General features: G+C 27.3%; 58 protein-coding genes and 1 tRNA gene (2 of these 59 running past the window's edge). 24 read left to right on the forward strand and 35 right to left on the reverse strand.

The window, feature by feature from the left end; translation table 11 throughout:
- The 4 genes from H0H47_RS00805 to guaA all read left to right on the forward strand — a co-directional run.
- Nucleotides 1-502, forward strand: partial view of a formyltransferase family protein gene (locus tag H0H47_RS00805; RefSeq protein WP_185866148.1) — the 3' portion only. 62 nt of this gene lie to the left of the window's left edge; the window shows 502 of its 564 coding nt (coding positions 63-564); its start codon lies beyond the left edge, outside the window; its stop codon occupies nucleotides 500-502.
- A 70-nt stretch (nucleotides 503-572) separates the two neighbouring features.
- On the forward strand, nucleotides 573-2108 hold the full coding sequence (gene purH, locus H0H47_RS00810; protein WP_185866149.1) for a bifunctional phosphoribosylaminoimidazolecarboxamide formyltransferase/IMP cyclohydrolase: 1536 nt from the start codon (nucleotides 573-575) through the stop codon (nucleotides 2106-2108).
- 5 nt (nucleotides 2109-2113) lie between these two features.
- Nucleotides 2114-3349 carry a phosphoribosylamine--glycine ligase gene (purD, locus tag H0H47_RS00815; RefSeq protein WP_185866150.1) on the forward strand — a complete coding sequence of 412 codons (1236 nt, stop codon included), beginning with the start codon at nucleotides 2114-2116 and terminating at the stop codon, nucleotides 3347-3349.
- Between the two features lie 36 nt (nucleotides 3350-3385).
- Nucleotides 3386-4933: a glutamine-hydrolyzing GMP synthase gene (guaA, locus tag H0H47_RS00820; RefSeq protein ID WP_185866151.1), complete on the forward strand. Its 1548-nt coding sequence runs from the start codon at nucleotides 3386-3388 to the stop codon at nucleotides 4931-4933.
- Nucleotides 4934-4940: 7 nt separating this feature from the next.
- Here guaA and accD read toward each other — a convergent pair whose 3' ends face one another.
- Nucleotides 4941-5780, reverse strand: a complete 840-nt coding sequence (gene accD / locus H0H47_RS00825; RefSeq protein WP_185866152.1) for an acetyl-CoA carboxylase, carboxyltransferase subunit beta — start codon at nucleotides 5778-5780, stop codon at nucleotides 4941-4943.
- 8 nt (nucleotides 5781-5788) lie between these two features.
- Entirely contained in the window at nucleotides 5789-6856 is a 1068-nt protein-coding gene (fbaA, locus tag H0H47_RS00830; protein ID WP_185866153.1) for a class II fructose-bisphosphate aldolase, read from the reverse strand.
- Nucleotides 6857-7005: 149 nt separating this feature from the next.
- Between fbaA and H0H47_RS00835 the strand changes: the two genes are divergently transcribed.
- Entirely contained in the window at nucleotides 7006-9585 is a 2580-nt protein-coding gene (locus tag H0H47_RS00835) for a UvrD-helicase domain-containing protein (RefSeq protein ID WP_185866154.1), read from the forward strand.
- Nucleotide 9586: 1 nt separating this feature from the next.
- Here the strand turns inward: H0H47_RS00835 and lipA are convergent, their stop codons facing one another.
- Nucleotides 9587-10441: a lipoyl synthase gene (gene lipA / locus H0H47_RS00840; protein ID WP_185866155.1), complete on the reverse strand. Its 855-nt coding sequence runs from the start codon at nucleotides 10439-10441 to the stop codon at nucleotides 9587-9589.
- A gap of 87 nt (nucleotides 10442-10528) precedes the next feature.
- On the opposite strand from lipA, the gene H0H47_RS00845 reads away from it, so the two are divergent.
- From H0H47_RS00845 to H0H47_RS00855, 3 genes are read left to right on the forward strand one after another with little or no spacing between them, the layout of a single operon-like run.
- Complete coding sequence (locus H0H47_RS00845) at nucleotides 10529-11632, forward strand: Nif3-like dinuclear metal center hexameric protein (protein WP_185866156.1); 1104 nt, start codon at nucleotides 10529-10531, stop codon at nucleotides 11630-11632.
- A 3-nt stretch (nucleotides 11633-11635) separates the two neighbouring features.
- Nucleotides 11636-12424, forward strand: a complete 789-nt coding sequence (locus H0H47_RS00850) for a zinc ribbon domain-containing protein (protein ID WP_185866157.1) — start codon at nucleotides 11636-11638, stop codon at nucleotides 12422-12424.
- Between the two features lie 5 nt (nucleotides 12425-12429).
- A complete protein-coding gene (locus tag H0H47_RS00855) occupies nucleotides 12430-12984 on the forward strand; it encodes a thioredoxin family protein (RefSeq protein WP_185866158.1) in 555 nt (184 codons plus the stop codon).
- Here H0H47_RS00855 and H0H47_RS00860 read toward each other — a convergent pair.
- Genes H0H47_RS00860 through H0H47_RS00875 form a run of 4 tightly spaced genes read right to left on the reverse strand, consistent with a single transcriptional unit; the run spans nucleotide 12968 to nucleotide 16814 of the window.
- A complete protein-coding gene (locus H0H47_RS00860) occupies nucleotides 12968-13972 on the reverse strand; it encodes a DHH family phosphoesterase (RefSeq protein ID WP_185866159.1) in 1005 nt (334 codons plus the stop codon). The genes H0H47_RS00855 and H0H47_RS00860 overlap by 17 nt on opposite strands.
- A 7-nt stretch (nucleotides 13973-13979) precedes the next feature.
- Nucleotides 13980-15398, reverse strand: a complete 1419-nt coding sequence (locus H0H47_RS00865; RefSeq protein WP_185866160.1) for a CCA tRNA nucleotidyltransferase — start codon at nucleotides 15396-15398, stop codon at nucleotides 13980-13982.
- A 12-nt stretch (nucleotides 15399-15410) separates the two neighbouring features.
- On the reverse strand, nucleotides 15411-15989 hold the full coding sequence (locus H0H47_RS00870) for an L-threonylcarbamoyladenylate synthase (protein WP_185866161.1): 579 nt from the start codon (nucleotides 15987-15989) through the stop codon (nucleotides 15411-15413).
- Nucleotides 15990-16814, reverse strand: a complete 825-nt coding sequence (locus H0H47_RS00875) for a 2,3,4,5-tetrahydropyridine-2,6-dicarboxylate N-succinyltransferase (RefSeq protein ID WP_185866162.1) — start codon at nucleotides 16812-16814, stop codon at nucleotides 15990-15992.
- 83 nt (nucleotides 16815-16897) lie between these two features.
- Here H0H47_RS00875 and ruvX point away from each other — a divergent pair, with 83 nt between their 5' ends.
- The gene (gene ruvX / locus H0H47_RS00880; RefSeq protein WP_185866163.1) at nucleotides 16898-17326 is read left to right on the forward strand and encodes a Holliday junction resolvase RuvX; all 429 of its coding nucleotides are present in this window, start codon (nucleotides 16898-16900) and stop codon (nucleotides 17324-17326) included.
- A complete protein-coding gene (gene def / locus H0H47_RS00885) occupies nucleotides 17326-17853 on the forward strand; it encodes a peptide deformylase (RefSeq protein WP_185866164.1) in 528 nt (175 codons plus the stop codon). Before ruvX ends, def begins: the two co-directional genes overlap by 1 nt.
- Here the strand turns inward: def and rplT are convergent.
- The 11 genes from rplT to H0H47_RS00940 all read right to left on the reverse strand — a co-directional run bounded on the left by rplT (nucleotide 17848) and on the right by H0H47_RS00940 (nucleotide 31009).
- Nucleotides 17848-18195: a 50S ribosomal protein L20 gene (rplT, locus tag H0H47_RS00890; RefSeq protein ID WP_185866165.1), complete on the reverse strand. Its 348-nt coding sequence runs from the start codon at nucleotides 18193-18195 to the stop codon at nucleotides 17848-17850. The two genes, def and rplT, sit on opposite strands and share 6 nt — an antisense overlap.
- Nucleotides 18196-18207: 12 nt before the next feature.
- On the reverse strand, nucleotides 18208-18396 hold the full coding sequence (rpmI, locus tag H0H47_RS00895) for a 50S ribosomal protein L35 (protein ID WP_185866166.1): 189 nt from the start codon (nucleotides 18394-18396) through the stop codon (nucleotides 18208-18210).
- 20 nt (nucleotides 18397-18416) lie between these two features.
- On the reverse strand, nucleotides 18417-18878 hold the full coding sequence (gene infC / locus H0H47_RS00900; protein ID WP_394366928.1) for a translation initiation factor IF-3: 462 nt from the start codon (nucleotides 18876-18878) through the stop codon (nucleotides 18417-18419).
- Nucleotides 18879-18985: 107 nt separating this feature from the next.
- On the reverse strand, nucleotides 18986-20245 hold the full coding sequence (gene thrS, locus H0H47_RS00905) for a threonine--tRNA ligase (RefSeq protein ID WP_185866167.1): 1260 nt from the start codon (nucleotides 20243-20245) through the stop codon (nucleotides 18986-18988).
- 21 nt (nucleotides 20246-20266) lie between these two features.
- Nucleotides 20267-21013 carry an MIP/aquaporin family protein gene (locus H0H47_RS00910; RefSeq protein WP_185866168.1) on the reverse strand — a complete coding sequence of 249 codons (747 nt, stop codon included), beginning with the start codon at nucleotides 21011-21013 and terminating at the stop codon, nucleotides 20267-20269.
- 15 nt (nucleotides 21014-21028) lie between these two features.
- Nucleotides 21029-22522 carry a glycerol kinase GlpK gene (gene glpK, locus H0H47_RS00915; protein ID WP_185866169.1) on the reverse strand — a complete coding sequence of 498 codons (1494 nt, stop codon included), beginning with the start codon at nucleotides 22520-22522 and terminating at the stop codon, nucleotides 21029-21031.
- Between the two features lie 28 nt (nucleotides 22523-22550).
- Nucleotides 22551-24155 (reverse strand): glycerol-3-phosphate dehydrogenase/oxidase, encoded by a 1605-nt coding sequence (locus H0H47_RS00920; protein ID WP_185866170.1) that lies wholly within the window; start codon nucleotides 24153-24155, stop codon nucleotides 22551-22553.
- Nucleotides 24156-24274: 119 nt separating this feature from the next.
- Nucleotides 24275-25630 (reverse strand): signal recognition particle protein, encoded by a 1356-nt coding sequence (gene ffh / locus H0H47_RS00925; protein ID WP_185866171.1) that lies wholly within the window; start codon nucleotides 25628-25630, stop codon nucleotides 24275-24277.
- A gap of 19 nt (nucleotides 25631-25649) precedes the next feature.
- A complete protein-coding gene (argS, locus tag H0H47_RS00930; RefSeq protein WP_185866295.1) occupies nucleotides 25650-27404 on the reverse strand; it encodes an arginine--tRNA ligase in 1755 nt (584 codons plus the stop codon).
- 11 nt (nucleotides 27405-27415) lie between these two features.
- Complete coding sequence (locus tag H0H47_RS00935; protein ID WP_185866172.1) at nucleotides 27416-28477, reverse strand: branched-chain amino acid aminotransferase; 1062 nt, start codon at nucleotides 28475-28477, stop codon at nucleotides 27416-27418.
- 84 nt (nucleotides 28478-28561) lie between these two features.
- Nucleotides 28562-31009: an alpha-ketoacid dehydrogenase subunit alpha/beta gene (locus H0H47_RS00940; protein ID WP_185866173.1), complete on the reverse strand. Its 2448-nt coding sequence runs from the start codon at nucleotides 31007-31009 to the stop codon at nucleotides 28562-28564.
- Between the two features lie 98 nt (nucleotides 31010-31107).
- On the opposite strand from H0H47_RS00940, the gene ndk reads away from it, so the two are divergent.
- Genes ndk through H0H47_RS00955 form a run of 3 tightly spaced genes read left to right on the forward strand, consistent with a single transcriptional unit; the run spans nucleotide 31108 to nucleotide 32907 of the window.
- On the forward strand, nucleotides 31108-31533 hold the full coding sequence (ndk, locus tag H0H47_RS00945; protein WP_185866174.1) for a nucleoside-diphosphate kinase: 426 nt from the start codon (nucleotides 31108-31110) through the stop codon (nucleotides 31531-31533).
- Between the two features lie 8 nt (nucleotides 31534-31541).
- On the forward strand, nucleotides 31542-32144 hold the full coding sequence (locus H0H47_RS00950) for a LemA family protein (protein ID WP_185866175.1): 603 nt from the start codon (nucleotides 31542-31544) through the stop codon (nucleotides 32142-32144).
- Between the two features lie 28 nt (nucleotides 32145-32172).
- Nucleotides 32173-32907 carry a TPM domain-containing protein gene (locus H0H47_RS00955; RefSeq protein ID WP_185866176.1) on the forward strand — a complete coding sequence of 245 codons (735 nt, stop codon included), beginning with the start codon at nucleotides 32173-32175 and terminating at the stop codon, nucleotides 32905-32907.
- A gap of 23 nt (nucleotides 32908-32930) precedes the next feature.
- Here the strand turns inward: H0H47_RS00955 and H0H47_RS00960 are convergent, their stop codons facing one another.
- Nucleotides 32931-35594 carry a valine--tRNA ligase gene (locus H0H47_RS00960; RefSeq protein WP_185866177.1) on the reverse strand — a complete coding sequence of 888 codons (2664 nt, stop codon included), beginning with the start codon at nucleotides 35592-35594 and terminating at the stop codon, nucleotides 32931-32933.
- A 30-nt stretch (nucleotides 35595-35624) separates the two neighbouring features.
- On the opposite strand from H0H47_RS00960, the gene H0H47_RS00965 reads away from it, so the two are divergent.
- Nucleotides 35625-36158: a dihydrofolate reductase gene (locus H0H47_RS00965; RefSeq protein ID WP_317168679.1), complete on the forward strand. Its 534-nt coding sequence runs from the start codon at nucleotides 35625-35627 to the stop codon at nucleotides 36156-36158.
- On the opposite strand, the gene H0H47_RS00970 is transcribed toward H0H47_RS00965, so the two are convergent.
- Complete coding sequence (locus tag H0H47_RS00970; RefSeq protein WP_185866178.1) at nucleotides 36141-36800, reverse strand: bifunctional nuclease family protein; 660 nt, start codon at nucleotides 36798-36800, stop codon at nucleotides 36141-36143. The two genes, H0H47_RS00965 and H0H47_RS00970, sit on opposite strands and share 18 nt — an antisense overlap.
- A 171-nt stretch (nucleotides 36801-36971) precedes the next feature.
- Between H0H47_RS00970 and H0H47_RS00975 the strand changes: the two genes are divergently transcribed.
- Together H0H47_RS00975 and H0H47_RS00980 are read left to right on the forward strand one after the other, a co-directional pair.
- The gene (locus H0H47_RS00975; RefSeq protein WP_185866179.1) at nucleotides 36972-37607 is read left to right on the forward strand and encodes a hypothetical protein; all 636 of its coding nucleotides are present in this window, start codon (nucleotides 36972-36974) and stop codon (nucleotides 37605-37607) included.
- A 72-nt stretch (nucleotides 37608-37679) separates the two neighbouring features.
- Nucleotides 37680-38660 (forward strand): pyruvate dehydrogenase complex E1 component subunit beta, encoded by a 981-nt coding sequence (locus tag H0H47_RS00980; RefSeq protein ID WP_185866180.1) that lies wholly within the window; start codon nucleotides 37680-37682, stop codon nucleotides 38658-38660.
- On the opposite strand, the gene metF is transcribed toward H0H47_RS00980, so the two are convergent.
- Both metF and serS read right to left on the reverse strand, forming a co-directional pair.
- On the reverse strand, nucleotides 38657-39619 hold the full coding sequence (gene metF, locus H0H47_RS00985) for a methylenetetrahydrofolate reductase [NAD(P)H] (RefSeq protein ID WP_185866181.1): 963 nt from the start codon (nucleotides 39617-39619) through the stop codon (nucleotides 38657-38659). The genes H0H47_RS00980 and metF overlap by 4 nt on opposite strands.
- Nucleotides 39620-39629: 10 nt before the next feature.
- Nucleotides 39630-40901 carry a serine--tRNA ligase gene (serS, locus tag H0H47_RS00990; RefSeq protein WP_185866182.1) on the reverse strand — a complete coding sequence of 424 codons (1272 nt, stop codon included), beginning with the start codon at nucleotides 40899-40901 and terminating at the stop codon, nucleotides 39630-39632.
- A 68-nt stretch (nucleotides 40902-40969) separates the two neighbouring features.
- On the opposite strand from serS, the gene rsmA reads away from it, so the two are divergent.
- From rsmA to H0H47_RS01005, 3 genes are read left to right on the forward strand one after another with little or no spacing between them, the layout of a single operon-like run.
- Nucleotides 40970-41758 carry a 16S rRNA (adenine(1518)-N(6)/adenine(1519)-N(6))-dimethyltransferase RsmA gene (gene rsmA / locus H0H47_RS00995; RefSeq protein ID WP_185866183.1) on the forward strand — a complete coding sequence of 263 codons (789 nt, stop codon included), beginning with the start codon at nucleotides 40970-40972 and terminating at the stop codon, nucleotides 41756-41758.
- Entirely contained in the window at nucleotides 41755-42633 is an 879-nt protein-coding gene (locus H0H47_RS01000) for a bifunctional 5,10-methylenetetrahydrofolate dehydrogenase/5,10-methenyltetrahydrofolate cyclohydrolase (protein WP_185866184.1), read from the forward strand. The genes rsmA and H0H47_RS01000 overlap by 4 nt, the downstream gene beginning before the upstream one ends.
- Entirely contained in the window at nucleotides 42620-43237 is a 618-nt protein-coding gene (locus H0H47_RS01005; RefSeq protein WP_185866185.1) for a 7-carboxy-7-deazaguanine synthase QueE, read from the forward strand. The genes H0H47_RS01000 and H0H47_RS01005 overlap by 14 nt, the downstream gene beginning before the upstream one ends.
- Before the next feature lie 6 nt (nucleotides 43238-43243).
- On the opposite strand, the gene hisIE is transcribed toward H0H47_RS01005, so the two are convergent.
- The 8 genes from hisIE to hisG are packed head-to-tail and all read right to left on the reverse strand — an operon-like array spanning nucleotide 43244 to nucleotide 50405.
- Entirely contained in the window at nucleotides 43244-43849 is a 606-nt protein-coding gene (gene hisIE / locus H0H47_RS01010; protein ID WP_185866186.1) for a bifunctional phosphoribosyl-AMP cyclohydrolase/phosphoribosyl-ATP diphosphatase HisIE, read from the reverse strand.
- Nucleotides 43850-43851: 2 nt separating this feature from the next.
- Nucleotides 43852-44613, reverse strand: a complete 762-nt coding sequence (gene hisF / locus H0H47_RS01015) for an imidazole glycerol phosphate synthase subunit HisF (RefSeq protein WP_185866187.1) — start codon at nucleotides 44611-44613, stop codon at nucleotides 43852-43854.
- 2 nt (nucleotides 44614-44615) lie between these two features.
- Nucleotides 44616-45350, reverse strand: a complete 735-nt coding sequence (gene hisA, locus H0H47_RS01020; RefSeq protein ID WP_185866188.1) for a 1-(5-phosphoribosyl)-5-[(5-phosphoribosylamino)methylideneamino]imidazole-4-carboxamide isomerase — start codon at nucleotides 45348-45350, stop codon at nucleotides 44616-44618.
- A 12-nt stretch (nucleotides 45351-45362) separates the two neighbouring features.
- Nucleotides 45363-45953 (reverse strand): imidazole glycerol phosphate synthase subunit HisH, encoded by a 591-nt coding sequence (gene hisH / locus H0H47_RS01025; RefSeq protein ID WP_185866189.1) that lies wholly within the window; start codon nucleotides 45951-45953, stop codon nucleotides 45363-45365.
- 19 nt (nucleotides 45954-45972) lie between these two features.
- Complete coding sequence (hisB, locus tag H0H47_RS01030; protein WP_185866190.1) at nucleotides 45973-47133, reverse strand: bifunctional histidinol-phosphatase/imidazoleglycerol-phosphate dehydratase HisB; 1161 nt, start codon at nucleotides 47131-47133, stop codon at nucleotides 45973-45975.
- On the reverse strand, nucleotides 47133-48236 hold the full coding sequence (gene hisC / locus H0H47_RS01035) for a histidinol-phosphate transaminase (protein ID WP_185866191.1): 1104 nt from the start codon (nucleotides 48234-48236) through the stop codon (nucleotides 47133-47135). Before hisC ends, hisB begins: the two co-directional genes overlap by 1 nt.
- 5 nt (nucleotides 48237-48241) lie before the next feature.
- Nucleotides 48242-49537: a histidinol dehydrogenase gene (hisD, locus tag H0H47_RS01040; protein WP_394366929.1), complete on the reverse strand. Its 1296-nt coding sequence runs from the start codon at nucleotides 49535-49537 to the stop codon at nucleotides 48242-48244.
- Nucleotides 49538-49547: 10 nt separating this feature from the next.
- A complete protein-coding gene (gene hisG, locus H0H47_RS01045) occupies nucleotides 49548-50405 on the reverse strand; it encodes an ATP phosphoribosyltransferase (protein WP_185866193.1) in 858 nt (285 codons plus the stop codon).
- A gap of 151 nt (nucleotides 50406-50556) precedes the next feature.
- Here hisG and H0H47_RS01050 point away from each other — a divergent pair, with 151 nt between their 5' ends.
- The gene (locus H0H47_RS01050) at nucleotides 50557-51324 is read left to right on the forward strand and encodes an exodeoxyribonuclease III (protein WP_185866194.1); all 768 of its coding nucleotides are present in this window, start codon (nucleotides 50557-50559) and stop codon (nucleotides 51322-51324) included.
- Here the strand turns inward: H0H47_RS01050 and H0H47_RS01055 are convergent.
- Nucleotides 51317-51389: transfer RNA gene (locus H0H47_RS01055), tRNA-Lys, on the reverse strand. The genes H0H47_RS01050 and H0H47_RS01055 overlap by 8 nt on opposite strands.
- Nucleotides 51390-51451: 62 nt before the next feature.
- Here H0H47_RS01055 and H0H47_RS01060 point away from each other — a divergent pair.
- From H0H47_RS01060 to H0H47_RS01075, 4 genes are all read left to right on the forward strand, one after another.
- Nucleotides 51452-51967 carry a shikimate kinase gene (locus tag H0H47_RS01060; protein WP_185866195.1) on the forward strand — a complete coding sequence of 172 codons (516 nt, stop codon included), beginning with the start codon at nucleotides 51452-51454 and terminating at the stop codon, nucleotides 51965-51967.
- Nucleotides 51964-53298: a tRNA lysidine(34) synthetase TilS gene (gene tilS / locus H0H47_RS01065; RefSeq protein ID WP_185866196.1), complete on the forward strand. Its 1335-nt coding sequence runs from the start codon at nucleotides 51964-51966 to the stop codon at nucleotides 53296-53298. Before H0H47_RS01060 ends, tilS begins: the two co-directional genes overlap by 4 nt.
- Nucleotides 53299-53374: 76 nt before the next feature.
- The gene (gene serC, locus H0H47_RS01070; RefSeq protein ID WP_185866197.1) at nucleotides 53375-54445 is read left to right on the forward strand and encodes a 3-phosphoserine/phosphohydroxythreonine transaminase; all 1071 of its coding nucleotides are present in this window, start codon (nucleotides 53375-53377) and stop codon (nucleotides 54443-54445) included.
- Nucleotides 54445-55095: a YggS family pyridoxal phosphate-dependent enzyme gene (locus H0H47_RS01075; RefSeq protein WP_185866198.1), complete on the forward strand. Its 651-nt coding sequence runs from the start codon at nucleotides 54445-54447 to the stop codon at nucleotides 55093-55095. Before serC ends, H0H47_RS01075 begins: the two co-directional genes overlap by 1 nt.
- Here H0H47_RS01075 and trpA read toward each other — a convergent pair.
- The 4 genes in view from trpA to trpC are tightly spaced (each overlapping or abutting the next) and all read right to left on the reverse strand, a layout consistent with a single transcriptional unit that may run on beyond the window.
- Nucleotides 55085-55858 (reverse strand): tryptophan synthase subunit alpha, encoded by a 774-nt coding sequence (gene trpA, locus H0H47_RS01080; protein ID WP_185866199.1) that lies wholly within the window; start codon nucleotides 55856-55858, stop codon nucleotides 55085-55087. The two genes, H0H47_RS01075 and trpA, sit on opposite strands and share 11 nt — an antisense overlap.
- Nucleotides 55842-57044, reverse strand: coding sequence for a tryptophan synthase subunit beta (gene trpB, locus H0H47_RS01085; RefSeq protein ID WP_185866200.1), 1203 nt, complete (start codon nucleotides 57042-57044; stop codon nucleotides 55842-55844). The genes trpA and trpB overlap by 17 nt, the downstream gene beginning before the upstream one ends.
- Complete coding sequence (trpF, locus tag H0H47_RS01090; RefSeq protein ID WP_238785095.1) at nucleotides 57041-57670, reverse strand: phosphoribosylanthranilate isomerase; 630 nt, start codon at nucleotides 57668-57670, stop codon at nucleotides 57041-57043. Before trpF ends, trpB begins: the two co-directional genes overlap by 4 nt.
- Nucleotides 57667-57671 carry the 3' end of an indole-3-glycerol phosphate synthase TrpC gene (gene trpC, locus H0H47_RS01095; protein ID WP_185866201.1) on the reverse strand. 787 nt of this gene lie beyond the right edge of the window, so only the last 5 of its 792 coding nucleotides appear in the window; its start codon lies beyond the right edge, outside the window; its stop codon occupies nucleotides 57667-57669. The genes trpF and trpC overlap by 4 nt, the downstream gene beginning before the upstream one ends.

Here is a 57671-nt window from a genome sequence, read left to right on the forward strand (position 1 = left end):
AATTAAAAACGGAATACTTTTTAATTTCAGAGTTAATTTAGTAATTTCTGATAGATTTTGTAGTGCAATTCAGTATGCGTTAAAAAAAAATATAAAAACCATATCTTTAGAAAAAACTAAGAAAAAATTTATTTCTAAAGAAATAAACAATATACTTATAAAAGATATTCCGTATATTATAGTTCTTTCTGGATTTCTTTCTATACTTGATGCAGAGTTTTGTGATAAATGGATTGGAAAAGTGATCAATATTCATCCTTCTCTTTTACCAAAATATGGAGGAAAAGGAATGTACGGAATGAAAGTGCATCGAGCAGTTATTAAAAATAAGGAAAAAATATCAGGTGCCACAGTTCATTATGTAACGAAAGACGTGGATAAAGGAGGGATTATTTTGAAAAAATCATGTAAAATTTATTCAAAGGAAACTCCAATGTCTTTATCAAAAAAAGTTTCTCTCATAGAAAGAGAAATATTAATTCAGTCTATCAAAAATCTTTGAAAAATAAGATATTTTATTTATAATTCACTATGCTTACTTATACTCAAAACTAAAATTAGTAGTATGTATTATGAAAAGAGCTTTGATTAGTGTTTATGAAAAAAATGAAAAACTATTTCAATTTTCTAGTTTTTTAGATCAAAAAGGATATCAAATAATTTCTACTGGTGGGACCTACCAATATTTAATAAGAAAAGGGTTGTCTAATGTGATAGAAATATCGAATGTTACTTTTTTTCCTGAAATTTTAGATGGGAGAGTAAAAACTCTTCATCCTAATATATATGGAGGAATTCTAGCAAATCGTTCGATTGAAAAACATATCGAATCCATTCGATTTCACAAAATTCATCTTATTGATATTGTGTTGGTTAATTTTTATCCATTCTTTGAAGAAATACGTAAAAGATCTCATTTCAATTCTTTGATTGAACTTATTGATATAGGAGGGCCGTCTATGCTTCGTGCAGCTGCTAAAAATTTTTTACATGTCACTGCCATAACAGATGATAATGATTATGAATTAGTAAAAAATGAAATAGAACAGAATGGATCCACTTCATTAAAATTGAGAAAAAAATTGGCTGGAAAAGTATTTAATTTTACTTCTGCTTATGATTCTGCTATTTCTCAATATCTTTTGATGGATGAAAAAGATGAAAAGTTTCCTATTTATTTACATTCTTCTTACGAAAAAAAAATGAATCTCCGTTATGGAGAAAATCCTCATCAAAAAGCAGCTTATTACATTAATACGATTCAGCATGGATCCATGCGAAATTTTCATCAATTGCATGGAAAAAAATTGTCATTTAATAACTTACGAGATATGGATATAGCTTGGAAAGTTGTTTCTCAATTTTCAGAACCTGCTTGTTGTACAGTTAAACATTCCACTCCTTGTGGAGTAGCATTAGGAAAGAACATTATTGAAGCGTTTCAAAAAACTTATTATGCTGATACTATTTCGTCTTTTGGAGGAATAATGGCCGTTAATGTTCCAATTACAAAGGAATTGGCAAAAGAGATTAATCATATTTTTCTAGAAGTTGTGCTTTCACCCAGTTACGAAACAAACGTTTTAAATATTTTAAAAATAAAAAAAAATCTTAGAATTATTAGTATTAATGAAGCAATTTCGGATAAACTAGAATATGTTCAAATAGATGGAGGGATCTTAGTGCAAGAAACAGATTATTTTTTTCCTAATGAGTATAATTATAAAATAGTTACTAAAAAAAAATTTACTGATCAAGAACTAAAATCTTTATTTTTTGCTCAAAAAGTAGTGAAATATGTGAAATCCAACGCTATTGTTATAACTAAGGGAACACAAACTTTAGGAATTTCTGGAGGACAAACCAACAGAATTTGGGCAGCTAATCAAGCTATAGAGAGGGCTTTAGAAAAAAGTAAAGAAGGTTTAGTTCTTGTCTCTGATGCTTTTTTCCCTTTTCGTGATGTTGTAGATGAAGCGGCTCGTTCGGGTGGAATACGTGCTATTCTTCAACCAGGAGGATCTATGCGAGACGAAGAATCTGTAAAAGCTTGTGACGATTATGGAATAGCTATGGCTTTTACTGGAAAAAGACATTTTAAACATTAAAAATAATGAAAATTTTAATTATTGGAGGTGGTGGACGTGAACATGCTATTGGAAAAAAATTATTGGAAGATAATCATTCTGTAAATCTTTATTTTTATCCTGGAAATGGAGGAACAGGAATGATAGGAAAGAATATTGAAAAAAATCAAACTCTATTAGAATTAGGTCTTTTTGCTAAAAAAAATGCAGTAGATATAACTATTGTAGGGTCCGAAATTTTCCTGATAGAAGGAATTGTGGATATTTTTCAAAATCTTGGATTAAAAATAATAGGCCCGCATCATTTAGCAGCTAAACTTGAAGGAAATCGTATTTTTGCTAAATCATTTATGAAAAAATATGGAATTAGAACTCCTAAATATGACATTTTTTCTTGTTATAAAAAGGCTATCAATTTTTTAGATAAAAATATTGGTTCTGTGGCGATTAAAACAAATGGAATAGCTGGAGGAAAAGGAGTTCTTTTAGCTCATAATAAAAATGAAGCTAAAAAAGCTTTAAAAACTATTATGATAGAAAAAAAATTTGGAAAATCTGGAAATCAAATTATCATAGAAGAATTTTTGCAAGGAAAAGAGGCATCTATTATATCTTTTTTCAATGAAAAACAGATTATTCCTTTTTTATCTGCTCTAGATTATAAAAAAATTGGAGAAAATGAAACAGGAATGAACACAGGGGGAATGGGGGCAGTTGTTCCGAATCCATATATGACGAATTCTATTTGGAGAGATTTTCAAAAAAACATATTAGAGCCTACTTTAGAAGGATTAATTTCAGAAAAATTAACTTTTTTTGGATTTCTATACTTTGGATTAATGATTACTTCTAATAAAGTTTATTTATTAGAATATAATACTCGTATCGGAGATCCTGAAGCTCAAACTTTATTTCCATTAATGAAAAGTAACTTTTTAGATGTTCTTCAATCTTTTTTTCTTTGTAAAAAAGTATCTATTTTTTGGAAAAAATTATGTTCTTGTTGTGTTGTTTTATCTTCTACAGGATATCCGGAAAAATACAAAAGTGGAAAAATAATAATAGGATTAAACTCATTACAAGAACCTTTTTATATTGCTGGAGCCAAGAAAGAACAAGAAAATTGGATCACATCAAGTGGACGCGTACTAAATATGGTAGGATTAGGAAAAACGATTCAAGAAGCCAGAAAAAAGGCTTACGAGAAAGTTCAAAAAGTACAATTCGAAAATTTGTATTTCCGAAAAGACATTGGTTTATAATAAAAAATCAGTATAAAAATCAAATCCAATCTAAAAATGAAAAAAGACTTTCTCTGCATATTAGATTTTGGTTCTCAATATAGTCATATGATTGCAAGAAGAATTCGAAATCTAGGAGTAGATACTTTATTATGTGATTATGATACTTCCATATCCCATATTTTATCAAAAAAACCTAAGGGGATTATTTTATCAGGGGGCCCTTTTTCTGTTTATGAAAATGGTTCTCCACTAATTTCTAAAAAGATCTTTCAATTAGATATTCCTATACTTGGAATTTGTTATGGAATGCAAATTATTTCTTTTCTTTTTGGAGGGAAGATCGAAAAATCTAAATTTAAAGAATACGGAAAGGCTTACTTCATTATAGATCATTCCAATAACAATTTATTTTATGGAATACCAAAAAAATCCATTGTTTGGATGAGTCATTTTGATCAAGTAAAAAACATTTCAAAAAAATTTCAAATAATCGGGCATACTTCATCTTGTGCTATTGCAGCTTTCAGTCATATCAACAAAGAGATTTATGCTGTCCAATTTCATCCAGAAGTAAAAAATACAGAATTCGGAATGTCTATATTGAAAAATTTTGTTTTTAATATTTGTAAGTGTACTTCTAATTGGGATTTGAAGAATTTTATACAAAATGCAATAGATAAAATCAAAAAACGTGTAGACAAAGGAAAAGTGATATTAGGTTTTTCTGGAGGAGTAGATTCTTTTGTGACTGCTTATATCATTCATAAGGCTATTGGGAATTCCTTAAATTGTATTTTTGTAGATACAGGATTACTTCTAAAAAAAGAAAAAGAAAGAATATCTATTTTATGTCAAAAAATGAATTTACCTATTAAAATAATAGATGCTAAAAATCGTTTTTTATCTAGATTAACTGGTGTTATTGATCCTGAAATAAAAAGAAAAATTATAGGGGAAGAATTTCTTTCTGTATTTTATAAAGAATCTGAAAAAATTAAAAATGTTAAATTTTTAGCACAAGGGACTATTTATTCGGATGTTATTGAATCTTCTTCAAAGAAAGAAAAATTAAGTTATTCTATAAAATCTCATCATAATGTAGGAGGATTGCCTGATCCAACATTTATGAAGTTGAAACTCATTGAGCCATTGAAAGAATTATTTAAAGATGAAGTCAGAAAAATAGGACAAAAACTAGGACTTCCAGAGGAAATTTTATATCGTCATCCATTTCCTGGACCTGGATTAAGCATTAGAATTATTGGAGAAATAAATGAAAAAAAAATTTCCATTTTAAAAGAAGCAGAAAGTATTCTTTTACAAGAATTAAAAAACTATAATATTTACGATTCTGTTAGTCAAGCTTTCATTGTTTTATTACCTGTTAAATCTGTAGGAGTAATGGGAGATAAACGAACCTATGAATATGCAGCTGTATTGCGTGTCATCAATACAGAGGATTTCATGACTGCTACTTTTTCACATTTATCTTACGATTTTTTAGAAAAAGTTTCAAATAGAATAATCAATGAAGTTGATGGAATTAATAGAATGGTATATGATATAACCTCTAAACCACCATCTACTATTGAATGGGAATGAATTTTTTTTACATCATCATAGATACTAAGTTATATATATTTTTCTTTAATTCAGTTCTAGAAGAGATCAAATCTATAAATCCATGATCCATAAGAAACTCTGCTGTTTGAAATCCATCTGGAAGATCTTTTCCAATTGTTTCCCTGATTACTCTAGGTCCAGCAAATCCAATAAGAGACCCTGGTTCAGCTATATTGATATCTCCAAGTAAAGCGTAAGAAGCAGTCACCCCTCCTGTAGTTGGATCTGTTAAAACAGATATATAAGGAATTCTAGCATCACGCAATTGGGTTAATCTAGCAATTGTTTTAGCCATTTGCATTAATGAAAAAGAAGATTCCATGATTCTTGCTCCACCAGATTTAGAGATTAAGATGTATGGAAATTTTTTTTCTATACAACATGTTATTGCTCTAGATATTTTTTCTCCTACTACGGACCCCATAGATCCTCCTATGAAAGAAAAATCCATACAAGATATCACAACATCAATTCCTTTTATTTTTCCGACCCCTGTTCTAATAGCGTCATATAAATTTGTTTTTTTTCTAGCCTCTTGAATTCTATCTGTATATTTTTTATAATCTTTCCATTTGATAGGATCTTTACTAATCATTTTTATATTCATTTCCAAAAAATCCCCATTATCAAAAAGAATTTCAAAATATTCTTTGCTATGAATTCTGACATGATATCCGTCTTCTGGACTTACATAAGCATTCTTCTTTAAGACTTCTGTATCTATAATTTTTCCGCTAGGTGTTCTATACCATAACCCTTTAGGTAAATCTTTTCTATCGTCTATAGACGTTAAAATATTCTTTTTTTTTCTCAAAAACCAAGCCATGGGTGCTTTTATAAAGTATTAATATTATTCATGAATTCAAAATATTTTTTTAGAAGAATTTTAAAAGATTTTTCTCCTTCTCTTAACCAAATTCTAGGATCATAATATTTTTTATTTGGAAGATGTTTTCCTTCTGGATTTCCTATTTGCTTTTTTAAATATTCTTCATTTTTTTTCATATAATCCCGAATACCACAAGTAAAAGCATATTGCAAATCAGTGTCCACATTCATTTTAACAACTCCATAACTAATAGCTTGTTGGATTTCTTTTTTGGAAGAACCTGATCCACCATGAAAAACTAAAGAAACTGGTTTTTTTTTTGTACGAAATTTTTTCCGTATGTATTCTTGTGTTTTTTGTAATATATCAGTACGAAGAATCACATTTCCAGGCTTATAAACTCCGTGAACATTTCCAAAAGAAGCAGCTATAATAAAATTTTTGCTAATTTTAATTAATCTATTATAAGCATAACTAACTTCTTTTGGTTGAGTGTATAGTTTATTATTTTCTATGTTTGAATTATCTATTCCATCTTCTTCTCCTCCCGTTACACCCAATTCTATTTCAATAGTCATCTTGCTTTTATTCATTCTTTCAAAATATTTTTCACAAATGCTAATGTTTTCTTTTAAAGGTTCTTGAGAAAGATCTAGCATATGTGAGCTGAACAACGTTTTTCCAAAACGATTATAATGCTCTTCATTGGCTTCTATTAATCCATCTATCCATGGAAGGAAAGGTTTAGAACAATGATCTGTATGAAGAATGACTGTTGCTTTATAAGAAGAGGCTAATTCATGAATATGCATAGCACAAGCTATCCCTCCTTTGATTGCCGCTTTTTGTTCGTTATTATTTAATCCCTTTCCCGCATTGAAAATAGCTCCTCCATTAGACAATTGAATAATAACAGGAGAATTAACTTCTGCAGCGGTTTCCATTACTGCATTCACAGTATTAGATCCAATAACATTTACGGCTGGTATAGCAAAAACGTTTTCCTTAGCGTATTCGAATATCTCTCCTACAAGATTACCAGTGGCTACCCCAAAAGGAAATTTTCTAGACATGTGTTTTAAATTTATTTAATTTAAGGATAAGATAAACAAATGTAAAAAAAGTATCAATAGGTTATGATTCAAAATAGTTTCACTATTATATGGTTTTTCTTTAATTAATATGTTATTATAAAATATATGCAAAAATTTTTTCGTAAATCATGCTTGTTCCATCTACATTAAAGATATACAACGCTTCAGCCGGTTCTGGAAAAACCTTTTTTTTAGTAAAAAACTATCTTTATGTTCTATTAAAAAGTTCATATCCTGATGAATTTAGAAGAGTTCTAGCTTTGACTTTTACTAAAAAATCTTCTGAAGAAATGAAAAAAAGAATTTTACAATGTCTTAAAGAGTTTTCAAATCAAATAGTTAAAAAAGAATATTCTTCTTTATTTGATCATCTTGTAAAAGATTTGAAATTAACAAAACATCAATTATATGAACGTTCTAAAAAAATATTATCTGCCATTTTGCATGATTTTTCTTCTTTTTCTAAAAATACAAGTACAATAGATAAATTTACTTATAATATTATAAGATCTTTTGTTTCAAATAGAGAAGTCTACTTAGAAATGGATACAAAAAGGTTTCTATTGAAAATTATAGAAAATCTACTATATAGATTGAAAAATTCAGAAAAATGGTCAAATATTTTGGTTCAATTTTCTTTAGAAAAATTAAAAAAAGGAAAAAACTGGGATATAAGAAAAGAACTATTAAAAATAGCTCATCTTATGTTGGAAGAAAATAATTTTTTTCCTATAAAAAAAATTAAAAGTTTTTCTTTAGAAAATTTTATCCAATTGAAAAAAACTTTGATAAAAAGAACTAAAAAATTTGAAAAAAAATGCGAAATACAAGGTGAAAAATTCTTTTTATTTTTAATAAAAACTTCTATTCAAAAAAATTCTTTTATTCATTCAGATTTACCAAGACTTTTCCAAAAATTACAAATGAGGAATATATTCCTTAACCCTTTTAATGAACGTCTTGAAAAATATATTCAAAAAAAAATATTTTATAAATGTTCTTTACAAAAGCATCAAAAAATATTGATAGAAAAAAATAAGGATGAAATCCTGTCATTATATGAAAAAACAAAATCTATATACAAAAAAAATATATCATATTATCTTTTAGATAAACTTTTTTTAAAAAACATTAGTATACTATCAATCATACATGAAATAGAAAAAGAATTTCATTTTATGAAAAAGGAAAAAAAAATTCTTTTAAATGTAGAATTAAACAAAATTCTTTATGAAAGAATTACTCGAGGAACATTTCCTAAAATTTATGAAAGAATCGGAATGCAATATAAACATTATTTTATAGATGAATTTCAAGATATTTCATTTTTACAATGGAACAATATTAAAATTTTAGTTGAAAATGCATTATCTGAAAATGGATCAGCTATGATAGTAGGAGATCCTAAACAATCTATATATAGATGGAGGGGTGGAGACGCAAAACAGTTTATAAATATATGTTATTCTAAATCAATAAATTATAAAAAAAAATTAAAAAGGTTAGAAACAAATTTTCGTAGTTATGAAGAAATTGTTCATTTTAATAACTTCCTTTATCAATCCATATCTAAAATTTTTAATTCAATTATTTATAAAAATATATATCAAGATTCCAAACAAAAAACATTTAAAAAACCTGGAGGATATGTAGAAATAAATTTTCTGAGTAGTTTAGAAAATAAAAATTATAAAGAATATATTTATTTCAAAATAAAAAATAAAATAAAAAAATTATTGGAACAGAAATATGTTTTATCAGACATTGCTATATTAGTTAGAAATAATAAAGAAGGTCGTTTTTTATCTGAAAAACTTGTTGAAGATGGCATTAATGTAAATACTTCTGTTTCTTTGCTAATAAAAAATCATTTGGAAATACAAATAATCATAAATTTATTTTATATTCTTGCTAATCCTCATTGTTATCAAAAAAGAGTTATTCTAATTTTTATGTTATTAAAAAATAAATTCATTCGTACTAAAAAAAAAGATCATGATTTTATTATGAAAATTATTTTCTTACCACTGGATATATTTTTAAAAAAAATTCTATCAAAAGATTCATTATCGTTAAATAAATTATATAATAAATCCATATACAATATATCAGAAGAAATAATTGAATCTTTTGGTTTATTGAATAAACAGAACACTGCATCTATCTATTCTTTTTTGGACTTTGTTTATAGATCTATGAAAAGTGTAGGGAATTCTATTGTAGATTTTCTAGATTATTGGGAATCTAAAAAGGAAAAAGAAAGCATTATTATTTCTGATCATAAAAATGCTATTCGTGTTATGACTATTCATAAATCTAAAGGATTGCAATTTCCTGTAGTTATTCTTCCTTTTACTGATTGGAATCTTTATTCTAAAAATCAAGTAGGAATATGGATGGATGTAAATCCTCATTTATATCACGGATTGAATTCTGTTTATTTAGAAATAGAACCATATTTCAAACGTATAAAACATGATAAAAATATCCGGAATATTTATGAAGATTACCTCTCAAATACAGTATTTGATAATATCAATCTATTATACGTATCTACTACTCGTTCTATAGAACAGTTATTTTTATTTTCAAAAATAGAAAATGAAAAATCTGTATCATTTTACATTAAAAATTTTCTTCGTGAAAAAAAAATATGGAATGAAAAAAAATATAAGTATTCTTTTGGAAAAGAAGAAAAAAATTATTGATTCATCTTACATGTTTTTCTGCATGATAAGAAGACCGTACTAATGGCCCGCTTTCTACATATTTAAATCCCATTTTTAATCCAATTTCTTTCAATTCTTTGAATTGTTCAGGAAAAACAAAAAAACGAACAGGATGATGTTTTAAAGAAGGTTGTAAATATTGTCCCATTGTTATAATATCTACTTTAGATTTTTTCATATCTTTCATTGTTTCAATAATTTCTTCTTTTGTTTCTCCTAATCCTAACATGATTCCTGTTTTTGTTCGAATATTTTTATTTTTTTCTTTGATATACTGCAGTAATCCAAGACTACGATCATATTTAGCTTGAATACGGATTTTTTTTGTTAATCTGGAAACTGTTTCCAGATTGTGAGAAATCACTTCTGGTTTAACATCAATGATTTTATCTATTATTTTTTTTTCTCCTTTAAAATCAGGGATTAAAGCTTCTATTGTTATCTTTGGATTTAAATATCGTACTTCTTGTATGGTTTTTACCCATATAGAAGATCCCATATCTTTTAAATCATCTCGATTAACAGAGGTTAATACGGCATGTTTGATTTTCAATATTTTTATAGACTCTGCTACTTTATTTGGTTCTTTCCAATCGACTTTTTCAGGACGTCCTGTTTTAACTCCACAAAATCTACAAGATCTTGTACAAATATTTCCCAATATCATAAAAGTAGCTACTCCTTTTCCCCAACATTCTCCTATGTTAGGACAACTCCCACTTTGACAAATTGTATTCAATTTATGCAAAGAAACTAATTTTTGTAATTCATGATAATTTTTATTCATTGATAATTTTACTCTTATCCATTTTGGTTTTTTGAGAGGGATATTCATAATTATGTTTTTATTTTTATTTATGCAATAATATTATAAAAATCAATTTTTTTTTGATAAATTTGTTGACGCAGGGATGTTTTTAACATGGAAGTATTCGTAAGAGATATAGCTGATAAATTAGAAAATTTAGCACCTATAGAATATGCAGAATCCTATGATAATGTTGGATTGATAGTAGGATCGTTTCATCAAAAAGTAAGAAATATACTAATCACTTTAGATCTTACTGAAGAGGTTTTTTGTGAATCCATCAATAAGAAGTGTAATCTGATAATATCCTTTCATCCTATCATTTTTAAACCCATAAAAAATATAACTGGAAAAACATTTTCAGAAAGGGTTATAATTTCTGCATTGAAAAATGATGTATCTATTTATGTTATTCACACTAATTTGGATTTAGTATGGGAAGGCCCCTCTGATTATATATCTAAACTGTTAAAAATCAATAAAGAAAAAGTTCTTCTTCCAAAAAAAGAAACTATAAAAAAAATGATCACTTATGTTCCAGTTAACTACGCAGAAAAAGTAAGAAATTCTTTATTTGAAGTAGGTGCTGGAAATATTTCCAATTATAGTCATTGCAGTTATAATTTTGATGGATTTGGAAGTTATATGGGAAACAAGAAAACCAAACCATTTTCTGGAAAAAAAGAAATTTTTCATATGGAAAAAGAGACTTGTATCGGTGTTATTTTTCCCTCTCATAAATTAAATATTATCAGAGACGCTCTTTTTAAAAATCATCCTTATGAAGAAGTAGCTTACGAAATTTACAATATTGAAAATGTTAATCCTTATGTAGGAATAGGGTTCATAGGAAATCTAGTAAAAGAGATGAATGAATATGATTTTCTTATTTTTATAAAAAATAAAATGAATCTTCCTTGTATTCGTCATTCCCGTTTTACAGAAAAAAAAATTAAAAAAATAGCTATGATAACAGGGTCAGGACGTTTTGGAATAGAAACCGCTATCAAAGAAAAAGCTGACGTTTTTATATCTTCTGATTTAAAATATCATGATTTTTTTAAATCTGAAAATAGAATATTGATTGTAGATATCGGTCATTATGAATCCGAAAAAATCTCTAAAAATTTATTAAGATCTTTTTTAGAAAAAAAATTTACTTCTATTTCTATTTCTGAATCAGAAGTTTATACTAATCCAGTTAAATATATTTATTAGTTTATGGGAAATAAAATACAAGAAGCTATCACTGTAGTAGATAAATTGAGGGCATTATATAATCTTCAATTAATAGATTCTCGTATAGATGAAATACGAAAATTTCGCGGAAATATTCCCATGGAAATAAAAAGTTTGGAAGAAGAATTAGACCAAATGAAAAAAAATTCAGAAAATGTTCATGAGGAGATTCTTTCCATAAAAGAAAATATAGATAAACAAAACAAAAATATTAAATATTCAGAAACATTAATTAAAAAATATGATAAACAAAAAGATAATGTAAAAAATCACAAGGAATTATATTCTCTTGATAAAGAAATTGATTATCAAAAACTGGAGATTCAATTATCCAAAAAAAGAATCAAAGAATTGAATGTAAAAATTCATAAAAAAGAAGATATTCTAGGAAAAAAAGAAGATATTTTAAATAATAAAGAAGAACATCTTTTTCACAAAAAAAAAGAATTGAATAAGATTCTATTAGAAAACGATAAAGAAGAAAAAATTCTTTTGGAAAAATCTTTGTTTTTTTCTAAAAAAGTTGATATTCGTTTGTTACAAACTTATAAAAAAATAAGGAATAGAGTAAAAAACGGAGTGGCTGTTGCTCCAGTCCAAAGAGGAGCTCCATTGGGTTCTTATCTAGCTATTACACCTCAAAAATATTCAGAACTGATACAAAGAAATAAACTTTTAATAGATGAACACAGTGGAAGAATATTAATAGATGCTGAATTAGCTGAGGAAGAAAAGAAAAAATCTTTTGTTTTTAAAAAAAATAAAAAATAATTAAAATGGTACGAACTTATTCTTCTAGTGAAATTAAAATTCAAATAAAAGATTTTAACTTGTTAGAAGTTTCTTCAGGAAAGAAGAAATTTTTGAAAGATTTTTTTTCTGATAAAGCAACTGTAATTATGTTTATTTGTAATCACTGTCCGTATGTAAAACATATTAATTCAGAATTAGTGCGTTTATCTAAAGATTTTATTCCGAAAGGAATTTCTTTTTTAGCTATCAATTCTAATGATGCAAACAAGTATCCGGAAGACTCTCCGGAAAATATGAAAAAAGTACATTCTCAGTTAGGTTATCTTTTTCCTTATTTTTTCGATGAAACACAAGAAGTAGCCAAATATTATTGTGCAAAATGTACTCCTGAATTTTTTATATTTTCCGGAAAAGGGGATTTATGTTATCATGGGCAACTAGATGATTCTAGGCCTGGAAATGAAAAACCTGTGACAGGTTGTGATGTGAGAAATGTTTTAAAAAAAATTTTGAAAGGAAAAAATATAAATCAAACTTTTAAATTAAGTTACGGATGTAATATCAAATGGAAAACATAAGATTTCTATGATAATTAGGAATAATATTTAAGAAATATTCAATGGATTCAGATAGACTTTTTTCTAATATACCTCCTGCTGCATTTTTATGTCCACCACCTCCAAAATGCTTTCTGGCAAATAGGTTTACATCAAAATTACCTTTAGAACGAAAGGAAATTTTAATTGGATATTTTTCTTTTTCTTCAAAAAAGAAAACAGAAAAAATAATATTTTTTATACCTAGTCCATAAGAAATAATACCTTCAGTATCTCCTTGTTTGTATGAATAAAAATTGAGATCCGAAGCATTGATACTTGTATAAGCTGTACGATATTTTTTTATGACTTTTAATTTTTTTAAGGCTTTAGATAATAATTTCAATTTATTTTCATTGTATTTTTCTTGCAAATGACCATAGATCTCTTCTATATCAATTCCTTTTTCTATTAATTTTCCGGCAATAAAATGAGTTTCTGAAGTAACGGAAGGGAAACGAAAAAAACCCGTATCAGTCATTAAACCAATATATAAACAGGTGGCTATTTCTTTATCTATTTTGTCTAAATGATTCATTTCAGATATAAACCTAAAAACCAAAATACTGGTAGCTGAAACTGTTGGATCAGAAAACATAAAATCGAAACGAAATGGAAAAGGATGGTGATCTATTAGTATTTTTTTTGCTTTTGAATATAAAATAAATTCTCTTAAATTTTTTATTCTTGATAAATTATTAAAATCTACAAAAAAAACATAATCAGAATTTACAATTTTTTTTTTTACTAAAGATTTAGTTTTTTCTGAGAAAACAAGAATATTCTCAGTTCCTGGAAGCCATTGAAAAAATTCAGAATATTCTGTTGGAGATATTAAATCCACATCATGTCTCAATTTTCTCAAATAAAAGAAAAGAGCTAAAGAGGATCCTAAAGCATCTCCGTCCGGATTATTATGTGGTAATAAAACGATTTTTTTTTGATTATTTCCATCAATACTAGAAAACATATACTTCTTATTTTTTTTTCAATCCTAATTCTTCTCCTTTTTTTAACATTAGAAGATAAGCAGAATGAAATTCATTAGATATTTTTCCTTCCAAAATAGAATCCTTAATAAAATTTTTTATAACCCCTATTTTTTTGCATGGATTAATCCGAAAAGCCTTCATGATATCATTTCCTGATATAGGAGATTTCCAGTTTTGAATTCTATCTCTTTCTTCTAATTTTTTAACCCTTTCCATAAGAAGATAAATATTTTTTTTATATTGTTTTCTTTTCTCTATATTATTAGTGGTAATATCAGCGAGACACAATTTTATTAAATCTTCTAGATCTTTTCCAAGATCAAATAATAATCTACGGATAGCAGTATCGCTAGTCCTATTTCCTATTAAAGCTATAGGTTTGTAACTATATTGAATCATCTTTTTCACATATTTCATAGGATCCCCTTTTGGAAGTTTTAAACGTTGAAATATATTTGGAACCATTTTTGATCCTACAAATTCATGAGAATGAAAAGACCAACCTATTTTTGGTAAAAATTTTTTGGTAGAAGATTTTCCTATATCGTGTAGCAATGCTGCCCATCTTAACCAAAGGAAACCGTCTTTTTCTTTACTGACATTATCTACTACTTGCAAAGTATGATAAAAATTATCTTTGTGTTTACATCCGTTTTTTTCTTCTATTCCTTTTAATAAAGTTAATTCTGGTAATATTATTGATAATAATCCAGATTTATATAATAAAAACAATCCGATAGAAGGCTTTTTAGATAATAAAATTTTATTAAATTCTTCTATAATTCTTTCTATAGAAACAATATTTATTCTATTTTTATTTTTTTGAATAGATTTAAATGAATATTCTTCAATCGTAAATTGAAGTTGAGTCGCAAATCGAATTGCTCGCATCATTCTCAACGGATCATCAGAATAAGTAATATCTGAATCTAATGGAGTTCTTAATATTTTTTTTTTTAAATCTGATAATCCTCCAAATGGATCTATTAATTCTCCATAATTATCAGGGTTTAAACTAATAGCTAAAGCATTGATTGTAAAATCTCTTCTATTTTGGTCATCTTGTAATGATCCTAACTCTATAAAAGGCTTACGACTAGATAAATGATATGATTCTTTTCTGGATCCAACAAACTCTATTTTCTGATTATCATATTTTAACATAGCAGTTCCAAAACGTTTAAAGATCTTTATTTTTGGATAAGGATAAATATATTTAGAAACCTCTTTAGCTAATTTAATTCCCTCACCTATAGTCAAAATATCCAAATCTTCGGATTTCATTTTTCCTATTAAAAAATCTCTAACATAACCTCCCACCACATAACTATCTTGTTTTATTTTCTGAGATGAAAGGCTTACGATACGAAATATTTTTTTATGAAGAGCAGATGATAAATTCATGTTAGTTGATTACTAACTACGTAATATTTTTACCTGATCTGAAACAATTTTTATAATAGAAGAGCTGCTGTAATTAGATATTTTTTTTCTATGAAAATTCACTGCATAATCTATTTCTTTTAAAATAGAAGGACTAATTTCAGAAAAGGATTTAGGAGGAGAAAATCCTGATAAATTTGCAGAAGTAGAAATAATTGGTCTATCAAAATTTCGGATTAAACAAACACAAAATGGATCATATGTCAAACGAATGGCTAAAGTATTGTCTTTTCTCAATAAATTATATGCTATTTGATTCACATGATTGTACACTATAGTGATAGGTTTATTTTTATTCGCAATGTTATCAATTAGAATTTTTCTAGTAAAATCAGTTATATCTCCTACCAGTTGACGTAAACGGTCCATTTTTTCTACTAAAACAATCATAGACTTAGAAAAATTTCTATTTTTGATTTTACATATTTTATTTATAGCCTGCATATTAAATGCATCACACCCCAACCCCCACACAGTATCTGTAGGATATAATAAACTTTTTCCTTTTTTTAATATTTCTACACTTTTTTCTATTTCTTCGTAAAAAGACATCTAAATCACTAAATTATGAGTTCTTAACGCTTCATTTAAAGATGTTTTTTTATCTGTGCTTTCTTTTCTTTTTCCTATAATCATAGCACACGGAACATAATATGTTCCTGAAGGAAATTTTTTTGGATAAGATCCAGGAATGACCACAGAATATTTAGGGACAACTTTTTTAAATTCAATAGGTTGATTATTCGTTACATCAAAAATTTTAGTAGTAGCAGTTAAAACAACATTTGCACCTAAAACAGCCCCTTTTTCTATCAAAACTCCTTCTACCAAAATACATCTAGATCCAATAAAAACATCATCCTCAATAATAACAGGATAAGATTGTAAAGGTTCTAGAACTCCTCCTATTCCAACTCCACCGCTTATATGTACACGACAACCAACTTGAGCACAACTCCCTACTGTCGCCCATGTATCTATCATAGTTCCTTCTCCTATATATGCGCCTATATTTACGTAAGAAGGCATAAGAATTACTCCATGGGATAAATATGAACCATAACGTGCTATAGCATGAGGAACGACTCTAACTCTCTTTTCTCGGAATTTATTTTTTATAGGGATTTTGTCATAAAATTCTAATGGACCTAATTCTATCACATTCATTTTTTTAACAGAGAAATACATTATAATTGCTTTTTTTACCCATTCATTGACTATCCACTTTTCATTTAAAAAATTAGACACTCTGATTAATCCATTTTCTAAATGATCAATAACCTGAAGAACTATCTTCTCTATATTCTCGTCATCTTCCCAAGAATTTTTTTGATTCCAAGCCTTTTCTATTTCTAATTTTAGTTTGTTCACTTTCATATATATATTCATGGTTTATTGAAAACAAAAGTAGCAAAATAAAATAAGATAACAAGTATATATTTGTTATAACAATTACAAAAATGGCAAAAATATTGGGAATAGATTATGGAAAAGTAATAACAGGTTTATCTATAACAGATAATGAACAAATATTTGCATTTGGATTAGATGCAGTTCCAACTAAAAAATTAATGAATTTTTTAGAATCGTTTTTATCTCATGAAAAAATAGATGAAATAGTTATAGGGTTACCAAAAAAATTAAACAATCAAAAAGAAACATTAATAGAAAAAGATATTCAAATATTTATAAATAAATTTCGCATAAAAAATCCTAAAATTTTGATAAAAAGAGTAGATGAACGTTTTACATCTAAGATGGCTTTTAATACTATGATAGAATTAGGTTTAAAAAAAAAAAAAAGAAGAAAAAAAGTAATTTTAAACCAAATTAGCGCCACTATTATTTTACAGTCTTATCTCGCAAAAAAAGAAAAAAAAATTAATTAATGGTATTACCTATAATTCTTTATGGAAATCCTATTTTAAGAAAAAAATGTTTAGATATAGATTTATCTTTCTGCAAAAAAGAAATCAATCAATTAATAAAAGATATGTTTGAAACTATACATAAAGCAAAAGGAATCGGATTGGCTGCTCCTCAAATTGGAAAAAATATACGTTTATTTATAATTGAAACTCCTTATTTAGATGGAAAAGACATAAGTAATTACAAAGAAGTTTTTATTAATGCTAAAATATTAAAAATTCATGGAAAAGAGTACAAATTCAATGAAGGATGTCTTAGCATCCCTGGAATCATGGGATATGTAAAAAGAAAATCTAATGTTTTGATTGAATATTATGATCATAATTGGAAAAAACAAAAGAAAACTTTAACGGGCATATGTGCTAGAGTCATATTGCATGAATATGATCATATTGAAGGGAGACTCTTTATAGATTACTTTTCTTCCATGAAAAAAAAAATAATAGAAAAAAAATTGATTGGTCTATCAAAAAAAAGTTTTTCATGAAGAAATATGATCTACTATTTTCTTAAAAGTATTATATTCATTCATAGATAAATAAGAAAGTATTTTTCTGTTTATTTTAATTTTCTTATCGGATAATTTTTTCATAAATTCAGAATAAGATATTCCATATTGACGGACTCCTGCATTAATGCGTTGAATCCAAAGAGATCTGAAATCTCTTTTCTTTTTTTTTCTTCCTGAAAAAGCATAAGAAAATGATTTTTCTACGGCATTTTTAGCAACTGTATAAACTTTACTTCTTGATCCATAAAAACCTTTTGCCGATTTTAGTATTTTCTTTCGTCTTCGTCTAGAGGAAACTGCATTTGTAGATCTGGGCATAATTCATAATTTTTATATCTGTTTTTTAATATTCTGTTGATCTGATTTATTCAATAGAGTAAATTTAGAAAGATTACGTTTTCTCCTTTTTGATTTTTTAGTTAAAAGATGATTTTTGAATGCATGTTTTTTTTTTATATATCCATTCGCCGTTTTTTTAAATCTTTTTTTTGATCCTGATTTTGTTTTTAATTTATTCATAATATTATACGTGCATGATGTTAAATTTTTTTTGGAGCTAAGATCATATACATTCTTTTCCCTTCCATTACGGGCATTTGTTCTACTTTTCCATATTCCTCAATTTCTTCTGCAAATTTTAACAATTTGATTTTCCCTTGATCCTTATATACTATTGAACGTCCTTTAAAAAAAACAAATACTTTCACTTTGTCCCCACGCATTAAAAATTTCTCAGCACTTTTTATTTTAACTTTTCCATCATGATCGCCGATTTGTGGACCAAATCGGATTTCTTTAGTATTTACTTTAATTTGTTTTGCTTTAAATTGTTTTTTTCTTTTTTTTTGTTCATATAAAAATTTTTTATAATCCAGTATTTTACATACTGGAGGATTCAATTTTGGATTGATTTCAACCAAATCTAATTCTTTTTCTCTAGAAAATTGAATAGCATCTTGGATAGAGTAAACTCCATTTTCTATAGAAGAATCTCCTACCAATCTAACTATTTTTGAATCAATATTTTCATTAATTCGATGAACCTCTTTTTTTTGTGGTAATGGTCGAAAAATTCTCTTTTTTTTATTCCCCCTTGAAAACTTCTTTTTTATAATAGTTTTATAGTTTTTAAATTTTTTTCATTAAAAATGGCTTCTATTCCCTTAGAAATAGGAAAGGTTCCTATATGTCCTAAACCATGACGTCGTAAAGATATCATTTCATTTTTCTCTTCTTTCTCTCCCAAAATAATCATATAAGGAATCTTATTGTCTTCAGAATCCCTAATTTTTTTATTAATCTTCTCATTTCTGCTATCAACAAATACACGGATATCATAATTCGATATCAAATTTAAAATTTTTTTTGCATAAACTACATATTTATCACTTATAGGAAGTATGACCACTTGATTAGGAGCCAACCATAATGGAAGATTTCCTCTGGAGTGTTCTATTATAATGGCAATCATTCGTTCCAGTGAACCAAAAGGGGCCCTATGTATCATGACGGGACGACATTTTTCATTATTTTTTCCTTTATAATACAAATCAAACCTTTCAGGCAAATTATAATCCACTTGAATTGTTCCAAGTTGCCAATTTCTTCCTAATGAATCTTTAACAATAAAGTCCAGTTTAGGTCCATAAAAAGCTGCTTCTCCATAATTCAGAGATGTTTTTATTTTTTCTTCTTTGACTGCTCTCAATATAGCTTCTTCTGCTTTTTTCCAATTTTTTTCTGATCCAATATAATTATCTATTTTTTTTGTGTCTCTAAGAGATATTCTAACTGTATATTCAGAAAAACCTAGACAACGAAATACGTAAAAAACTAAGTTGATAACTCTTTTAAATTCTTCTAGTAATTGATCATAAGTACAAAAAATATGTGCATCATCTTGAGTAAAACATCTAACTCTAGTCAAACCATGAAGTTCTCCACTCTGTTCATAACGATATACTGTTCCAAATTCTGCGAAACGTTTAGGAAGATCTCTATAAGACCATTCTTGAGAACGATAAATTTCACAGTGATGAGGACAATTCATAGGTTTTAATAGAAATTCTTCTTCACGTGGAGTCTGAATTGGTTTAAAATTATCTTTTCCAAATTTGCTCCAATGTCCACTCCTAACATATAATTTTTTATGTCCAATATGTGGAGTGACTACCATTTCATATCCAGACTTTTTTTGAATATCAGTTAAAAATTCTTCTAAATTTTTTCTGAAAATCGTCCCTTTAGGTAACCACAAAGGTAATCCACTTCCCACCCTGTCAGAAAAAATAAAAAATTTTAGTTTTTTACCTATTTTTCTATGATCTATAGTATTAGGATCTTCTTTTAAAGGGGTTGATTTATCCATGAAAAAAAGTTACAAGTTTTTTTACGATGATAAAAATAAATATGATATTGCAGCTATCACACTTCCCAAAATAGGTCCTAATACAGGAACAAAAGCATAATCCCAATTACTTTTTCCTTTTTCAGGAATTGGAATGATAGAATATATGATTCTTGGTCCTAAATCACGAGCAGGATTAATACCTGCCCCAGTGTTTCCCCCTAAGGACAAAACAATTCCTAATACCACTAAAGCGGGAAGTAAAGCTCCTAAAGAACCTAACCCTATAGGATATTTATTTTCTTTAAAAAAAAGGGTTCCTTCTACCGTAAGATATAAAGAAATAAATATAAAAATAAAAGTAGCTAATACTTCATTTAAAAAATTAAAAAATAAATTTTTCATAGAAGGAATAGTAACAAAAACAGACAATTTATCTTGTTCATTTTTAGTTTCAACAAAGTGATCTTTGTATAAAATCCATACTAATAAAGATCCTAACATCGCTCCAATGAATTGAGATAAAATGTAAAATGGAACCATCCCCCAATTAAATTTGCCAACTATGGCAAAACTTATTGTAACACATGGATTCAAATGAGCTCCACTATAAGGAGCTGAAACTATTATTCCCATAAAAACGGCCAACGACCATCCTATAGCAATAGTCAGCCATTCTCCATTTCTGTTGTACCCTTTGGTTTTTGACAAAATAACATTTGCAACAACTCCATTTCCTAAAAAAACCAAAATCATTGTTCCTATGATTTCTGCACATATTTTTGTCATTTTATTTGATTTATATTAACCAGACCATGAACGAGTTGTTTTAATTGCTCTTTTCCAACCTTGAATTCTTTCTAAACGACTAGACATTCCTTTTGGTTCAAAAACTTGTTCTATTTGCCATTTTTTTTGAATCTCTTCAAGACTGGTCCAATAATTTACAGCTAATCCAGCTAAATAAGCTGCTCCAGCTGCTGTTAACTCAGAAATCTTTGATTTCACTACTCTCACATTTAAAATATCGGATTGAAATTGCATTAACAATTTATTTACCGTAGCCCCTCCATCTACACGAAGTTCTTTTATAGAAATACCAGAATCTGCTTCCATAGCTTTCAAAACATCCATATTTTGAAAAGCAATACTTTCTAACGCTGCTCTTACAAAATGAGCCGAAGAGGTTCCTCTTGTTATCCCAACAATGGTCCCTCTAGCTTTCTGATCCCAATAAGGAGCTCCCAAACCAGAAAAAGCTGGAACCATATATAATCCTTCTGTATTTTTTACTGAAGAAGCTAAAATTTCTGCTTCACTTGAAGATATAAGAAGCCCCAATCCATCTCTCAACCATTGAACAACAGCTCCTGCAATGAAAACACTTCCTTCCAATGCATATTGAACCTTATTTTTAATTTTCCAAGCAACAGTGGTGATTAAATTATTTTGAGAAAAAACAGGAGAATCCCCTACATTCATTAACATAAAACAACCTGTTCCATAAGTATTTTTTACCATACCAATTTTAGTACACATTTGTCCAAAAAGAGATGCTTGTTGATCCCCAGCTATCCCAGATATGGGAATTTTATGAGAAAGAATGTGGCCTGTAGTATAACCAAAAATTTCACTAGATGATTTAACTTCTGGGAGCATTGTTCTTGGAATATCAAATAAATCAATTAACTCTTGATCCCAACTAAGTGAATGAATATTAAAAAGCATGGTACGGGAAGCATTAGTAACATCTGTGACATGAATTTCTTTACCGGTTAAATTCCATATTAACCATGAATCTATAGTTCCAAATGCTAAAGATCCAGAATTAGCTTTTTTTCTAGCTTCCGGAACATTTTCTAATATCCATTTAATTTTTGTGGCAGAAAAATAAGGATCTATAATAAGCCCTGTTTTTTTTCTAATCATTTCAGTTAATCCTTCTTTTTTGAGAAGGTCACAATATTTGTATGTACGTCTATCTTGCCAAACTATAGCATTAAAAATAGGTTCTCCCGTTTTTTTATCCCATACAACAGTAGTTTCTCGTTGGTTGGTTATTCCTATTGAAACGATATTTTCCCCTTCTAAATTTGCCTTTAAAATAGCTTCCAAAGCAACGGATGCTTGCGTAGACCATATCTCTTCTGCATTATGTTCCACCCATCCAGGATAAGGATAAATTTGTGTAAATTCTCTTTGAGCTACTGAAATAATATTTCCAATTTTATCAAAAATAATAGCTCTAGAACTAGTAGTTCCCTGATCTAATGATAGCACATATTTTTTCATAAACATATGATGAGAATAAGGTATTACAACTCCATCAAACGACCGGATAATAGTACCGCATAGCTAACTCTTTGAAAGCAGCTATTTGTGATTTTTCCCACTTTTCATCTCGAGAAAGTTCTTTAGCCATTAATGTGGCCACTCTTGGTGCTATATCTATTGCTTTTTTTGCATTTAAAAATAACAAACGTAACCTTCTTGCCAAAACATCTTCAATTGTTCTAGCCATTTCATAACGAACCATCCATATAACCTCTGCTTCGGTACAATAATAACAAGAAGTATTTTGGGATATCAATGGGGTTCCTAACAATGGATTCTCTTCAATTAATTTTTTTATATGATATTCATCTTCTCCATATTTATTCCAATGATTATTTTGACTTTGATATGAAGAATTTGATCCATAAATCTTAAGATTTTTTGTTACAGAAGGCATTTTATTTAGTTTTCCTATTTCAACAGCTTTATTTACAGCTTCTTCCGACATTTTTCTATATGTAGTCCATTTTCCCCCTATAATGCTTATTAATCCAGAAGAACTAATCATAAGTTTATGAGATCTGGAAATATCTTTTGTTTTAGTCGTAGAAGAATAATTATTAGGAATAAAAAGAGGTCGTAATCCAGAAAAAGCACTGAGTATATCACTTTTTTTTGGATTGAAAACAAAATATTTATTAAAAGTTTGTAAAATAAAATCTATTTCCTCTTCCAAAGGTTTTGGTTCAAGAACACTTTTTTCTAGAAAAGTATCTGTAGTCCCTACTAAAACATGGTCATACCATGGAACACAAAATAAAATTCTTCCATCCGAAGTTTTTGGAATGACTATAGCATTTGAACTGCTAAAAAAAGATTTATTTAATACAATATGTGTTCCTTGACTAGGTTTTATTAAAATAGGGCTTTCTGATTCATCCATTCTTGAAATGGAATCAGAAAAAACTCCAGTGGCATTTATAACGGTTTTTGAGTAAATAGAATATTTTTTCTTGGTTTCAAGGTCATAAGCTACAACTCCAGATATTTTATTTCCAACTTTTTTTATAAGATTTTTGACTTGAAAATAGTTTAATAAAATTCCACCTTGTTGAACACAAGTTTGTGCTAAATTAATAGCTAAACGAGCATCATCAAACTGACCATCATAATATAAAATACCTCCTTTTAACTTATCAGTTTTAATTTCAGGAAAATTTTTAATTATTTCATTTTTGGATAGAAATTTTGACTTTCCAAAACTCAATGCCCCAGATAGACATTCATATAATTTCAAACCTGTCCAATACAAAATTCCCATTTTCCAACTAAAAATTGGAATAATAAATTTTTGTTTTTTAACTAAATGAGGAGCATTTTTTAACAACAAACCTCTTTCTTGCAAAGCTTCATAAACTAATTTAATATTTCCTTGAGCCAAATATCGTATTCCTCCGTGAACTAATTTTGTACTCCTACTTGAAGTTCCTTTAGAAAAATCCGACTGCTCTAAAAGAAGAGTTTTATATCCTCTGGAAGCAGAATCCAAAGCAATTCCCAACCCTGTAGATCCTCCTCCAATAATGATAACATCCCAATTTTTTACATTTTCTAAAATGTTCAAAAACCTATCTCTATTTAAAAAACCTTTCATCATGTTTCACTCATGTCAAATTCCAAACGGAATATTCCTCCTATTGGGATTTTGAAAATATTCAACGAACAAAATTAAAAATATTTTCAATAAAAGAAAATTTTAATTAAAATTAATCCAAATTAAAAACCATTTTCTTTGTTCATCATTTTAGATATAAAATTTTTTATAATTTGTTGTTCTGAGTTGGCATTAATTTTCTTCATTATTTTATTTATGTCATAAAATTGTCTTAAAAAAACATCTATATGATTCAATGTTATTCCAGATCCTTTGGATATCCTTTTTTTTCTTTTAATATCAACAAGTAATTTTGGATTATCTCTTTCATCAGGTGTCATAGAATGAATAATAGACTCTATTTTTTTGAAGGAATCTTTTTGATTTCCTACTCCATCTAAGGAAAAATACCTACCAACTCCAGGAATCATTGAAATAATGTTTTTTATATTTCCAATCTTTTTGACCTGTTGAATTTGCTCTAATAAATCATTGAAATTGAAACGATTTTTTGAAATTTTATGATAAATTTTTTTAGTTTTTTTTTCGTTAAATTGCTCTTGCACTTTTTCAACCAAAGAAATTATATCTCCCATTCCTAAAATTCGATTGGCTATTCGATCAGGATGAAAAACTTCCAAATCTTCTATTTTTTCCCCATTACTAATAAATTTAATAGGTTTTCCCACAACGCTAGACATGGTAATAGCTGCTCCACCTCGACTATCTCCATCTAACTTCGTCATTACAATTCCATCAAAATTCAATTTCCTCGAAAAAGATTGAGCAGTATTTATAGCATCTTGTCCTGTCATTGCATCTACAACAAATAAAGTTTCATCTGGGTTAGAATGTTGATGAATATTTACTATTTCTTTCATCATGATTTTATCAATAGCCAGTCTTCCAGCTGTATCAATAATAATTACATTTCTTTTCTTTTTAGATGCATAAAGAATAGATTGATCTAATATTTCTATAATATTTTTATTTTCTTTTAAAGAAAAAACAGGAACATTTATTTTTTCTGCAAGAAATTTCAGTTGATCTATAGCTGCAGGACGATGAATATCTGCAGCTACTAATAAAGGATTTTTGTTTTTTTTTCTTAAGAAAAAAGCAAGTTTAGAAGAAAAAGAAGTTTTTCCACTCCCTTGCAATCCGCAAATTAAAATTACAGAAGGATCTTTAGATAAATTCATTTCTATACTTTTTCTTCCCATGAGGGAAACCAACTCATCATATACTATTTTTGTAATGATCTGTTTTGGATTTAATGAAGTAAGTACTTTTTTTCCAATAGATTTATCTTTAACTTTTTGAATAAAATTTTTAGCAATTTTATAATTAACATCTGCATCAATAAGCGCTTTTCCAATTTCTTTCATAGAAGATGCAATATTAATTTCTGTAATTGTATCATCTCCTTTCAAGATTTGAAGAGCCTTATCGAATTTATTTTGTAAATGTTCAAACATAAATGTTCATTTTTTACTTTTACATACGATCAAGCATTTTAATGCCTAATAAATTCATTCCAGATTTTAAAACATTTCCTGTAACATGAATAATATTCATACAAATATTACTATGAATAACATTGGAAGGATCTATTAATTTTTTGTTTTGATAAAGAAGATTAAAAATTTTAGAAACTTCATAAACGTAATTTGCTATCAATGAAGGATTTAAATTAAATACTGATTTTTTTAAGATCAATGGATATCTTTGAAGAATTTTAATCATATTTTTTTCATATATATCAAATTTAATATTTGACCAACAAAAATTCAACAATGAACATAAATCGAAAAACTTTCGTTCCAAAGAACGAATTCTGGAATAAGTATATTGAATATATGTTCCTGTTTTTCCTTTAAAATCTATAGATTTTTCAGGATGAAAAATAATTTTTTTTCTCGGATCTATTTTAAGAAAATAATATTTCAGAGCTCCTAGTCCTATAATTTCAGCGGATTTTTCTTTTTCTCCTTTTTCTTTTGACTTTGAATATTTTTTTAGAAAATTTTTTCTTGCAATAGAATACATTTCTAAAATAAGACTATCTGCATTTATCACATTTCCTTCTCTAGATTTCATTCTCCCACTTGGCAAATATACCATTTCATATGATAAATGGAATAATTTATTTACCCATGTATATCCTAAATGTTTTAATATAGCGAAAAGAATTTGAAAGTGATAATCTTGTTCTTTTCCCACAATATAGATTAACTGGTCTATGTTATATTTTCTAAAACGTTCTACAGCTGTTCCAAGATCCTGAGTCATGTATACTGAAGTTTTATCTGATCGTAACAAAAGTTTTTGATCGAAACCTTCTTGAATCAAATCAATCCAAATTGAACCATCTATTTTTTGAAAAAAAATTCCTTTTTCAAGGCCTTTTTTGATAATTTTTTTTCCTATTTTATATACGTTACTTTCATATTCTATTTCATCAAAACTTATTTCCAATTTTCGATAAGTTTCTTCAAAACCGTTGTAAACCCATTTATTCATTTTTTTCCAAATATCTCTAGTAATTGGATCTCCACTTTCCCATTTTTTCAATAGATCTCTAGCTTCTATCAATATTGTCATTTCATTTTTTTGATCTATTTTTCTAATCTCTTCACGATAAATCTTATCAAACAAACTATAATATTTTCCTACAAAATGGTCTCCTTTCATTTTAATACTGTCAGGAGTTTCTCCTTTTCCAAATTTTATCCAAGCTATCATAGATTTGCAGATATGTATTCCTCTATCATTAATAATTTGAATTTTTATTATTTTATGTCCGACCATTTTTAATATTTTAGCTATAGAAGATCCAATCAAACTATTTCTAACATGTCCTAAATGAAGAGGTTTATTAGTGTTAGGAGAAGAGTACTCTATCATAATTTTTTTAGATGGGAATTTTAAATGATAAAAATCTGTATTCAACATTTTTTGAAGAAGATAAATATAATAACTATCATGAAAAATGAAATTTAAAAACCCTTCAATAATAGAAAATTGAATCAACCCATCTAATTTACTTTGGATATAATTTCCTATGTTTTTTCCTATTTGTTCTGCAGGTTTTTTTAACTTTTTAGACAAAGAAAATAAAACCAAAGTAAGATCTCCTGAATATTCTTTTTTTGTATATTGAAAATCTAATTCAGGACAAGGGGTCAGTTTATATAAAACAGATATGGATTCTTTTGCTATTTCCTCTATAGACTGAAAATGATCATTCATAGAATGATTTTTTATGAATATTTTTTTAATTGAACCCTCCATCCGAAAGGATCTTCCGATAAATTATGCTGAATATCCAATAAACTTTTTTTTAAACGAAAAGATATTCGTTCTTTTTCTGGAATATCTGGTAATGAAAAATTATTTCCTTGATAACTAATTATTTTAAAACAATTTATTACAGCAGCTGTTCCACAGCCAAAAGCTTCTTTTAAGTCTCCTCCCTGCAATCCTTTTATGATTTCTAAAACACTTAAATTTTTCTCTTCCACATAAAATCCTTCTTTTTCAGCTAAAGAAATAATACTTTTACAGGTTATTCCACTTAATATATTATCATTAGCTTTTGGAGTGATAAGTTTGTTTTTCAACCAAAAAAAAACATTCATAGTTCCTGATTCTTCTATCATTGTGTGAGTGGAAGAGTCTGTCCACAATATTTGATCAAATCCTTCTTCATTTGCTAATCTAGTAGGATAGAAAGAAGAAGCGTAATTTCCAGCAGCTTTAGTAAATCCAACACCTCCTGCTGCAGAACGACTATATTTTTCTTCTATCTTAATTTTCAAAGGATGTTTATAATAGGAATCTGCAGGAGTAGATATAATCATAAACATATAATCTTTAGAAGGTTTCGCAGACAAGACCCCATTAGTTGCAATTAGGAAAGGACGAATATATAAAGATTGTCCATAATTTTTAGGAATCCAATTTCTATCTAGATCTATTAATTTCTTCAGTCCGTTCATAAAAATATCTTTTGGAATAGTAGGCATTTCCAAACGAATAGCAGACCTATTTATTCTTTTGAAATTTTCTTCTGGACGGAATAAAAAAACTTCTTCATTTTTATCTTTATAAGCTTTCATTCCTTCAAAAACAGCTTGTCCATAATGAAAAACAGGAGAAATAGGAGAAAACATAATATTCCCAAAAGGCTTAATAATAGAATTTTTCCATTTTCCATCTTTGTATTCAGAACAAAACATATGATCTGAATACTGATTTCCAAAGGAAATATTGTTAAAATCTATTTTTCCAATCCTTGATTGTAGGGTTTTTTCTATTTTCATAAAGTAAAAAAAATTAGTGAAAACAAATATAATAAATGATTATTATGTTTTAATAAGAATTGTTATAATAAAACACTTCCTTTTCTAACTATTATGCATGATTTTTAATACTTTTTCTACAATATCTTCAACAGAAGGTTTTGAAAAATAATCACCATCTGATCCATAAGGGGGGCGATGTTCTTTAGCCGTAATCGTAACAGGAGGACTATCTAAATAATAATATCCGTTTTGTTCTTCTAATATTTTTTGTAAAATATAAGCAGATGCTCCACCTGGAACATCCTCATCTATAATTAATAGTCTGTTAGTTTTTTGTAAACTTTTTACAATGTCTTTTTGTAAATCAAAAGGTAAAATAGATTGAATATCAATCACTTCTGAATCAATATTAATTTTATACAATTCTTCTGCTGCTTCATTTACAATTCTCCATGTAGAACCATACGTTACCATGGTTATATCTTTCCCTTTCCTTGTTCTTTCCACTATTCCAATAGGAGTTCTAAAAAAACCTAAATTTTCTGGTAATTTTTCTTTTATTCTATATCCATTCAGGCATTCAATAACTAAAGCTGGATCATCTCCAGATAATAAAGTATTATAAAAACCAGCAGCTTTTACCATGTTTCTTGGAACCAAAACTAAAATTCCTCTTAAATAATTAATAATCCCTCCTATAGGAGAGCCTGAATGCCATATTCCTTCTAAACGATGACCTCTAGTTCTAATAATTACAGGGGCTTTTTGTCCTCCTTTTGTTCTATATTGCAAACAAGCAAGATCGTCACTCATGATCTGTAAAGCATATAAAATATAATCTATATATTGAATTTCGACTATAGGTTTAAGTCCACGCATAGAAAGACCAATCCCCTGACCAAGAATAGTAGATTCACGTATTCCCGTATCAAAAATGCGAGTTTTTCCATATTTCTTTTGCAACCCTTCCAATCCTTGATTGACATCTCCTATTTTTCCTACATCTTCTCCAAATATTAAAAGATCAGGATATAATTCTAATAATTTATCAAAATTCTCTCTTAAAACAATTCTTCCATCTACTTCAAAACTGTTATTCTTATACACAGGAAAAACTTCTGTTCTTTTTACAGAAGATTTTTCGGAAATACTATATAGGTGAGAAGAATAATTTTCTTGTTCTTCATCATATTTTTTTTTAATCCATTTGATCAAACAATATTTTGAATCTGATTCTACTTCAGATAGTAGATATAAAATTTTTCGTGTAATACGAAATATTGATTTTTTTGTGGTAAAATTTTTAGTTTTATCATGCAATTTTTGAATATATTTTTTAACATATTTATTAATCCATTTTTTGTTAGAATAAGCGTTTTGCATTTTTTGTAAAATGTTCACAGCTTCATTTTTAATTTCAATAATTGGTTTTTGAAACGCTTTCCAAGCTTTTTCTTGTTCATTTTTAACATATTCTTTAGCTTCTATATCTATTTGATCTAAACAACAAACATTGGCTAAATTTTGTAACTTATTTTTTTTATTGAACTGAAAATTCAAAATCCAATCTCTAAATTTTTTTATTCCATCATTATTCATTTCCCATTCCAAACGTTCTTTTGATTTATATCTTTCATGTGAAGAAGAAGTAGAATGTCCTTGCGGTTGAGTTAAATTTGTGACATGAATTATGACTGGAACATGTTCATAACGAGCCACTTTTTCTGCAATAACATACGTCTTTGTAAGATCCATATAATTGGATCCATTCACACGAATAATTTCCACTCCTTTTTCTTTTTTGTTTCTATGAAACCCAGATAAAAGATCACTAATATTTTGTTTAGAAAATTGATATTTATTAGGAACAGAGATTCCATATTCATCATCCCAAATAGATAGAATAATAGGAATTTGCAAGACGGAAGCCGCATTTAAAGTTTCCCAAAATAATCCTTCTGAAATACTGGCATTCCCAATAGTTCCAAACGCAACTTCGTTTCCATCACGAGAAAATATTTTATGTGTTTTTTTTAAATTTTTTAGTTTTTTATAAATTTTAGACGCCTGTGCTAATCCTAATAATCTCGGCATTTGAGCAGCTGTTGAAGAAATATCTGCACTAGAATTTTTTTCTTGAATAAGATTTTTCCAAGTTCCATCAAAATTTAGAAAACGTGTTCCAAAATGTGCTGTCATCATTCTTCCAGATGAAATAGGTTCAGCTTCTAAATCTGAATGAGCATACAATTGTGAAAAAAAACTTCTTACAGTTAAAGCTCCAATAGCCATCATAAACGTTTGATCTCGATAATATCCAGATCTAAAATCTCCATTTCTAAAAACTTTCGCCATAGCTAATTGAGGAATTTCTTTTCCATCACCAAATATCCCAAACTTAGCTTTTCCATTTAAAACTTCTTTTCTTCCTAAAAGACTGGTTTCACGACTAATTTTAGCCAATTTATAATCATCTAAAACTATTTTTCGAAATGAATCAAAAGTGGGTTCCTCATCATCACTAGGTTTTTTATTATTGTTGTAATTCATAAATTCTAATTTTTAGATGAAAATACAGGAATTTTTATTTCTGAATTTCTTTATTTAATTTTATGTGTTTTTCTTTTCAACAAAAAAAACTATGATATATGTTTGGAAAAATAACTCTTTCTATTATCAAACCGGATGCGGTTAAGAAAGGACAGAGCATCTCTATTTTATCCAGAATAGTTTTTGCAGGATTTCAGATTATTGCGCTTAAAATGACAGAACTTTCTAAAAAATCAGCCATCAGATTTTATGAAGAACATAAAGAAAAATATTTTTTCGATTCTTTGGTAGAATTTATGTCTTCTGGACCAATTATTTCCTTCATATTGGAAAAAGAAAATGCCGTAAGAGACTTTAGAATTTTAATAGGAAACACAAATCCAATTAATGCTGAAAAAGGAACTATACGAAATCTGTATGCTACCTCTTTAGAAAAAAATGCTATACATGGATCAGATAGTGAGAAAAATGCTTTTAAAGAATGTCAATTTTTTTTTTCAAGCCGAGAAATTTTTTTAAGATAAGATATTTTATGAGAAAAAATTTTCTAATAGCCACTTACTCTATTTTAATTCTTATATTTATAATTGGATTATGGGGATCTAATGTATATAATCATCTAGTAAAACTAAACGAAAGGATTAAAACACAATGGGGACAAGTGGAAAATGTTTATCAACGTAGATCCGATCTAATTCCAAACTTAGTGAATACAGTAAAAGGATCTGCTAATTTTGAAAAAAATACATTAATCCAAGTCATAGAATCTAGAGCCAAAGCTACTTCTATTAATATCAATCCAAATGAATTGAATCAAAATCAAATCAATAAATTTCAACAAGCACAAGAAAAATTAAATAATACTGTTAGTAAACTACTTTTAGTTGTGGAAAACTATCCAAATTTAAAGTCAACAAAAAACTTTTACGAATTACAAAATCAATTAGAAGGAACAGAAAATCGTATTAATATAGAAAGAAACCGATTTAATGATAAAGTAAATCATTTTAATACTTATAGAAATCAATTTCCAAAAATTATCATAGCAAACTTTTTTTCTCAATTCCAAGAAAAAGGATATTTCCAATCTCAAATAGGATCAGAAAAATCTCCTTTTGTAGATTTTTCCAAATAAGAATTGAAAAACAATTCCCTAAAAAATCATGAGAAAAATTATTCAATTAATTATTTTAATTTTTTTTTACACAAATTTAGCAAAAGGACAATTTAATATACCTGAATCTCCAAAAAAAATATATCCTATTCAGGATTATACAGGAGTTTTATCCAAAAAACAGATAGAAAAACTAAATCAAAAACTTATTTCATACTCTAAAATCACATCAACAGAAATTCTTATTTCTATCATTCAGGATCTTCATGGAGAAGATCCAAATTTTTTAGCTGCTCAATGGGGTGAAAAATGGAAAATTGGGAAATCTCATAAAAATAATGGAATAGTCATATTATTATCTATCAATGACAGAAAAATATCTATCCAAAATGGATATGGAATAGAACCCTATATTACAGACTTTTTAACTACGAAAATTATAGAAAAAGCAAAACCTATATTGAAAAATAATCTCTATTATCTAGCTATAGATTCCTGCATTCAGGAAGTATTTCAAACACTTCAGAATCAATATCATCATAAAAAACAAAAAAAGAAAGTTCTTCCTATGTGGAATTTTTTTATTTATATGAGTGTTTTTTTTGTTATGCTTTTTTTACTATCTAGAAAAAAAATAATAGATTCCTCATTATTAAATAATTTACTTATAACAGATTTTCTATTCAGAAATAAAAATTTTAATAATCATGAAGATGAAGATAGTTTTGATGGATTTGGAGGGGGAGGAAATTTCGGAGGGGGAGGAGGTAGTGGAAATTGGTAACTTTATTTATCTTTTGTTTCATTTCATTTTCTCAAAAATTCTAAATACTTTTTGAGTTGGTATATTTTTTTCAATGTATCACATTCTTTTTTTCTTTCCTTTAAAAGAAGGTTTTTTGGTATAGAAGATACATATTTATCATTTGATAAATTTTTTCGAATTAAAGATAATAAATTATGAAAATATTGAATTTTTTTTTCAATCCTAATAATATCCATATGACTAGAATGATAGCTTTGATCTTCCAAGGATAAGAAAAATTGATCTGTCTCTAAAAAAAAAGAAAATACCGATTCATTTTTAGGTTCTTCTAATACAGAAACAATTTCTGATAAATTAGCCAATTTTAATATGATAGGATTATATTCTTTTTCTTCTTTTTTTCTCATAGTAAACAAGACAAGGCTTTTTTGATAAGGAATATTACTTTTATTTCTAATATTGCGGATTTCAGATATTATTTGAGTAACCTTTTCGAAAGAAACTAAAATTTCATAATCATAGGATTTTTTTTTAGGCCAAGAAGAAACAATTAAAGCTTCTTCCGGTTTTCTTTTTTCAATAAGATTCCAAATTTCTTCTGAAAGAAAAGGCATATATGGATGTAATAATTTCAATATGTTTTCAAAAAATATAATGGTGTTTAAATATTCTATTTTTGAAATAGATTTATTTCCATTATTTCCATGAATAGGTTTAATAATTTCAAGAAAAAACGAGCAAAAATCATACCAAATAAATTTATATAAAATCATTAATGATTCATCAAATTTATATTCTTGAAAATGTTTTTCAAACATTTCCAAAACATAATAAAAACGATTTTTTAACCATTTTATAGCAATTATAGAAGAATCAGGAACATGTTGATTTTTTTGTATTTTCCAACTTTTAATTAAACGAAAAGCATTCCACACTTTGTTTGAAAAATTCCTTCCTTGCAAACATATTTTTTCCTCAAAATGAAAATCTTTTCCTGCACTAGTTTTCAACATAAGACCCATACGTACAGCATCTGCTCCATATTGGTTAATTAAATCTATAGGATTTGGAGAATTATTTAATGATTTTGATATTTTTTGATTTTTAGAATCTCTAACAATTCCGGTAAAAAAAACCTTTTTGAAAGGTTTTTTCTTTTGAAAAAATAAACCTGCTATAATCATACGTGCCACCCAAAAAAACAATATATCCGATCCTGTTACTATATCTTCAGTCGGATAATAATAACAAATTTCGTGATTATGAGGATGACTAATTCCATCAAAAACAGATAATGGAAATAACCAAGAGGAAAACCAAGTGTCTAAAACATCTGAATCTTGCCATATTTCATTATGACTTAAATATGAATTTTCGCTTTTTTTTCTCGCTTTTTTCAATGCTATTTCTAAACTTTCTGCAACCACAAAATCATTAGGTTTTTTCCCATAATAATATACAGGAAGACGATGACCCCACCACAATTGTCTAGATATATTCCAGTCACGAATTTGATTCATCCATTTAAAATAAATTTTATTCAATTTTTTGGGATAAAATTGAATATCTCCATTTTTTACAGCTTCTATAGCTGGAACAGCCATTTTTTTCATTTTTAAAAACCATTGAAGAGATAATCGTTGTTCTACTATCGACAAAGTACGTTCCGAAAAACCTATTTTATGATTATATTTTTCTATCTTTACTAAATACCCCAATTGTTTTAATTCTTCAACAATTTTTTTTCTTACTTTAAAACGATTCATCCCTTTGTAATGAAGTCCTTTTTCATTTAAGGTAGCATCTTCATTAAAAATATCAACGATCTCTAGTTTATGTTTATCCGCTATATCTTTATCGTATTTATCATGAGCTGGAGTGACCTTTAAAAATCCTGTTCCGAAATTTTTGTCTACATAAGAATCCTGTATAATAGGAATATCTTTATTAATTATTGGAACTTTTGCATGTTTCCCTTTCAAATGAAAATAACGGGAATCATATGGATGAAAACAAAGAGCAGTATCCCCAAATATGGTTTCAGGACGTGTTGTTGCTACAGTAACATAATTTCTTTCTCCTTTTTCTCCTTTTATTTGATATTTTAAATAATAAAGTTGACCAATACGTTCTTCATAAATAACTTCTTCATCAGAAAGAGTCGTTTTAGCTTTTGGATCCCAATTAACAACATGATAATCTCTATAAATATATCCATGCTCATACAAATCTATAAAAATTTTTGATACAGATTTAGATAATTTCTGGTTCATTGTAAATTGAGTCCGATTCCAATCACATGAACAACCTAATTTTTTTAGTTGATCAAAAATAATATTTTTATGTTTTTTTGACCATTCAATAACATAATGCAAAAACTTTTCCCTTCCTAAAAAAGGTTTGGACAATCCATATTTTTTTAATTGATCAACTACTTTAGCTTCTGTCGCTATAGATGCGTGATCTGTCCCAGGAATCCAACAAGCATTATATCCTTTCATTCTAGCACATCTAATCAAAACATCCTGAATAGTATTATTCAGCATATGTCCTATGTGAAGAACTCCAGTAATGTTTGGAGGAGGCATCACTATAGTATAAGGAGTTCTATCATCTGGGTAAGATGAAAAGTAATTTCCTTTCATCCAATAATTATATCTTTTTTTCTCCACAGATTTTGGATCATATTTGATTGAAATATCCATATATTTAAAAATATAAAAAAAATTAAAATAATGATGAAAATTATTTTGATTGCTGCTGTTTCAAAAAACGGATTTATAGGAAAAAATAATCAACTTATGTGGCACTTACCTAATGATTTAAAACGTTTTAAAAATTTAACTATGGGAGAAACAGTTTTAATGGGTCGAAAAACTTTCGAATCCATTGGAAAAATACTTCCAAAAAGAACAAATATTATATTAACGAAAGACAAAATAAATTTCATGAAATCATTACACTTAAAAAATATAAAAAATCAAAATAAAATAAAAATTTTCTCATCTGTAAAACAGATAGATTATTTAAAAAATGAAAGAATATTTGTTATAGGAGGAGAAAAGATATATGCTTCTACAATTGAAAAAGCAAATATATTAGAATTAACATTAGTTCATAAAAAATTTTACGGAGATACAAAATTCCCAAAAATAGATACAAAAAAATGGAAAAAAATATATGAATTTTTTTATAAAAAAGACAAATTCCATTTATACAATTACAGTTTTATCAGATTCGATAAAAAAGAATCACTCTCTTCTATCTAATTCTTTCTTAATTTTTGCTGCAAGTTCATAGCATTCATTGATAACTGCGTGGTTTAATAAAGCATTTAGATCTCTTTCAGTCATTTTTTCCAAATCTTGTTGACTTTTTTCTTTAAAAAAAAGAAATCCACTATTTTCGATCCCTGTTTCATAAGGTTCATTTTCTTTATCAATAGGAAATCCGTTTTCAAAATAAATACCAGCTTTGTCAAATATTTCTCTGGTTGTATAAATAGGAGCCTGAAATCTTACAGCCAAAGCAACAGCATCTGATGTTTTTGAATCTATCTTATGTTCTATTTTTTCACTTTTTTTCTTTTTCTCCTCTCCCTCTCCTTCTATACCTTCTATACCTTCGAATAGAATATAAGAAAAAAATATTCCATTTACTAGTTTATATATTACAACTGCTTTTAATTTAATATGAAATACTTTTGCGAAAGTGAGAAATAAATCATGTGTAAAAGATCTGGATGGATCTTTTTTTCCTAAAGCAGAAGCAATAGATTGAGCTTGTAAACTTTCTATAATAATAGGAAGTTTAATTCTTCCAGATTCTTCTTCAAGTAATAAAACATATATCCCAGATTGTATTTGACTCAAGGATATTCCCCGTATAGCTAATCTAATGAATTGATCCATAGTAAAATTTAAATTATAGAATAAATCTTGCTATTGTAACCAAATACCCCAAATTTGAAAGGATATTTCTGTTTTTTTCATTTTTCGTTATAACAATAATATATATAAAATTCTTCTTATATGTAATAATTTTTTTTATATATTTATTAGCAATATTTAAAATTTTTTATTATGAATACTTCTGTGAAATTTCTAATTCCAACAATTTTTCTCGCATTAGGATTTATTTTATCCTGTAATGATGAGTCGAGTCCCGTTGGAAAAGAAGATTCTGACGTGAATAATCCTACCACGATAGAAACTCCTTCAATTCCTGATCCACCACCTACTCTTGCTTCTTCTTCTCCTAAAATCCCTCCTACTGATCCTCCAACAACTCCTACTCCTACAGAAACTCCTTACAATGAAAACGTTCCTTTAGACACTGATACAAATCCTGAGGAATTATCTATGAAAATCAAAGAAATAGAAGAAAAAATACAAACTTTAGAAAAAAATAGTGAAAAACACTATGATGAATATTATAAAATGGTAGATTATCAGAAGGAAATCTTGAATGAAGTTAAAAGAAGAAAAATGATTATGAGATCTAAAACAGTTGGGACCCCAGAACAAATAAAAGCTCAAAAAGACTTTGAGGATCAAAAAAAATTAGGAAAAGAAAAATTACAGATACTAAAGGAGAAAAATATACTATTGAATAATTTGAATAAATCAATAAATGCGGCTAGAGATGAAAAAATTGATTTAGAGAAAAAACAAGAAGATTATTTAAAAAAACAAAAAGAAAGAGAGAAAAAAAATTAATTATTACTTAAGGAAAAGAAAGATATTTCTTTCTTTTTCCATATTATTTTGAAATGAAAAATTCATATCCATATGAAAGTAAAGACTTTTCGTGAAGTAATAGCAGAAGCGATGAGTGAAGAAATGAGAAGAGATGATTCTGTTTATCTCATGGGAGAAGAAGTAGCTCAATACAACGGAGCTTATAAAGCTTCTAAAGGAATGTTAGAAGAATTTGGACCAAAAAGAGTCATTGATACACCTATATCGGAATTAGGATTTTCTGGAATAGGAGTAGGTTCTGCTATGAATGGATGCAGGCCCATTATTGAATTTATGACTTTTAATTTTTCTTTAGTTGCCATGGATCAAATCATTAATAATGCAGCAAAAATACGTTATATGAGTGGAGGACAGTGGAATATTCCTATTGTTTTCAGAGGACCAACTGGTTCCGCTGGACAACTAGGAGCTACACATTCCCAATCTTTTGAAAGTTGGTATGCCAGTTGTCCTGGATTGAAAGTGATCGTCCCATGTAACCCTTATGATGCTAAAGGACTTTTGAAGTCTGCAATCAGAGATAATAATCCAGTAATTTTTATGGAATCTGAACAAATGTATGGTGATAAAATGATGATTCCAGAAGAAGAATATATTCTACCTATTGGAAAAGCAGATATCAAAAAAGAAGGAACTGATATCAGTTTAGTTTCCTTTGGAAAAATCATGAAAATGGCTTTAAACATAGCAAAAAAACTAGAAAAAGAAAATATTAGTGTAGAAGTCATAGATATACGGACTATACGTCCATTGGATTATGAATCTATACTTTTTTCTGTAAAAAAAACCAATCGATTAGTAATTTTAGAAGAATCATGGCCCTTTTCATCTATAGCCTCTGAAGTTTCGTATTTCATACAAAAAAAAGCATTTGATTATCTTGATGCCCCCATTAACAGAATAACTTTATTGGATACTCCAGCTCCTTATGCTCCAAATTTGATCAAATATTGGTTTCCAAATGAAAAAAAGATAATAAATGCCATTAAAGAAACTCTTTATTTAATCTAATAAATAGATTGAATAATTTTATAAATGTTTTCTGGTCTATCCATAGTGTAATAATGAATCACTTCTACTCCAGAATTTTTTAGTTCTTTAGATTGATGAATAGCCCATTCAATTCCAATATCAGACACCACTTTTTTATCTTTCGCTTTTTCAACTTCTTTCACTAATTCGTGAGGAATATTCAAATAAAAACGAGAAGGAAGACTGTTTAACTGTTTTTTTGAAGAAAGAGGTTTGATACCAGGTATAATGGGAACAGTGACTCCTTCTGATCTACACTTTTTAACAAAAGAAAAATATTCTTTATTATCAAAAAACATTTGAGTCACAATGTAATCCGCTCCTGCTTCTATTTTTTTTTTCAAAAAAAATAAATCACTTTCAATGTTCGGAGCTTCCAAATGTTTTTCTGGATATCCTGCTACCCCAATGCAAAAATCAAATAATGGAGACTCTTTTCGTTCAACAAAAGTTTTATCAAGATATTTTCCTCTATTTAAATCTTTAACTTGTTCAACAAGTTCTACTGCATACTTGTGTCCATCTTTTTTCGCAAAAAAATTACTTTCAGATTTCAAAGGATCTCCTCTAAGAACTAGAACATTATCTATTCCCAAAAAATTTAGATCTATTAAAGCGTTTTCTGTCATTTGTTTATTAAACCCTCCACAAATCAGATGTGGAACTGCATCTACTCCATATTTATTCATAATAGCAGCACAAATTCCTACGGTTCCTGGACGTCTTGAAATTTTTCTTCTCTGTAAGAGACCATTATCTTTTTCTACATAAATAAATTCTTCTCTATGATAAGTAACATCAATAAAAGGAGGATTGAATTCCATTAAAGGATCTAAAGTAGAGAAAATATCTTTAATATCATTTCCTCTTAAAGGAGGTAAGATCTCAAAGGAGAATAAAGTTTTTTTTGCTTTAGATATATGCTCAATCACTTTCATAACACAACTTTTACTTGATATGATCAAATTCAGTATAAGGAACTAATACTTGAGGAATATTAATTTTATTTTTAGTTTGATGATTCTCTAATAAAGCAGCCATAATTCGTGGTAAAGCTAAAGCGCTCCCATTAAGAGTATGACAAAAATGAACATGACCTGTAATAGTTTTGTATTTCAAATTTAATCTATTAGATTGAAAATCATTACAATTAGAGATAGAACTTACTTCTAACCATTTTTTTTGCGCTATAGAATAAACTTCAAAATCATAAGTTATAGAAGAAGAAAATCCAAGATCTGGTCCATTCAAACGAATAAGACGAAAGGGTAGATCTAAAGATTTTAGAATAGTTTTTACATGCAAAATCATTTCTTCTAAAGAAGAAGAAGAAGAATCTTGTGTGGTAATTTGAATAATTTCCACTTTTTCAAATTGATGCAATCTATTTAATCCTCTCACTTTAGATCCATAAGACCCTGCCTCTCTTCTAAAACAAGAAGTATAAGTAGTAGCTTTAACAGGAAGATCTTCATTTGTAAATATTTTATCTCTGTAGCAATTCATAATAGGAACTTCTCCGGTGGGAATCAGATAAAGATTATCTTTTTCTATAAAATACATCTGATTCTCTTTATCTGGAATTTGTCCTGTAGCGTATCCAGATTTTTCATTTATAAGATAAGGTAAACTATATTCTTTATACGAAGCTTGTATATTTTTATCTAGAAAATATTGAATTAAACTTCTTTGTAACTTGGCTCCTTTTCCTATATAAACTGAAAAACCAGAACCACATATTTTTGTTCCTAAATTTGAATCGAATAAACAAAATTTTTTTGATAATTCCCAGTGTGTGAGAGGTTTTTCAATTTGACAATAAATTTTTCCCTCTTGAAAAATAATATCGTTTTCTTCTTTTTCAGAATTATTTTTTATTTTTTCATCAGGAATATTAGGAATTTGATTTAATTTCCTTTCTAAAATTTGAACAATTTCTCTTAGTTTGACATTAACATTTTTCTTCTCTTTTTTTAAAAAAGTAGATTTTTCTTTTAAAGATTCTATTTGAATATTTTTACCAGAATTTAAAATTTGACCTATTTTCTTAGAAATTGAATTTTCTTTTTCTAATATTTTATTCAGTACGTTTTGAGCTATTTTTTTTTTTTCGTCTAAAATTAGTATCTCATCTATCAGGTGTATTTCTTGAAAATTTCTTTTTTTTAATCCTAATAAAACTTTTTCTCTATTTTTTCGTATGAAAGAGGTTCTAAGCATAAAAGAAACTAAAATCCTGTTGAATTTTTAAAAAGCAAGATACGAATAATATTTTCTATATTTGCAAAATGCAAATGCATAAGTCTACTTTTAAAATTAGAAAAAAATTTGATCAGTATTTTTTAAAAGATAAAAATATAGCAAAGAAAATTGTAAAAAATCTTTCTTTTCAAAATTATGATGCAGTAGTAGAAATAGGTCCTGGATTAGGAATTCTTACTCAATATTTGTTGAATTTATATTGTCGTCATCAGGTTTTTTTAATAGAAATCGATAGAGAATTAATTTCTTTTTTAAAAAAAAATTTTCCTATTTCTAAAAATAGGATCATTCATAAAGATTTTTTAAAATGGAATCCTGAAGAAATGAATTTGCATAATTTTGCAATTATTGGGAATTTTCCTTATGGAATTTCTTCTCAAATTATATTTCATATATTGAAATACAATCAATACATACCAGAATGCATTGGCATGTTTCAAAAAGAACTGGCAAAACGTATTACATCACATGAAGGAGAAAAAAATTATGGAATTTTATCAGTTTTGGTTCAAACATTTTATGATGTAAAATATCTTTTTACTGTAAAAAAACAAGTTTTTTTTCCTATTCCAAATGTAAAATCGGCAGTTATTTCTTTCAAAAAGAAGAATGAAATTCTTTCTTGCAACAAGGATTTATTATTTAAATGTGTGAAAACAGCTTTTAATCAAAGAAGAAAAAAATTAAAAAATTCTCTAAAATTATTTAACCATATTTCAAATTTTTATCAAATTCCATTTTTGAACAAAAGAGCAGAAGAATTATCTGTAAAAGAATTCCTTCAATTAACAAAAGAAATAGAAATTAGAAGATGACTAAATTATTAAATGGAAATCAATTAGCAATAGAAATAAGAGAAGAAATTTCCAAGGAAATCGAAAAAAATATACTAAATAAAAAAAAACGTGTTCCACATCTTGGAATCATATTAACAGGAAATAATAGATCTAGCATTACATATGTCAATAGCAAACTAAAAGAGTGTAAAAATATAGGAATAAAATCTTCTTTAATTCATTTACCAGTAGGATGTCTAGAAAAAAAATTATTGGAAGAAATAAACAAAATGAATCAAAATCCATTAATAGATGGTTTTATTGTCCAATTACCTCTTGAAAAACATATCAATCAGGAAAAAGTAATTTTATCTATCAATCCGAATAAAGATGTAGATGGATTCCATCCTGAAAATTTTGGAAAAATGGCTTTAAACATAAAATCTTTCTTTCCTGCAACTGCATTAGGGATATTAACTCTTTTGGAAAGAAATCAAATTAAAATACCTGGAAAACATACTGTAGTAATTGGAAGAAGTAGGATAGTTGGAAGGCCTATTAGTATTCTTATGAGCAGAAGAAGTAATTCGGGAAATAGTACAGTCACATTGACTCATAGTCATACTACAAATATAGAATATTACACAAAACAGGCTGATATAATAATAGTAGCAGTTGGAATTCCAGAGTTTCTTAAAGGAAAAATGATTAAAAAAGGAGCTGTCGTTATAGACGTAGGAATAAATAGTGCAAAAAATGAAAGAAAAATACTAGGAGACGTTGATTTTTATAGTGTTTATGGAAAAGCTTCTTATCTAACACCTGTTCCAGGTGGAGTCGGTCCTATGACTCGTGTTATGTTATTAAAAAATACTTTGATAGCTGCATTAAACAGGAAGGATGAAAAAAATTAGTTTTCCTATAAAAGAATTTTTTTATTCCATTCAAGGAGAAGGACATTATTATGGAATAGCTGCATATTTCATTCGTTTTGAAGGATGCAATATAAAATGTGATTGGTGCGATACCAAAGAAAGCTGGGAAATAAAAAAAAATGATTTTATTTCAATTCATAAAATCATTGATAATATTAGAAATAAAAATCATACAGTCAAAAACATTGTAATTACCGGAGGAGAACCTATGATGTGGGATTTATATCCTTTAACCAAGATTTTGAAAAAAAAAGGATATCGTATTCATGTCGAAACTTCAGGCTCCTATCCTATAAAAGAAAAGTATATGGATTGGATCACAATTTCTCCAAAAAAAATAAAACTTCCTTTAGCAGAAAATTATAAAAAAACTAACGAATTAAAAATCATTATTTCTAATGAAAAAGATTTTCTTTTTGCAGAAGAACAAGCTATTCATGTAAAAACCACTAATTGTTTCCTATTCCTACAACCTGAGTGGACTCATTTAGTTGATATTCTTCCAAAAATAATTTCTTACATAAAAAAGAATCCAAAATGGAGGATCTCTCTTCAAATTCATAAGATGTTAAATATTCCTTGATCAGTATTATGAGTGTCTATTTTCCAAAACATTGATAACATCTTGTATAGAAAAACCTTTTTTATGTAAAAGAATGAGATAATGAAAAAGTAAATCTGCAGATTCATTTAAAAATAAATTTTCATTGTTATCCTTAGATTCAATAATAAGTTCTACAGCTTCTTCTCCTAATTTTTGAGATATTTTATTAATTCCTTTTTTTGATAATTGATATATATAAGAATTCTTTTTCTGTTGGTTAATTCTATTAGAAATTAAATCTTCCAAAGAAAATAAAAAATTTTTTTGATTAATTTCTTTCCAACAAGTATCTGTTCCTTTATGACAAATAGGACCTGTAGGTTCTGCTTTAATCAATAAAGAATCTCCATCACAATCTATTAATAGATCTTTAATAAAGAGATAATTTTTACTGACTTCTCCTTTAGTCCACAATCTTTTTTTAGATCTGCTATAAAAAGTCACTTTTTTTTCATGAATACTTTTTTGATAGGCTTCTTGATTCATATAACCTAGCATCAATATCTTATTTGTTTTTGCATCTTGGATTATCACAGGGATCAATCCATCTTTAAAATGGATCATTCTTTCTTGAAAACTTTCTTTTTTCATAATCACATTGTATTTCTTACAGGTATATGAAAACGGGTTAAATAATATTTTAACTTTGGAATTTCTATTTCTCTATAATGAAATATGCTGGCAGCTAAAGCTGCATCTGCTTTTCCAATTTGGAAGATTTTATAAAAATCTTCCAAATTTCCAGCACCACCTGAAGCAATTACTGGAGTAGAAATATTTTCGGAAATTTTTCTGGTAATATCTAAAGCAAATCCATTTTTTGTCCCATCATGATTCATTGAAGTTAATAATATTTCTCCTGCTCCTCTATTAGCTCCCTCTTTAGCCCAATCTAGTGTCTTCGTTTTAGTAGAAATCCTCCCTCCATTTAAATAAACCCACCATTCATTTTCCTCATATTTTGTATCAATAGCTAATACTATACATTGACTTCCAAACCTTTTAGAAAGTCTTTCTAAAAGGTTTGGACTTTTAAAAGCTTCAGTGTTAATAGATATTTTATCTGCTCCTGCATTTAACAACAATTCTACATCCTCTTCTTCTCGAATTCCTCCTCCAACTGTAAAAGGAATGTTAATATGACTAGAAATATCTCTTACTAAGCTTGTTAATGTCTGACGTTTTTCATTTGTAGCAGTGATATCCAAAAATATTAATTCATCTGCACCTTGTTTCGTATACCAACAAACTAATTTAATTGGATCCCCAGCGTCTTTTAAATCTTTAAAATTAACTCCTTTTACTGTTCTTCCATTTTTAATATCTAAACAAGGGATAATACGTTTAGCTAACATATTTAGTTATTATTATTTTTTTCTTTCCAATTCCTAAGTTCTGATAACGAGATCTGATTTTCATATATGGCTTTACCAATAATGACCCCTCTACAACCTAAATTGAATAATTTATCTATATCTTCTATATTTCTAATTCCTCCACTTGCTATAAATTCAATGTTTGGAAATCTTTGAATAATTTCCTTATATAAAGAAAAAGAAGGACCAGACAAAATACCATCTTTAGATATATCTGTACAAAAGATTTTTTTGATTCCACAATTATTTTTTTCTTCTAAAAAATCCAAAAATGGAATATCAAAAAATTCTGTCCATCCATTAGTTGCTATTTTTTTATTTTTAACATCTACTCCTAATAAAATTTTATCATCTCCATAAATATGAACCCATTTTTTAAAAAAAATGGGTTTTTTAACAGCAATACTCCCAACAGTAGCCATATGCCCTCCATTTTCAAATACAGCACGGACGTCCTCTTCAGTATGAATTCCCCCACCAAAATCTATGATTAAATTAGTATGTTTTGCTATTTTTTCCAAAATTTTCCAATGTACAACTTTTCCTTTTTTTGCTCCATCTAAATCAACTAAATGTAGTCTAGATATTCCATGATCTTCTAATAAAAACGCGACTTCTAGTGGATCATGATTATAAATTTTTTTCTTTTTAAAATCACCTTGTTTTAAACGAACGCATTTTCCATCAATTAAATCTATAGCTATTATAATATTCATTATTAATTATTTTTATAATCGGATAAAATTTTCTAATATTTTATGTCCTACATAAGAAGATTTTTCTGGATGAAATTGGACTGCATAAAAATTATTCTTTTGCAAGGCAGCACTGTAAGAAACTATATATTCTGTTTTTGCTGTTGTGTATTTTCCCAAAGTTGCATAATAACTATGAACAAAATATTGATAACTTCCATCTGGAATTTTTTCAAATAAAGGACCTTTGAGGTTATGAATGGTATTCCAACCTATTTGAGGTATTTTATCATTTTTGTTCTTAGATTGAAACTTTTTAACCAACAAATCAAAAATTCCTATACATGTAGTACTACTTTCTTCTGAATATTTACAAAGTAATTGCATCCCCAAACAGATTCCCAATACAGGTTGTTCTAATTCAGACAAAACAACATCCAACTTTTTTTCTTTTAAATATTTCATAGCACAATTAGCTTCTCCTACTCCTGGTAAAATAATTTTTTCCGCATTTTGAATAGATTCCATAGAATCTGTTACTATAGCTTGTACTCCTATCCTTTCCAGAGAAAAAAGAACCGATTGTACATTTCCTGCAGGATATTTTATGATAATTGTTTTCATAATTTTTCATTAAAAATTTTTACAAAAGGCCTTTAGAACTAGGTATTTTACTAAAATAATTTTTTCTTATTGCCATTTTAATGGCTTTTGCAAAGCATTTAAAAATAGATTCTATTTTGTGATGTTCATTTTTTCCTGTAGCATGAATATATAGATTGCATTTTGCAGATAAAGAAAAAGATTTAAAAAAATGATAAAACATCTCTGTCGGAACTTTTCCTATTTTTTCCCTAAAAAATCTTGCTTTCCATACTAATTGACTTCTTCCTCCAAGATCTAATGCCACCGTAGATAAACTATCATCCATAGGTATTAAATAGAAACCATAACGTTCTATTCCTTTTTTATTTAAAGATTGATCAAATATTTCTCCTAAAGCAATTCCAGTATCTTCTATTGTATGATGTTCGTCAACATAAAGATCTCCTTTTGTTTGAATATTTAGATCTATGGAACTGTGAAATGCTATTTGTTGTAGAAGATGATCAAAAAATCCAAGTCCTGTTTGTATATGAGATCTTCCTTTTCCATAAAGAAAAATGGATATTTTAACATTTGTTTCTAATGTAGTACGTTGATGGACTAACCTTTTATCATTAATAGACGATAAATATTCATAAATATTTTCCCAACTATCCGTTTTTAACGATATTGTTTTTTTGATATCTTTTTCTTCTATAGTAGAAAAATAATCTTTTTCTTCTTTTGTTAGATTTTTATAATGATGATTTTCTTTAATCCATATGGACTTACATCCCAAGTTTTTGGCTAAAAAAACATCATTTAATCTATCTCCAATAACAAAGGATTTAGAAATATTGTACAAATCCGATTGTAAATAAGTAGAGAGCATTCCTACCCCAGGTTTTCTAGTTGAAGATTTTTCTTCTGGAAAAGTTCGATCAATATGAATAGAATGAAAATTGATTCCTTCTGTTCTTAAAATATTTAAAATGTGATTATGGATTGGCCAAAATATTTTTTCAGGAAATTGATCTGTTCCCAATCCGTCTTGGTTAGTCACCATGACTAGATTATAATTTAATTCTTGTACTATTTTTGACAAAAAAAATATAACCTTTGGGTAAAAACTGATTTTTTCAATAGAATCAATTTGATACGTAGGCGGAGTTTCTCGTATAATAGTTCCATCTCTATCAATAAACAATATTTTTTTCATTACATTTTTATTTTGGAGTATTTTTTAATTTGATCTATTAAATACTCATTTTCTTCGTGAGTTCCTACTGTAATTCTTAAACAATTATTGCATAATATAATTTTCGAACGATCTCTAACAACTATTTTTTTTTCCATTAAATATTGATAAAGATTTTTTGAATAAAAATTTACTTTTACTAGCAAAAAATTAGCAGAACTAGGGTAGACTTTACGTATGATAGGAATTTTACTTAATGATTCTTTCATGTATTTTCTTTCTGAAAGAATGTTTTTTAGATGATAAAAAAATAAATCTCTATTTTCAAGAGCTTTAATAGCTATCTCTTGAGAATGAAGACTTATATTGTATGGGTGTTTAATTTTATTCATCCATTGAATAATGGATTCAGAAGCAATTGCGATTCCTATTCTTAATCCCGCTAACCCCCAAGATTTAGAAAGTGTTTGTAGAATAATTAAATTTGGATATTTATTAATTTCTATGGATAAGGATTTTTGATCTGAAAAATCAATATAAGCTTCATCTAAAACAACAATTCCTTTAAATTTTTTTGTAATATTTTCAATGTTTTTTCTTTTTATATCGTTCCCTGTAGGATTATTTGGAGAACAAATAAAAATTATTTTACTTTGTTGATTAACAGATTTTTCTATTTTTTCCAAATTCAATTGATATTCTTCCTTTGTGAGAGAAATTTTAATTATATCTACACCATGTATTTTCCCACTCACTTCATACATACCATAAGTAGGGGGAAAAATTATAGCATGATCTATTTCTGGACGAGAAAAAATACGATAAATCAAATCAATAATTTCATCGCTTCCATTTCCTAAAAATATTTTAGATGGAGAAATATTTTTTAAATCAGATATTCTTTCCTTCAATTCTTTCTGTAAAGGATCTGGATATCTGTTGTAAGAGTTCAAAAAGGATAGAGGAGATCCAAAAGAATTTTCATTAGCATCTAAGAAAATAGAATTTTTTTCTTTATCATGTTCTGTCCTTGCGGATATATAAGGATCCACTTTTAAAATATTCTCTCTGATCAGTGAATCCAGATCAAAATTGGAACAATCCTTATTATTACTATTGTTCATGGCATTTAAAATTCATTTTTAAATCGAATGTTAATGGAGTTTCTATGTGCTATCAATCCTTCTTCTGAAGATAAGATATTTACACATTCCGACAAATTTTTCAATCCTTTTTTGGATATTTTTTGAAAAGTGATTTTTTTAACAAAACTATCGACAGATATTCCACTATAAGATTTTGCATAACCATATGTGGGTAATACATGATTTGTTCCAGAAGCATAATCACCAACACTGACTGGAGAATAATTTCCTAAAAAAACAGATCCAGCGTTAATCACTTTTTCACTCCAATAGGTAGAATCATTACAATTAATAACGAGGTGCTCTGGTGCTACTTGATTTATAAAATCCATACATTCTTCTAAAGAAGAGAAAACAACTATTTTACTTTTTTTTAAAGATTTTTCAATAATATCTTTTTTCTTAGAAAGATGAAACAATTGTTTTGTTAATTTTTTCTTAACTTCTTCTATCCAAGATTTTTTATTTATAGTAACCAAAAGAATATAGCTTTCTGGATCATGTTCAGATTGGGATAGTAAATCAGCTGCTACATATTCTGGTTTTGCTTTTTCATCAGCCATAATTACAATTTCTGAAGGTCCTGCAGGCATATCTATAGAGACAATTCCTTTTTGGGATACAATTTGCTTAGCTGTTGTCACATAAGAGTTTCCTGGTCCAAATATTTTGTAGACTGAAGGAACACTCTCTGTCCCATAAGCCATAGATGCAATAGCTTGAACACCTCCTACTTTATATATACGAGTAATTCCAACATATTTAGCTGTATATAAAATAGATGGATGAATATCTCCATTTTTATTTGGGGGACTACATAATATAATATTTTTACATCCCGAGAGTTTTCCTGGAATTCCTAACATTAATACAGTAGATAATAAAGGAGCGGACCCTCCAGGAATATAAAAGCCTACTTTTTCTATTGGAATAGATTTTCTCCAACAAAAGGATCCTGTTGAAACTTCTATTTTTGATTCTTCATGTATCTGTTTTTGATGAAAAAATTTGATATTATTATATGCTGTTTCTATAGATTTTTTCAAGTCGCTTGAAACTTTCATGTTTGCTTTTTGAAAATCTTCTTCTGTAACTTGAATTCGTTTTATATCGACATTATCATATTTCCTTGTATAAGCTTTTACAGCTGTATCTCCATAATTTTTTACATTATCAATGATAGGAAGGACAAAATCTGTTAAGTGATAAATTTCTTGTGAAGATCTACTCAAAATAGATTGACATGTTTTGTATGTAGGATGAATATACACTTGAATCATATCCATATTTTTATAGTATAATTTTTTCTATTGGTAATACTAATATATCTTGTGCTCCAAGCGTCTTTAAATTTTCTATAATTCCCCAGAAATCATTCTCATTAACAACTGAATGAACCGAACTACATTCCGAATTTGCTAGAGGAAGAATAACTGGACTTTTAATTCCTGGAAGATAAGATATTATTTTCTCTAATCGATCATTAGGAACATTTAATAGAATATATTTATTATTTTTTGCTTTTTTTACAGCTCTAATTCTAAATAATAATTTATCCATAATTAGATTTTGTGGAGTCCCTAGATGTAAATGAGAAGCCAATACTGCTTCAGATTGAAGAACAGTTTCTACTTCTTTTAGCCCATTCATAAAAAGAGTAGACCCACTACTAACTAAATCGCAAATACAATCCGCTAAACCTATTCCAGGGGCAATTTCTACAGCTCCAGAAATTTCGTGAATTTCTGCATCAATATATCTTTTTTCGAAAAATTCTTGAACTAAAAAAGGATAACTTGTTGCGATTCTCTTTCCATCTAAATCATTTATCTTATTGTAAGATAAAGATTTAGGAACGGCTATAGAGAGCCTGCATTTTCCGAAACCTAAAGTTTCTTTTATTTTTATTTTTTTTCTTTTTTCCAAAAGAAGATTTTTTCCTACAATTCCTATATCAGCTACTCCATCTTCTAAATATTGAGGTATATCATCGTCTCTTAGAAAAAGGATTTCTAGCGGAAAATTGAGAGCGGTTGTTTTTAATTTATCTATACCAATATTAACTTCAATACTGCAATCTTTCAGCAACTTGATAGAGTCTTCATAAAGACGACCTGATTTTTGAATAGCTATTTTAAGTTTATCCATATAATAAGGAAAAAATAACAAAAGCTTACTCTTGTAAGCTTTTTATTGTAGATTAAATTAATGCATCACAGCAAATATAAAAACTATTTTGAATATTTTATAATTAACCTATAAGTCTCGTTTTCTCATAAATAAAAAATTTTACAAAAAAATGAAAATTATTAGTTATAATATAAATGGAATAAGATCTGGAATTAATAAAGGATTATCTGATTGGATTGAAAAAATCAACCCAGATATTTTGTGTTTGCAAGAAATAAAAGCTTTTCCAGAACAAATAGATACCTATATTTTTGATCAATTAGGATACAATCATTATTGGTTCCCTTCAATCAAAAAAGGATATAGTGGGGTAGGGGTTTTATGTAAACAGAAGCCTGTTCATGTAGAGTACGGAATAGGAATTCCTTCTATTGATCAAGAAGGAAGGGTTTTACGTATAGATTTGAAAAAAATGTCAGTAATTAGTCTTTATCTTCCTTCAGGAAATAACATGAAGAAGAGGTTGGGTTTTAAATTTTTTTTCATGAAAAAATTTTTTTCACATGTGAAAAAAATCATAAGTCAATTGAATAATATTGTTATTTGTGGTGATTATAATATTTGTCATCATGAAATAGATATTTACAATCCTATTAAAAATCAAGAAGTTTCAGGTTTTTTACCAGAAGAAAGAGAATGGATGACTCATTTTCTAGATTTAGGATTTATAGATAGCTTTAGAAGCTGTGTTAAAGAAGCACATCATTATAGTTGGTGGAGTTATCGTTTTAATGCTAGAAAAAATAATAAAGGGTGGAGAATTGATTATGTTATGGTTAGCTATTCATTGAAAGAAAAAATTAGGAAATCTTACTTATTGTCAGATTTAAAATTATCTGATCATTGTCCTGCTGTATTAGAAATAGAAATGACCTGACTGGGATTCGAACCCAGGACCCTTACATTAAAAGTGTAATGCTCTACCAGCTGAGCTATCAGGTCTGAATAAAATCAAAATAGTCTTTGAGAAAAACAAATATACTATAAATTAATTTTATTTTTTCATGAAAATCACTTTAATAGGATACATGGGAAGTGGAAAAACTTCTATAGGAAAAAAATTGTCTAAGGAGATTAATTTAGATTTCTATGATTTAGATGCTATTCTCGTTGAGAATAAAAAAGAGTCAATTTTTAATCTTTTTAAAAAAGAAGGAGAATTTTCTTTTAGAAAAAGAGAACATTTAATGTTAAAAAAAGTTTTAAAAAAGAAAGATGAATATGTTTTGTCCGTTGGAGGAGGGACTCCTTGTTTTTATAACAATATTTATTTGTTGAATAAATATTCAAAAACATTTTATTTAAAAACAAATAGTTATACTCTATTTAAAAGATTATTTTTAGAAAAAAAAACAAGACCTTTGATTGCTCATTTGTCAAAAAATGAATTGTTTCAATTTATTATGAAGCATTTGTTACAAAGAACTTATTTTTATGAAAAATCTTATGAAAAAATCAATGTAAGTGAAAAGTCTAAAAGTGATATAGTTAAAGAAATTATTAAGTGTATTAAAAAATGAAAACATATGATCATGTTTTTCTAGAAAGAATTAGGAGATATTTTTCGTTTCAAATAAAAAAGAAAGTATGTGTTGCTGTAAGTGGAGGATTAGATAGTATGGTACTCATCAATGTGTTACTTGATCTTTCTAACATTGAAATAGAAGCTGCTCATTGTAATTTTACACTAAGAAATAAAGAATCTAATGAAGATGAAGTTTTTATAAGAAAATTTTGTGAAAAAAAAAGGATCGTATGTCATGTTAAAAAATTTGATACTTTGAATTTTTCTAAAAAAAATAAGTTTTCCATACAAATGGCAGCTAGAAAACTTAGATATGATTGGTTTTCTGAATTATTAAAAACAAATTCCTATGAGTACATAGCGTTAGCGCATCATCTTAATGATTCTATAGAAACTTTTTTCATAAACATTTTGAGGGGAACTGGAATTAAAGGATTGTTAGGGATTCCTAAAAAAAATGAAAAATTTATACGTCCTCTTTCTGATTTCAATAAAGAAGAAATTTTACATTATGCTAAAATTAAAAATATAAAATGGAGATCTGATAGCAGTAATCAAGAAACTAAATATTTGAGAAATCAAATTCGTTTAATTTTATCTAAATTTTCCTCTTTTTCATCTTTTTTTTATAAGGGATTTAAAAAAACCATAGATCATCTTCACAATGAAAATTTTTTAATAGAAGAAAAAATCAGAAAAGTATATCATGAAATTACAGTAGAAAAAAAAAATGATCCATTTTTTTGGAAATTAGAATGTCATAAAATAAAGAAATTGAATCCTTTATCTTTTTATTTATTTAAATTATTTTCTCCATATGGATTTTACGATGTAAACAGTCTAAAATCTCTTATTTATGCGCAATCGGGGAGAAAACTTATATCGAAAAAATATCGTATTATTAAAAATAGAAATAATTGGATTTTAGTTTCCAATGATTTTTTATCAGAAAATAAAAATAAAACTTATGTGATACAGGATCTAAAAAATGTTCGTCAGATATCCTTCCCTATTTATGTTAAGTTTTTTTTTAATCCAAAAAAAGAAGATAGAGGAAAAATGTTTCTTGTAGATTTTGACAAAATTCAATTTCCATTGTTATTAAGAACATGGAAAAAAGGAGATTTTTTTTTCCCATTTAAAATGAATGGGAAAAAAAAATTAAGCAAATATTATAAAGAAAAAAAATTTTCTATTTTAGAAAAGGAACAAACATGGTTATTAATTAATGGAAATGGATATATTATTTTGATTTTAGGAAATCGTTTAGATGACAGATTTAAGATAACAGAAAAAACAAAAAAAATATTAGGAATAAAAATATAATTGAGTTATTCCCTATTAGTTTTACAATTTCAATTAGTATTTTTTTTAATTTTGAAAAGAATTAGTTGTTCTATTTATGAAAATACATAATTTCAATGCAGGCCCTTCTCTTTTACCCAAAGAAGTTGTCAGAAAATCAGCTCAATCTGTAATTGATTTCAATGGGACCGGTATCTCTTTACTTGAGATCTCTCATAGAAGTATAGACTTTTTAGAAATAATAGAAAGAACTACTTTTTTAGTAAAAAGAGTAATGAATTTGAATGATGATTATGCTATTTTATTTCTTCAAGGAGGAGCTACATTGCAGTTTTCAATGGTTCCATATAATTTAATGAATCAAGAAGCAGCTTATTTAGATACAGGATTTTGGGCAAATAATGCTATTAAGGAAGCAATAAAATTTGGGAAAGTAAAAATTTTATTTTCTGGAAAAGATCAAAACTATACACATATATCAAAAAATTATAAAATTCCATGTCATATAGATTATTTTCATTGCACGTCTAATAATACAATTGTTGGAACACAGATGAAAACATTTCCTATAACATATGATTCTGTTCCAATAGTTTGTGATATGTCTTCCGACATTTTTAGTAGAAAATTAAATTTTCTTCAATTTAGTTTAATTTATGCTTCTGCACAAAAAAACGTAAGTTCTGCTGGAATGACTATTGTTATAGTGAAAAAAGATATTTTAGGAAAAATTAAAAAAAACATTCCTTCTTATATGGATTACAAAATCCATATAAAAAATAAAAGTATTTTAAATACTCCAAATGTTTTTTCTATTTATACTTCTATGTTAACTTTGGAATGGATAGAAAATAAAGGAGGTCTTTCTATTTTAGAAACAGAAAATGAACATAAATCTAAATTATTATATGATGAAATAGATAAAAATAATTTATTTGAAAATAAAGTACATAAAGAAGATCGTTCTAATATGAACGTTTCCTTTTTTTTAAAAGATCAAAAATTAGAAAAAGAATTTAATAAAATGTGGAGAAAAGAAAATATTATCGGATTAGATGGACATAGATTTTTAGGAGGATATAGAGCGAGCATATACAATGCACTTCCGTTGAAAAGTGTTCAATTTTTAATTGAAATTATGAAAGAGTTCGAAAGAAAATTTTCATAATGATAGAAAACAGATTTTTTTCCATCAAAAAATTGATTCCAGAAAATATAAAAATTTTAGCAGTTTCTAAGAATCAAGATGTTTCTTCTATAGAAAAATTATACAAATTAGGACATAGAGATTTTGGAGAAAATTATGTACAAGAAATGATGAATAAATATAAAAAATTGCCTAAAGATATTCATTGGCATATGATTGGAAAAATTCAAAGTAATAAATTAAAATATATAATACCTTTTATTCATTTAATTCATACTGTTCAAAAACTAGAAGAAATTCAAAAAATCAATAAAATTGCGTTAAAACACAATAGGATTATTGATTGTCTTTTGCAAATAAAAATTTGTAACGAAAAAAGTAAATCGGGAATAACCAAAAAAGAGGCTTGTAATATTTTGGAAAACACAATTTATAAATCGATGAATAACGTCAAAATAATAGGGGTAATGGGAATAGCTTCTTTTCAAGAACTTACAAAAGTTCACAATGAATTTTCGTATTTACGAAATTTATATAATGATTACAAAAAAAAATATGGTCATCATGTACTTTCTATGGGAATGAGTCGAGATTATAACATAGCAATAAAATATGAAAGTACGATTCTTCGATTAGGAACCTCTATTTTTGGAGAAAGAATTATTCTATAATAGATCTTATGTATTTTTTGATGTTTTCTTCCAATTTATTTTCATTTAGTGATTGAATAAAAGAACTTCCAATAATTCCTCCATTTGCGTATTGACATGATAAATCAAAAGTTTCTCTGTCCTTTATTCCAAAACCAATTAATTTAGGAATATTTATAGACAATTTTTTTACACGTTTAAAAAACGATATTTGTTTTTCTCCAAAAGAATCCCCAAATTTTCCTGTTGTTGAATTAGAAGAAACCAAATATAAAAAACCATCAGTCATTCTGCTTAACAGAGAAATTCTGGATAAGTCCGTTTGTGGAGTTATCAAAAATATCATTGATAATAAATATTTTTTAAATAAATTTTTGTATTCTTTTACAAAGAAATCAACAGGAAGATCTGGAAGAATTAATCCAGAGATCCCTGATTCATTGCATTTTTTTAGAAATTTTTCTTCTCCAAATTTATAAAATTGATTGTAATACCCCATAAGAATAATAGGAATTTTTATTTCTTCTTTAAATTGTTCTATTTGAGAAAATAATAAAGAAACATTCATTCCGTTATTCAATGAAGTTTGATTACTTTTTTGAATAATCATCCCATCTGCCAAAGGATCAGAATAAGGGATGCCTATTTCTATTAAATCAACAGGAAGATCCTGCAGTATTTTTATTATTTTTACAGTACTGTCTACATTAGGAAATCCAGCTGTGAAATAAATGCATAATATGTTTTCATTTTTATTTCTAAATAAATTATGTATTTTGTTCATCTTTTGAAAATTTTGTAAAAAATTTATCGTAAACATTGATATCTTTATCTCCTCTCCCAGATAGAGTAACAACAACTATATCATTTTTTTTAAATGGAATGTTTTTTAGTGCAGCTAATGCATGAGAGCTTTCTAAAGCCGGGATGATTCCTTCCAATCGGGTCAATTCGTATCCTGCTTGCAAAGCTTCTTCATCCGTAGAATATAAAAAACGAACACGTTTTTTTACAAAAAGATTAGCAAACATAGGACCTATTCCCGGATAATCTAATCCAGGAGATATTGAATAAGCAGGAATAACTTGCCCATCTTCATTTTGTAAAAGCATTGTCATACTTCCATGTAATATTCCTTTAGATCCACAGTGAATAGCTGCAGCTGTTTTTTTTGTTTTTATACCTAATCCTGCAGCTTCTACTGCTACAAGATTCACTGAATCATTATCTAAAAAATGATAAAAAGATCCTGCTGCATTACTTCCACCCCCTATGCAAGAAACTATATAATTAGGAAAAGAAGATCCTTCCTTTTCTTTTAACTGAATTTTAATTTCTTCACTAATAATAGACTGAATATCTGCAACCATTTGAGGATAAGGATGGGGCCCAACCGTAGAACCTATTAAATAATAACTTTCCGGATGGTTAATCCAATAACGAATAGCTTCGTTAACTGCATCTTTCAAAGTTTTATCTCCACTAAAAACAGGAATAACTTCTGCTCCAAGAGATTTCATTCTAAGTACATTAGTATATTGACGATGTATGTCCGTTTCTCCCATGAAAACAATGCATTTTAAATCCATTAATGCGCAAGTAGTAGCCGTTGCTACTCCATGTTGTCCAGCTCCTGTTTCAGCAATTATCTTTTTTTTCTCCAATTTTTTTGCCAATAAAGCTTGACCTATAGTATTGTTAATTTTATGCGATCCTGTGTAATTCAGATCTTCTCTTTTTAGGTAAATCTTCGCTTCATATTTATCAGAATATTTTTTGCAAAAAAATAAAGGGGTGGGTCTTCCTGCATAATTCTTTAGTGTTTCTTTGTACAATTTCTGAAATTCAAAATTTGTAATAAATTTTTTATATTTATTTTGCAATTCTGTTATATTACGATGCAACATTTCAGGAATAAAAGCCCCTCCAAATTCTCCATAATACCCATTTTTGTCAACAAAATATTTCATAATTCTCTTATTTTTTTTATAAAGGAATTTAATGCAATGCTATCTTTTTTTCCTGGAAAAAACTCAAATTGACTATTTACATCAATAGCGAACATTTTTGAATGTGAAAAGTTTTTAATTTTATCAAAATCCTTTATTCCAATTCCTCCACTTAAAAAAAAAGGAATTTCAAAATTATATTCATAAAGTTTTTCCCAACAAAATTTTTTTCCGCTCCCTCCATAGTTAATTGTATTATTATCAAATAGAAAATAAGTACAAAAAGGAATGTAATTCACCATATTTTTAAAAGAAAAAAAATCATCTATTCTAAAAGCTTTAATTAATTTCAATCTCTTTTTAAATAATTTTTCACAATAAAAAGGACTTTCTGTTCCATGCAATTGAATAAAATCCAATTTATTTTTTTTACTCATTTCCAATACATTCTTTTCTGATTCATTTACGAAGACTCCAATTTTTAATATTTCTTTTTTTAGTTTTGGAATAAAAAAATCAAAACCTACAAATCGAGGAGAATTAGGATAAAATATAAATCCCATAAAATCAGGTAGTAAATCTGAAATTTTTTGTATATGAAATTTCATACCACATATTTTTATTTTTAATGATTTGTGTTTCATCATG

Source organism: Blattabacterium cuenoti (assembly GCF_014252075.1).
Lineage (GTDB): Bacteria > Bacteroidota > Bacteroidia > Flavobacteriales > Blattabacteriaceae > Blattabacterium > Blattabacterium cuenoti_AC.

What these genes read in the sequence shown, in the direction of transcription:
- purH (WP_185866149.1), top strand. Translation starts at nt 573, where the DNA reads ATGAAAAGAGCTTTGATTAGTGTTTATGAAAAAAATGAAAAACTATTT.
- purD (WP_185866150.1), top strand. Translation starts at nt 2,114, where the DNA reads ATGAAAATTTTAATTATTGGAGGTGGTGGACGTGAACATGCTATTGGA.
- guaA (WP_185866151.1), top strand. Translation starts at nt 3,386, where the DNA reads ATGAAAAAAGACTTTCTCTGCATATTAGATTTTGGTTCTCAATATAGT.
- accD (WP_185866152.1), bottom strand. Translation starts at nt 5,780, where the DNA reads ATGGCTTGGTTTTTGAGAAAAAAAAAGAATATTTTAACGTCTATAGAC.
- fbaA (WP_185866153.1), bottom strand. Translation starts at nt 6,856, where the DNA reads ATGTCTAGAAAATTTCCTTTTGGGGTAGCCACTGGTAATCTTGTAGGA.
- H0H47_RS00835 (WP_185866154.1), top strand. Translation starts at nt 7,006, where the DNA reads ATGCTTGTTCCATCTACATTAAAGATATACAACGCTTCAGCCGGTTCT.
- lipA (WP_185866155.1), bottom strand. Translation starts at nt 10,441, where the DNA reads ATGAATATCCCTCTCAAAAAACCAAAATGGATAAGAGTAAAATTATCA.
- H0H47_RS00845 (WP_185866156.1), top strand. Translation starts at nt 10,529, where the DNA reads ATGGAAGTATTCGTAAGAGATATAGCTGATAAATTAGAAAATTTAGCA.
- H0H47_RS00850 (WP_185866157.1), top strand. Translation starts at nt 11,636, where the DNA reads ATGGGAAATAAAATACAAGAAGCTATCACTGTAGTAGATAAATTGAGG.
- H0H47_RS00855 (WP_185866158.1), top strand. Translation starts at nt 12,430, where the DNA reads ATGGTACGAACTTATTCTTCTAGTGAAATTAAAATTCAAATAAAAGAT.
- H0H47_RS00860 (WP_185866159.1), bottom strand. Translation starts at nt 13,972, where the DNA reads ATGTTTTCTAGTATTGATGGAAATAATCAAAAAAAAATCGTTTTATTA.
- H0H47_RS00865 (WP_185866160.1), bottom strand. Translation starts at nt 15,398, where the DNA reads ATGAATTTATCATCTGCTCTTCATAAAAAAATATTTCGTATCGTAAGC.
- H0H47_RS00870 (WP_185866161.1), bottom strand. Translation starts at nt 15,989, where the DNA reads ATGTCTTTTTACGAAGAAATAGAAAAAAGTGTAGAAATATTAAAAAAA.
- H0H47_RS00875 (WP_185866162.1), bottom strand. Translation starts at nt 16,814, where the DNA reads ATGAAAGTGAACAAACTAAAATTAGAAATAGAAAAGGCTTGGAATCAA.
- ruvX (WP_185866163.1), top strand. Translation starts at nt 16,898, where the DNA reads ATGGCAAAAATATTGGGAATAGATTATGGAAAAGTAATAACAGGTTTA.
- def (WP_185866164.1), top strand. Translation starts at nt 17,326, where the DNA reads ATGGTATTACCTATAATTCTTTATGGAAATCCTATTTTAAGAAAAAAA.
- rplT (WP_185866165.1), bottom strand. Translation starts at nt 18,195, where the DNA reads ATGCCCAGATCTACAAATGCAGTTTCCTCTAGACGAAGACGAAAGAAA.
- rpmI (WP_185866166.1), bottom strand. Translation starts at nt 18,396, where the DNA reads ATGAATAAATTAAAAACAAAATCAGGATCAAAAAAAAGATTTAAAAAA.
- thrS (WP_185866167.1), bottom strand. Translation starts at nt 20,245, where the DNA reads ATGGATAAATCAACCCCTTTAAAAGAAGATCCTAATACTATAGATCAT.
- H0H47_RS00910 (WP_185866168.1), bottom strand. Translation starts at nt 21,013, where the DNA reads ATGACAAAAATATGTGCAGAAATCATAGGAACAATGATTTTGGTTTTT.
- glpK (WP_185866169.1), bottom strand. Translation starts at nt 22,522, where the DNA reads ATGTTTATGAAAAAATATGTGCTATCATTAGATCAGGGAACTACTAGT.
- H0H47_RS00920 (WP_185866170.1), bottom strand. Translation starts at nt 24,155, where the DNA reads ATGATGAAAGGTTTTTTAAATAGAGATAGGTTTTTGAACATTTTAGAA.
- ffh (WP_185866171.1), bottom strand. Translation starts at nt 25,630, where the DNA reads ATGTTTGAACATTTACAAAATAAATTCGATAAGGCTCTTCAAATCTTG.
- argS (WP_185866295.1), bottom strand. Translation starts at nt 27,404, where the DNA reads ATGAATGATCATTTTCAGTCTATAGAGGAAATAGCAAAAGAATCCATA.
- H0H47_RS00935 (WP_185866172.1), bottom strand. Translation starts at nt 28,477, where the DNA reads ATGAAAATAGAAAAAACCCTACAATCAAGGATTGGAAAAATAGATTTT.
- H0H47_RS00940 (WP_185866173.1), bottom strand. Translation starts at nt 31,009, where the DNA reads ATGAATTACAACAATAATAAAAAACCTAGTGATGATGAGGAACCCACT.
- ndk (WP_185866174.1), top strand. Translation starts at nt 31,108, where the DNA reads ATGTTTGGAAAAATAACTCTTTCTATTATCAAACCGGATGCGGTTAAG.
- H0H47_RS00950 (WP_185866175.1), top strand. Translation starts at nt 31,542, where the DNA reads ATGAGAAAAAATTTTCTAATAGCCACTTACTCTATTTTAATTCTTATA.
- H0H47_RS00955 (WP_185866176.1), top strand. Translation starts at nt 32,173, where the DNA reads ATGAGAAAAATTATTCAATTAATTATTTTAATTTTTTTTTACACAAAT.
- H0H47_RS00960 (WP_185866177.1), bottom strand. Translation starts at nt 35,594, where the DNA reads ATGGATATTTCAATCAAATATGATCCAAAATCTGTGGAGAAAAAAAGA.
- H0H47_RS00965 (WP_317168679.1), top strand. Translation starts at nt 35,625, where the DNA reads ATGATGAAAATTATTTTGATTGCTGCTGTTTCAAAAAACGGATTTATA.
- H0H47_RS00970 (WP_185866178.1), bottom strand. Translation starts at nt 36,800, where the DNA reads ATGGATCAATTCATTAGATTAGCTATACGGGGAATATCCTTGAGTCAA.
- H0H47_RS00975 (WP_185866179.1), top strand. Translation starts at nt 36,972, where the DNA reads ATGAATACTTCTGTGAAATTTCTAATTCCAACAATTTTTCTCGCATTA.
- H0H47_RS00980 (WP_185866180.1), top strand. Translation starts at nt 37,680, where the DNA reads ATGAAAGTAAAGACTTTTCGTGAAGTAATAGCAGAAGCGATGAGTGAA.
- metF (WP_185866181.1), bottom strand. Translation starts at nt 39,619, where the DNA reads ATGAAAGTGATTGAGCATATATCTAAAGCAAAAAAAACTTTATTCTCC.
- serS (WP_185866182.1), bottom strand. Translation starts at nt 40,901, where the DNA reads ATGCTTAGAACCTCTTTCATACGAAAAAATAGAGAAAAAGTTTTATTA.
- rsmA (WP_185866183.1), top strand. Translation starts at nt 40,970, where the DNA reads ATGCAAATGCATAAGTCTACTTTTAAAATTAGAAAAAAATTTGATCAG.
- H0H47_RS01000 (WP_185866184.1), top strand. Translation starts at nt 41,755, where the DNA reads ATGACTAAATTATTAAATGGAAATCAATTAGCAATAGAAATAAGAGAA.
- H0H47_RS01005 (WP_185866185.1), top strand. Translation starts at nt 42,620, where the DNA reads ATGAAAAAAATTAGTTTTCCTATAAAAGAATTTTTTTATTCCATTCAA.
- hisIE (WP_185866186.1), bottom strand. Translation starts at nt 43,849, where the DNA reads ATGAAAAAAGAAAGTTTTCAAGAAAGAATGATCCATTTTAAAGATGGA.
- hisF (WP_185866187.1), bottom strand. Translation starts at nt 44,613, where the DNA reads ATGTTAGCTAAACGTATTATCCCTTGTTTAGATATTAAAAATGGAAGA.
- hisA (WP_185866188.1), bottom strand. Translation starts at nt 45,350, where the DNA reads ATGAATATTATAATAGCTATAGATTTAATTGATGGAAAATGCGTTCGT.
- hisH (WP_185866189.1), bottom strand. Translation starts at nt 45,953, where the DNA reads ATGAAAACAATTATCATAAAATATCCTGCAGGAAATGTACAATCGGTT.
- hisB (WP_185866190.1), bottom strand. Translation starts at nt 47,133, where the DNA reads ATGAAAAAAATATTGTTTATTGATAGAGATGGAACTATTATACGAGAA.
- hisC (WP_185866191.1), bottom strand. Translation starts at nt 48,236, where the DNA reads ATGAACAATAGTAATAATAAGGATTGTTCCAATTTTGATCTGGATTCA.
- hisD (WP_394366929.1), bottom strand. Translation starts at nt 49,537, where the DNA reads ATGATTCAAGTGTATATTCATCCTACATACAAAACATGTCAATCTATT.
- hisG (WP_185866193.1), bottom strand. Translation starts at nt 50,405, where the DNA reads ATGGATAAACTTAAAATAGCTATTCAAAAATCAGGTCGTCTTTATGAA.
- H0H47_RS01050 (WP_185866194.1), top strand. Translation starts at nt 50,557, where the DNA reads ATGAAAATTATTAGTTATAATATAAATGGAATAAGATCTGGAATTAAT.
- H0H47_RS01060 (WP_185866195.1), top strand. Translation starts at nt 51,452, where the DNA reads ATGAAAATCACTTTAATAGGATACATGGGAAGTGGAAAAACTTCTATA.
- tilS (WP_185866196.1), top strand. Translation starts at nt 51,964, where the DNA reads ATGAAAACATATGATCATGTTTTTCTAGAAAGAATTAGGAGATATTTT.
- serC (WP_185866197.1), top strand. Translation starts at nt 53,375, where the DNA reads ATGAAAATACATAATTTCAATGCAGGCCCTTCTCTTTTACCCAAAGAA.
- H0H47_RS01075 (WP_185866198.1), top strand. Translation starts at nt 54,445, where the DNA reads ATGATAGAAAACAGATTTTTTTCCATCAAAAAATTGATTCCAGAAAAT.
- trpA (WP_185866199.1), bottom strand. Translation starts at nt 55,858, where the DNA reads ATGAACAAAATACATAATTTATTTAGAAATAAAAATGAAAACATATTA.
- trpB (WP_185866200.1), bottom strand. Translation starts at nt 57,044, where the DNA reads ATGAAATATTTTGTTGACAAAAATGGGTATTATGGAGAATTTGGAGGG.
- trpF (WP_238785095.1), bottom strand. Translation starts at nt 57,670, where the DNA reads ATGATGAAACACAAATCATTAAAAATAAAAATATGTGGTATGAAATTT.